Source organism: Streptomyces sp. NPDC055103 (assembly GCF_053607625.1).
On sequence record NZ_JBSGTX010000041.1, the window covers coordinates 1 to 55,008 of the forward strand.

Genomic DNA, 55,008 nt, shown 5'->3' on the forward strand with positions numbered 1-55,008 from the left:
GGTCCATTTATTGTGGGTTCGAATCCTTCTCCGGGAGCCCCCAGCCGCGGGCCCCGACCGTCACGGTCGGGACCCGCGCTCATGTCCGGGGCCCTGCCCCCCGGTATCCTTCGTGCGTCCACCACCCAAAGCCGAAGGGCAGTCCCGTGAGCGCCAATCGCCCGGCAGCCGTCGTCGTCCTCGCAGCGGGTGAGGGCACCCGCATGAAGTCGAAGACCCCCAAGGTCCTGCACGAGATCGCCGGACGTTCGCTCGTCGGGCACGTCGTGTCCGCCGCCCGGGAGCTGGAGCCCGAGCACCTCGTCGTGGTCGTCGGGCACGCGCGCGAGCAGGTGAAGGGTCACCTGGAGGCGCACTACGCCGGGACCCGGACCGCCGTGCAGGAGGAGCAGAACGGCACCGGGCACGCCGTGCGCATGGCGCTGGAGGAGCTGGGCACCGCACCCGACGGGACCGTCGTGGTCGTCTGCGGTGACACCCCGCTGCTGTCCGGAGAGACCCTGCGGGCGCTCGCCGGCACCCACGCCGCCGACGGCAACGCCGTGACCGTGCTGACCGCCGAGGTGCCGGACTCCACCGGCTACGGCCGGATCGTGCGGGACGCCGACAACGCCGTCACCGCGATCGTCGAGCACAAGGACGCCTCCGCCGAGCAGCTCGCCATCCGCGAGATCAACTCCGGGGTGTTCGCGTTCGACGGGAAGCTGCTGGCCGAGGCGCTCGGTCAGGTGCGGACGGACAACAGCCAGGGCGAGGAGTACCTCACCGACGTCCTGTCGATCCTGCGCGAGGCCGGCCACCGCGTCGGTGCCTCCGTCGCCGGTGACCACCGCGAGATCCTCGGGATCAACAACCGCGTGCAGCTCGCGGAGGCGCGTGCGCTGCTGAACCAGCGGCTCCTCCACGCGGCCATGCTGGGCGGTGTCACCGTCGTCGACCCCGCCTCCGTGTTCATCGACGTGACCGTGACCTTCGAGGCCGACGCCGTCGTCCTGCCCGGTACGCAGCTGCTCGGCGCCACGCACATCGCCGAGGACGCCGTCGTCGGTCCGAACAGCCGGCTGAAGGACACCCGGGTCGGTCGCGGGGCGCGGGTGGACAACACCGTCGCCGACACCGCCGTCGTCGGCGAGGGCGCCTCCGTGGGCCCGTACGCGTACCTCCGTCCGGGCACGGACCTCGGCGCGAAGGCCAAGGCCGGCGCGTACGTCGAGATGAAGAACGCGACGATCGGCGAGGGCACCAAGGTCCCCCACCTGTCGTACGTCGGCGATGCCACCATCGGCGAGTACACGAACATCGGCGCCGCGAGCGTCTTCGTGAACTACGACGGCGAGGCCAAGCACCACACCACGATCGGCTCCCACTGCCGTACGGGCTCGGACAACATGTTTGTGGCTCCCATCACCATCGGGGACGGGGTCTACACCGCCGCCGGGTCCGTGATCACGAAGGACGTCCCGGCCGGTGCACTGGCCGTGGCCCGGGGCCAGCAGCGGAATATCGAGGGTTGGGTGGCCCGCAAGCGTCCCGGCAGCGCCGCCGCGCAGGCCGCCCAGGTCGCCTCGGAGGAGTCCGCGAGCGAAAGCTGACCGGAAACAGGTGCGTCGAACTCGGCGTACCGTGATACGTGCACACAAATTCGGCTGGTTCGCACACGCGCCCGCAGGGCGTGGGGCCGCGACCAGAGAACACGTCTGAGGAGACAGTGCTGTGACCGGGATCAAGACGACCGGCGAGAAGAAGCTGATGCTCTTCTCCGGCCGCGCCCACCCCGAGCTGGCCGAGGAGGTCGCGCACCAGCTGGGCGTCGGTCTCGTTCCCACCAAGGCGTTCGACTTCGCCAACGGTGAGATCTACGTCCGCTTCCAGGAGTCGGCCCGCGGCGCGGACTGCTTCCTGATCCAGAGCCACACGGCTCCGATCAACAAGTGGATCATGGAGCAGCTGATCATGATCGATGCGCTGAAGCGGGCCTCGGCCCGCAGCATCACCGTGATCATCCCGTCGTACGGCTACGCCCGTCAGGACAAGAAGCACCGCGGTCGCGAGCCGATCTCGGCCCGCCTGGTCGCGGACCTGCTGAAGACGGCGGGTGCGGACCGCATCCTGACCGTGGACCTGCACACCGACCAGATCCAGGGCTTCTTCGACGGCCCGGTGGACCACCTGTCGGCGCTGCCGGTGCTCGCGGACTACGTGGGCGCGAAGGTCGACCGCGCGAAGCTGACGATCGTCTCCCCGGACGCCGGCCGCGTACGGGTCGCCGACCGCTGGTGCGACCGTCTGGACGCGCCGCTGGCGATCGTGCACAAGCGCCGTGACAAGGACGTCGCCAACCAGGTCACCGTGCACGAGGTCGTCGGTGACGTGAAGGGCCGTGTCTGCGTCCTGGTGGACGACATGGTCGACACCGGTGGCACGATCTGCGCCGCCGCGGACGCCCTGTTCGCGCACGGTGCCGAGGACGTCATCGTGACGGCCACGCACGGCATCCTGTCGGGCCCGGCTGCCGACCGTCTGAAGAACTCCAAGGTCAGCGAGTTCGTCTTCACGGACACGCTGCCGGTTCCCGGCGCCCTTGAGCTCGACAAGATCACGGTCCTGTCGATCGCGCCGACGATCGCCCGCGCGGTGCGCGAGGTCTTCGAGGACGGTTCGGTGACGAGCCTCTTCGAGGAGCACTGAGTCAGTAGCACGGCATGACGGAAGGGCCGTTTCCCCCGCCGGGGGAAGCGGCCCTTCCGTATGTCCGCCGCCCGGGGATCGGGGCCCGGGACTGATCCATTTGGGCGCTTCGGCGGTGGCGGGTAGACTGCCGTAGTTGCTCGGCGAGGGAGGCCGTACCCGTACGGATGTACAGGGTCACGGCGGTCCGTTATCGACGCGCTCTTCGTAGCAGGCCATCGCCAGTCGTGGCCGGGTGACCACGTTTTTCGTCACCATCTACGAGGAGTGCCACATGTCCGAGGTCAAGCTCGCCGCTGCCGTCCGTACCGATTTCGGTAAGGGCGCCTCCCGTCAGCTCCGCCGCGCCGCCCTGGTCCCCACGGTCCTCTACGGCCACGGCACGGACCCGGTTCACATCTCCCTTCCGGCCCACGAGCTCGGCCTGGCGCTGCGTACGCCGAACGTCCTGCTCTCCCTGGACATCGAGGGTGGCGCCACCGAGCTGGCGATCCCGAAGGCCGTCCAGCGTGACGCCATCAAGGGCTCGCTCGTCCACGTCGACCTGATCCTGGTCAAGCGCGGCGAGAAGGTCACCGTCGAGATCCCCGTGCAGGCCGAGGGCGAGCTCGCCGCCGGTGGCAACCTGCTGGAGCACGTGCTCAGCACCCTCTCCGTCGAGGCCGAGGCCACCCACCTCCCCGAGGCCGTCACGGTCTCCGTGGAGGGCCTGGAGGCCGGTGCCTCCGTCCTCGCCAAGGACATCACCCTCCCGGCCGGCTCGACCCTGGTGACCGACGCCGACGCCGTCGTCCTCCAGGTCCTGGCCGCCCAGGCCGAGGAGCCGTCCGCCGAGGCCGAGGGCGCCGAGGCCTGAGCCGTAGGCTCTGCCTGACGTGACGGGGTGACGGGCCGTACGGCCTGTCACCCCGTTTCTCTGTTCCCGCATCCTCACGAGGAGACCTGACGCGATGACGGACGACGCCGCCAACGCCCCCTGGCTGATCGTCGGCCTCGGCAACCCCGGGCCCGAGTACGCGGCCAACCGCCACAACATCGGCTTCATGGTCGTGGACCTGCTGGCCGAGCGGATCCGTGGCTCGTTCAAGCGGGCGCAGAAGGCCCAGGCGCAGGTCGTCGAGGGCCGGATGGGTCCCCCCGGGCCTGAGAACCGCCGGGTGATCCTCGCGAAGCCGATGTCGTACATGAACCTGTCGGGCGGCCCGGTGACGGCGCTGCGCGACTTCTACAAGGTGCCGACGGCGCACATCGTGGCGATCCACGACGAGCTGGACATCGACTACTCGGTGCTGCGGCTGAAGATCGGCGGCGGCGACAACGGGCACAACGGTCTGAAGTCGATGACGAAGGCGATGGGTCCCGGGTACCACCGGGTGCGGTGCGGGATCGGGCGTCCGCCGGGCCGGATGCAGGTCGCGGACTTCGTCCTGAAGGACTTCTCGTCGACGGAGCGCAAGGACCTCGACTGGTTCGTCGACCGGGCGGCGGACTCGGTGGAGTGCCTGGTCGCGGAGGGTCTGGAGCGGGCGCAGTCCGCGTACAACTCGTAGGGGGCATCGGGGCCCCCTGGCCCCGGGAACGTACGACTGTACGATCGCGGGTCATGACGCACGTCCGTAACGCCGCCATGGTCCTGGTCACCCTGCTCCTCGTCGTGGGGGGTGCGTGGGCGTCGTGGGACTCCGCCCAGCACGTCCTGCTCGGCAAGGGCCGTGAGCACGGGATGTTGACGGTGACCGGCTGCACGGAGGACACGTGCAGCGGTGCGTACGCGTCCGAGGACCCGTCATCACCCCGGCGGACGCTGACGATCGAGGCCTCCGTCGCGGCGCAGAAGGGTGCGACGATCCCGGTGGTGGTGAAGCCGGGCACGGACGAGGCCGTACGGACGGGCTGGGGCGGCGGGTTGCACGCGTGGCTGCCGCTGGGCGGTGCGCTGCTGCTCGCGGCGCCCGTGATCGGCGGCGGTCTGCGGATGACGCGGACGGCGTGGGGGCTCGCGGGGGCGGGTGGACTGCTTTTGGTGGCTGCTTTCCTGACGCTCTGACCGGATTCGGGCGGTTCGTGGCGCGATCGTTATGGACCTCTGGGTTAAGGCTGACTTAAAGCGATAGATAGGCTGCCCCCGCCACCTCCCACGGCATCCCACATCCCACAGATGGACGACTGCACATGCGACGCTCCCTGATATCCGCCGGCGCGCTGGTCGCCGCCGTTGCGGGCTCCCTCGTCCTGGCTCCGGCGGCCTCCGCATCGGACGGCCCGGGCGTCTACAAGCTGCCGCTGCACCAGGCCACCCCGATCACCGCCGCCGGCTTCCAGAAGGGCGAGTGCAAGACCATCCCGTCCGACAAGGACGGCTGGCACTTCCTCATCCCCGGTGGCGGCAAGGACCCCGTGGAGTTCACCAAGCTGACGGTGACCTTCGACGACGGCGCCCCCATCGTCATCACCGACTTCGGTCCGCCGAAGGGCGACCACGCCTACGTGGCCTCCGAGCCGGGCGCCGAGCTGACCTCGGCCGTGGCCGAGGTCAACGGCGTGGTCTCGCAGGGCTTCTTCAACCTCTCGCACACCTGCCCCGCGAGCACCACCCCGACCAAGACGCCGACGGGCACCCCGTCCGGCACCCCGACCGAGACGCCGACGGGCACCCCGTCCGGCACCCCCTCCGAGACCCCGTCGGAGACCACCTCGGGCACCCCGTCGGGCACCCCCTCCGGTACCCCGAGCGAGAGCGTCGCCCCGACGAGCTCCCCCTCGGAGACCCCGGGCGGCACCGAGTCCCCGTCGGCCACCACCCCGGCCGGCGCGACCGCCGGTACCGGTGGCACCGACACCAAGGGTGAGGGCGACCTCGCCGAGACCGGCTCCAGCGCTCCGGTCGGCGTTCTCGCCGCCGTGGCCGTGGCCCTCGCGGGTGCCGGCGCGTTCCTCGTGACCCGCCGCCGCAAGGCGCAGCAGGGCTGACGCACCCCGCACGCGTGACAGTGCCCCCGCCGGAATCCGGCGGGGGCACTGTCACGAGCGGAGGGCGGGTCAGCCGGTGTTGCGCAGGCCCGCCGCGACACCGTTCACCGTGAGGAGCAGGGCCCGTGCGAGCAGCGGGTCCGGGTCCTCGCCGCGCTCGGCGGCCGCGCGCTGGCGGGCGAGGAGGGCGACCTGGAGGTAGGAGATCGGGTCCAGGTAGGCGTCGCGGATGGCGAAGGTCTGCTGGAGGACCGGGTTGGAGTCGAGGAGCTTCTCGCCGCCGGTGACCTTGAGGACCTCGGCGACCGTCAGTGCGTGCTCGGCCTCGATGGCATCGAAGACGTGCTTCAGCTCGTCGGGGACGAGGGTGTCGACGTAGTGGCGGGCGATCCGCAGGTCGGTCTTCGCGAGCGTCATCTCGACGTTGGAGAGGAAGTTGCGGAAGAAGTGCCAGTTCCCGTACATCTCGCCGAGGACCGCGTCGAGACCGGCCTCGCGCAGGGCCTTGAGGCCCGAGCCGACGCCGTACCAGCCGGGGACGATCTGGCGGGACTGGGTCCAGCCGAAGACCCACGGGATGGCGCGGAGGCCGTCGAGGGAGACGCCCGAGCCGGGGCGGCGGGAAGGCCGCGAGCCCAGGTGCAGGTCGGCGAGCTGGTCGACCGGGGTCGAGGCGAGGAAGTACGTCGGCAGGTCCGGGTCCTCGACGAGCTTGCGGTACGCGGTGTGGGCGGCGTCGGAGACGGTGTCCATGGCCGCGTCCCAGCGGGCGAGGGCCTCGTCGGACTGGCGGGGCGCCGTGTGCAGGGCGGAGGCCTGGAGCGTGGCGGCGACGGTCAGTTCGAGGTTCTCGCGGGCGAGGGACGGGATCAGGTACTTGTCGGAGATGACCTCGCCCTGCTCGGTCACCTTGATCTCGCCCTCCAGGGTGCCCCAGGGCTGCGCGAGGATCGCGTCGTGCGAGGGGCCGCCGCCGCGGCCGACGGTGCCGCCGCGGCCGTGGAAGAGGCGGAGCCGTACCCCGTAGCGGTGGGCGACGTCGCGGAGGCGACGCTGGGCGCGGTGGATCTCCCACTGGCTGGTGGTGATGCCGCCGAACTTCGAGGAGTCCGAGTAGCCGAGCATGACCTCCTGGACGTCGCCGCGGAGCGAGACGAGGCGCCGGTAGGAGGGGTCGGCCAGCATGTCGTTGAGGATGACGTCGGCGGCCTTGAGCTCGTCGGTGGTCTCCAGGAGCGGCACGATGCCGATCTTGGCCCAGCCGGCGTGCAGGTCGAGGAGACCGGCCTCGCGGGCGAGGACGGCCGCGGCGAAGACGTCGTCGGCGCCCTGGCACATCGAGATGATGTACGACTCGATGACCTCCGGGCCGAAGCGCTCGAAGGCCTCCTTGATGGTGTGGAAGACGCCGAGGGTCTTCTCGCCCGCGGCGTCCAGCGGGGCCGGGGTCGGGGCGAGCGGGCGGCGCGAGCGCAGCTCCTTGGCGAGCAGCTTCTGCCGGTAGTCGCGGGGCATGTCCACGTACCGCCAGGACTCCTCGCCGAGGCGGTCGAAGAGCTGGCCGAGGGCGTGGTGGTGGGCGTCGGCGTGCTCGCGGACGTCCATGGTGGCGAGCTGGAGGCCGAAGGCCGACAGGGTGCGGATGGTGCGGTCCATCCGGCCGTCGGCGAAGAGGCCGCCGCGGTGCTCGCGCAGGGAGGTCTGCACGAGGGTGAGGTCGTGGATCAGCTCGGCGGTGCCGAGGTAGTCGCGGCCGTCCTGGTGCGGGGTGCCGGAGGCGAGGCGCTCGCGGGTGTTGACGAGCTTCTGCCGGATGCAGGTGGCCTTGAGCCGGTACGGCTCCTCGGCGTTGAGGCGCTTGTAGCGGGGGCTGATCTCCGGGAGGAGCTCCAGGTCGCGCTGGAGGGAGTCCAGGAGTTCCTGGGTGGCTCCGGCGTAGCGGATGGAGTTGGAGAGGAGTCCGCGCAGGTAGTCGACGAGTTCGAGGGCGTCGGTGATGCCGTGCTCGTGCTGGAGGATCAGGATGTCCCGGGTCACCTGCGGGGTGACGTTGGGGTTGCCGTCGCGGTCGCCGCCGATCCAGGTGCCGAAGGTCAGCGGGCGCGTGCCGGCGGGCAGTTCGACTCCGACGCGCTCCAGCTCGGCGGCGAGGTCCTCCAGGACGTCGCCGACGGCGCCGGCGTGCAGCTCGTCGAGGTAGTAGATGGCGTTGCGGGCCTCGTCGGCGGGCTCGGGGCGGACGACCCGGAGCTCGTCGGTCTGCCAGATGAGGTCGATGTTCTCGGCGAGCCGCAGGTCGTGGCGGCGCCGGTCGGCCTCGATGACCGGGGTCTCCAGGAGGGCGCCGATGCGGCGCAGCTTGTTGAGGACGGAGCGGCGGGCGGCCTCGGTGGGGTGCGCGGTGAAGACCGGTCGCACGTTGAGGTTCTTGACCGTCTCGGCCACGTGCTGCGGGTCGCCGTCCTTGAGCATGTCGGCGGTGCGGGCGAGGAGGCCGCCCTCGGCGGCGCGCTTCTCGCGCATCTCGCGGCCGCGGTGGACCTGCTCGGTGACGTTTGCCAGGTGGAAGTAGGTGGAGAAGGCGCGTACGAGCTTCGCGGCGGTCTCCAGCTCGACGCCGCGGAGCAGCTCGGCGGCGGCCTCGCCGTCCTCGCGGGTGAGGCGGCGGACCTTCTCGACGAGGTCGAGGAGCTCGTGGCCCTCCTGGCGGACGAGGGTCTCGCCGAGGAGATCGCCCAGTCGGCGGATGTCGGCGCGCAGCTCGGCGCTGGCGGTGGGGGTCTGGTCGGCACTGCTCACAGGTGCGGCTCCTTGCAGTGTTTGAGCACGTCTGGAGGGGTACTGGAGGCTTGCGGACCGCGCTGTCCGACGGACCCAGGATAGGTGTCCGCCGCGGCGGCGTGGCCAACGCCCCTCTCGTGCCCCCTTGCCGCGCGTCACGGCGCTGCCATACTTACGACGCCGTAGGTTACGGAGGCGTAGCCACGGCGCGGGTTTCCGTATTTCCCGATGACCTTTCACCCTCACCCTCACCCCCAGGGGACACCCATGACCATCAGCCCCGAGGTGACCTCGGCACCCGAGGCACCCGAGGCGCCCGCCGGCGCCACGGCCCTGCCCTCCGCGACCCTGGGCGGTGACAGCAAGGGGTCGGTCGAGCAGATCACCCTGGGGCTGTTCATCGCGGTGCCCTTCGTCGCGCTGCTCGCGGCGGTGCCGCTGGCCTGGGGCTGGGGGGTGAGCTGGCTGGATCTCGGGCTGATGGTGGCGATGTACTACATCGGCTGCCACGGGATCACGATCGGTTTCCACCGCTACTTCACGCACGGTTCCTTCAAGGCGAAGCGGCCGCTGCGGATCGCGCTGGCGGTCATGGGGTCGCTGGCCGTGGAGGGTCCGCTGGTGCGCTGGGTGGCGGACCATCGCAAGCACCACAAGTTCTCGGACGCGGAGGGCGACCCGCACTCGCCGTGGCGCTTCGGGGAGACGGTCCCGGCGCTGATGAAGGGCCTGTGGTGGGCGCACATCGGCTGGATGTTCGACGAGGAGCGCACCCCGCAGCACAAGTACGCCCCGGATCTGATCAAGGACCCGGCGATCCGGGGGATCTCCCGGCACTTCCTCTCCTTCACGATCCTGTCGCTCGCGATCCCGCCGCTGGTGGGCGGTCTGGTGACGATGTCGTGGTGGGGCGCGTTCACCGCGTTCTTCTGGGGCTCGCTGATCCGGGTGGCGCTGCTGCACCACGTGACGTGGTCGATCAACTCGATCTGCCACGCGGTGGGCAAGCGCCCGTTCAAGTCGCGTGACCGCTCGGGCAACGTGTGGTGGCTCGCGGTGCTGTCCTGCGGCGAGTCCTGGCACAACCTGCACCACGCGGACCCGACGTCGGCCCGGCACGGGGTGCTGCGCGGCCAGGTGGACTCCAGCGCGCGGCTGATCCGCTGGTTCGAGCTGGCGGGCTGGGCGTCGGACGTGCGCTGGCCGGCGAAGGAACGCATCGAAGCCCGGCGGCAGAGCTCGTCCGCAGAAGCGGCATGATGGAAGACGTGGCGATCGAGGGCAGTACCAGCGGTACCGGCAGCACCGGCAGCACCGGCAGTGACAGGGGCGAGCCGAAGCCCCGGCGAGGCCGCCGGGTGAGGATGACGGGCGCGGAGCGCCGGGAGCAGCTCCTCGACATCGGCCGCACGCTGTTCGCCGAGAAGGGCTTCGAGGGCACGTCGGTGGAGGAGATCGCGGCGAAGGCCGGGGTGTCCAAGCCGGTGGTGTACGAGCACTTCGGCGGCAAGGAGGGGCTGTACGCGGTCGTCGTCGACCGGGAGATGCGGCAGCTCCTGGAGGGTGTGACGGGCGCGCTGACCGCGGGCCACCCGCGGGAGCTCCTGGAGCAGGCGGCGTTCGCGCTGCTCGACTACATCGAGAAGTACACGGACGGTTTCCGGATCCTGGTGCGGGATTCGCCGGTGGCGCAGTCGACGGGCACGTTCGCCTCGCTGATCAGCGACATCGCCACGCAGGTCGAGGACATCCTCGGCATGGAGTTCAAGAACCGCGGCTTCGACCCGAAGCTCGCCCCGCTGTACGCGCAGGCGCTGGTGGGCAGTGTGGCGCTGACGGGCCAGTGGTGGCTGGACGTGCGCAAGCCGGGCAAGGCGGAGGTCGCGGCGCACCTGGTGAACCTGGCGTGGCACGGCCTTGACGGCCTGGAGCAGAAGCCGCGCTTGATAGGGCACCGCAAGAACTGACCGGCACCGCGAGAACCGACTCACACAGGGCGCCCCGCACCGTTCTCCGGTGCGGGGCGCCCGTGCGTTGAGCCACTCACGTGCGCGGTCGCCCTCACGCCGGCTTGCGGGCGACGGCGAAGACGCGGCGGAAGGGGAAGACCGTGCCGTGCGGGCCCGGCGGGTAGGCCTGGCGGAGCCGGGCGCGGTACTGCGCGAGGAACGCGTCGATCGCCTCGTGGTCGTCGCCCAGGGTCGTGAGGACGGGCCGCAGCGCCGTGCCCATCACCCAGTCGAGGACGGGGTCCTCGCCCTCCAGCAGCCGGCTGTACGTGGTCTCCCAGACCTCGGTCTCGCAGCCGAGGTCGGTGAGCCGGGTGAGGTAGTCGGCCGCGTCGAGGATGTGGACGAAGCGGCGGCCCTGGTCGCCGAGGCGGGCGCGCCACTCGGGGGTGTCGCAGAGCTCGCCGAGCAGGGCGTGGCTGGGCGAGGTGAAGTTGCCGGGGACCTGGAAGGCGAGGGTGCCGCCGGGGCGGAGGCCGTCGATCCACGCGGCGAAGGACTCGGGGTGGTTGGGGACCCACTGGAGGGCCGCGTTGGAGACGATCAGGTCGTAGGGCTCGGTGGGGGTCCAGTGCGCGGCGTCGGCGGGCCGGAAGTCGAGCCAGCCGCCGCCCCGGGTGGTGCCGGACCAGTCCTTCTCGGCGCGCTCCAGCATGTCGGGGGACAGGTCGAAGCCGGTGATGTGGGCGTCGGTCCAGCGGTCGGCGAGGAGTGCCGTCACGTTTCCCGGGCCGCAGCCGAGGTCGGCGATGCGGGCCGGCCGGTTCTGGGCCGGCAGGTGCGGTATTCGGGCGAGCAGGTCGAGGAAGGGCCGGGTGCGGTGGCCGGAGTGGCGGAGGTACTGCTGCGGATCCCAGGTTGGTGCGGCGGATTCCACGGAATGCATGTTCGAAGCCCCCTTGCTGGAACGAGTGACCGAAGCGGAATGGTGTTCCGGCCCGGTCCCTTCCCCACCCGAGAGGGAAATATATCTCGTAATCAAGATTCTTGATATCGAGAAACTCGAACACAAGAGACTTAATATCAACAGACCCACTACACTGATCGTCATGGAGGACGAGGTCGACCGACTGGTCGCAGCATGGCGCCGCGAGCGCCCCGACCTCGACGTGGAACCGCTCGAGGTGCTCAGCCGCGTCTCACGGCTCGCCCGTCACCTCGACCGCGCCCGTCGGCTCGCCTTCTCCGAGCACCAGCTGGAGCCCTGGGAATTCGACGTCCTCACCTCGCTCCGCCGGGCCGGCGTGCCCTACCAGCTCTCCCCCGGCCAGCTCCTGACCCAGACCCTGGTCACCTCCGGCACCATGACCAACCGCATCGACCGGCTCACCAAGAAGGGCCTGGTCGAGCGGCTCCCCGACCCCAGCGACCGGCGCGGGGTCCTCGTCAGGCTCACCCCCGAGGGCCGCGACCGCGCCGACGAGGCGCTCGCCGGACTCCTCGCCCAGGAGCGCGCCATCCTCGCCCAGCTCTCCCGCGCCCAGCGCGGTGAACTGGCCGCGCTACTACGCCGGCTGACCGCCCCGTTCGACAACGTCCCCGGATAGCCCGTCCGCGTCCTGCGGAGCCGGCGCGTCCAGCGCCGCCGGGCCGACACCCGCGCGGCGGGCCAGCGCCACCGCCGCGAGCGTCGAGTGGACGCCCAGCTTCCCCAGCACGTTCTGCATATGCGTACGGACGGTGTGCGGGGAGAGGAAGAGCCGCTCGGCGACCGCCTTGCGGCCCAGCCCCGCGACCATGCAGCGCAGCACCTCCCGCTCGCGCGGGGTCAGCGACTCCACGAGACGCTCGCTGTCCGTCCGGTGCTTGCGGGCCGCCGTCAGCTCCCGCAGGACACCCGTGAGCAGTGCGGGAGGCAGATGCGTCTCGTCCCGCAACACACCCCGGACCACGGCCAGGAGACGCTGGAGCGAGCAGTCCTTCGCCACCCATCCCGAGGCCCCGGCCTGGAGCGCGAGCGCCGCCCTGCGCGGGTCGTCCTTCTCGGCGAGGACGACGGTACGGACGGCGGGCTGGGCCCGGCGCACGCCCGCGACCAGGGAGATCCCGTCGACCGCGGGCTCCGCGTGGTCCGGCGCCGCGGCGGCCCCGGCGGGACCCGCTCCCAGCTCGGCGTCGACGAGCAGCACGTCGAACCTGCGCCCCTCCGCGACCGCGCGGTCCAGGCAGCGCAAGGCGGCCGGTCCGCTGCCGGCGGCGGAGACGTCGACGTCGGGCTCGGCCGCGAGAGCGGCGGCCAGAGACTCGGCGAAGATGCGGTGGTCGTCCACCACCAGGACCCGGATACGTGCCACGGACACCCCCAAGTGGAGAGGAAAGGACCGGCGCGGGCACGGCGCCGGAGGCGGGTCCGTCGGTCGCGCGGCCGCCGCCGTGCGTTGACTGTTACCCCGCTCACGGCGCCGTACCCGGCAGGTCTCGACCCCTGAACAGCACCGGCCCCCACCGGCGCTGCCCTCAGGGTAGGGGCGGGGCGTCGCGGCGGGGGCCGTTTGGCGGAACTGTGCGAAGTCGTCCGTACGTATGGCCGGTTCGTCCGTACGCACGGCCGGGTTCAGAGGCGGCGCGCACCCGCCGCGGGGACGGCGGGGAAGACGCCGGGGGTCGCGTACCCGGCCTCGGCGAAGGCCTTCGCGACGGCGGCGGCGACCTCCTCCGCCCGGTCGGACTCGACCAGGACGACGGCCGAACCGCCGAAGCCGCCGCCCGTCATACGGGCGCCGAGCGCCCCGGCCGCGTTCGCCGCCTCGACCACCAGGTCCAGCTCGGGGCAGGAGACCCGGAGATCGTCCCGGAGGGAGGCATGGCCCTCGGTGAGGACCGGGCCGACGGCCCGGGTGTCCCCGGCGTCGAGGAGCGCGATCACGCGCTCCACCCGGGCGTTGTCCGTGACGACGTGCCGGACGTAGCGCAGAACCGTCTCGTCACTCAGGCGTGCGAGGGATGCGGGTAGGTGCACGGCGCTCACGTCGCGCAGGGCCCGCACGCCGAGCGCCCGCGCACCCGCTTCACAACCGGCGCGCCGCTCCGCGTACGCGCCGTCCCCGAGCGCGTGTTTCACGCGGGTGTCGACGACGAGCAGCCGCAGCCCCTCGGCGGCCAGGTCGAAGGGGACCTGACGGTACGAGAGGTCCCGGGTGTCCAGATGGAGGGCATGGCCCTCCTCCGCGCACGCGGAGGCCATCTGGTCCATGACCCCGCAGGGGACGCCGACGAAGCCGTTCTCCGCGCGCTGGGCGAGCCGCGCCAGCTCGGGCCGGGAGAGCCCGAGGCCGAAGAGGTCGTTCAGGGCGAGCGCCGTGACGACCTCCAGGGCCGCCGAGGACGAGAGCCCCGCGCCCGTCGGCACGGTCGACGCGAGGTGGACGTCCGCGCCCGTCACCGGATGCCCTGCCTCCCGCAGCGCCCAGACGACACCGGCGGGGTAGGCCGCCCAGCCGCCGCCGGAGAGCGGCTCCAGGCCCTCGACCGCCAGCTGGACGATCCCGCCGTCGATGTCGGCGGAGTGCAGGCGGAGGATCCCGTCGTCCCGGCGGGAGACGGCGGCGACGGTGGTGTGCGGCAGGGCGAGCGGCAGCACGAAGCCGTCGTTGAAGTCGGTGTACTCACCGATGAGGTTGACCCGCCCGGGGGCGGCCCACACCCCGTCGGGGGCGGTGCCGTACAGCGCCTCGAAGCCGGCGGCGACGTCGCTCACGGACGGGTCTCCTCTGCGCGGTGGCGGGCGAAGGCCCAGGCGTCGGCGACGACGTCGGCCAGGTCGGGGCGGGACGGCGTCCAGCCGAGCCGCTCGCGCGCGGCGCCGGCGGAGGCGACCAGGGTGGCCGGGTCGCCGGGGCGGCGGGCGGCGGTGATCTCCGGGACCGGGTGGCCGGTGACCTTCCGTACGGTCTCGACGACCTCGCGGACGGAGAAGCCGTTGCCGTTGCCGAGGTTGCAGACCAGGTGCTCCCCCGCCGGCACGGTGCCGGCCGTCATCGCGTCGAGCGCCAGGACATGGGCCTCGGCGAGGTCGGCGACGTGGATGTAGTCGCGGACGCAGGTGCCGTCCGCGGTCGGGTAGTCCTCGCCGTACACGGAGATCGCCTCGCGCTCGCCCAGGGCGACCTGGAGGACGAGCGGGATCAGGTGGGACTCGGGCGCGTGGCGCTCGCCGAGCGCGCCGTACGCCCCGGCCACGTTGAAGTACCGCAGCGAGACGGCGGACAGGCCGTGGGCGGCGCACTCGCCGCCGATCATGTGGTCGACGGCCAGCTTGCTCGCGCCGTACGGGCTGGTGGGCGCGGTCGGCGCGGACTCGGTGATCGGGACGGTCGCCGGCTCGCCGTAGGTCGCGGCGGTGGAGGAGAAGACGAGCTTGCTCACCCCGGCCGCGCGCATGGCGGCGAGCAGGGCCATGGTGCCGCCGACGTTGTTCTCCCAGTACTTCTCGGGCTTGGCGACGGACTCGCCGACCTGGGAGAAGGCGGCGAAGTGCAGCACGCCGTCGAAGGAGCCGTCGAGCCACCGCGCCGCGTCCTGGACGCGGCCCTCGATGAACTCGGCGCCCGCCGGGACGCCTTCGGCGAAGCCCGTGGAGAGGTCGTCGAGGACGGTGACCCGGTGGCCCCGCCCCAGGAGGTGGGCGGCGACCACGCTGCCCACGTATCCGGCCCCGCCCGTCACCAGGTACTTCTTCACGACGTCGGTCACTTGCCTGCCACCTCTCGGATGCGTGCGGCCGCGTCCTCCGGCCGTACGTCGTTCATGAACGCGCCCATGCCGGACTCGGTACCCGCGAGGAACTTCAGCTTGCCGGAGGCCCGTCGGACGGTGAAAAGCTCCAGGTGCAGCCCGAAGTCCTCGCGCCGCCCTTCCGTGAACGGCGCCTGGTGCCAGGCGGCGATGTACGGCGTCGGCGGCTCGTCCGGGCCGAAGAGCCGGTCGAAGCGCCTCAAGAGTTCCAGGTAGACCTGTGCGAACTCTGTGCGGGCGGCCTCGTCGAGGGCGAGCAGGTCGGGCACCCGGCGCTTCGGGTGCAGGTGCACCTCGTACGGCCAGTGGGCCGCGTACGGCACGAAGGCGATCCAGTGCGCGGTCTCCAGGACGACCCGCTCGCCGTCGGCGCGCTCGCGGGCGACGACGTCGTCGAAGAGGTTCCGTCCGGTCGCCGCCCGGTGCTCGTCGAGGCGGCGGCGCATCTGTGCCGTGCGGGGCGTGACGTACGGGAAGGCGTAGATCTGGCCGTGGGAGTGGGGCAGGGTGACGCCGATCTCCTGGCCGCGGTTCTCGAAGCAGTAGACCTGCTCGACGCCGGGCAGCGCGGAGAGTTCGGCGGTCCTGTCGGTCCAGGCGTCGAGGACGAGCCGGGCCCGCTCCTCGGTGAGGTCGGCGAAGGAGGTGGTGTGCTCGTCGGTGAAGCAGACGACCTCGCAGCGGCCGACGCCGCCGGAGAGGGAGGGGAAGCGGTTCTCGAAGACCGCGACCTCGTAGCCCGCGGCGGGGATCTCGCTCTCGTGGCCGTCCTTGCCGGGGCAGAGCGGGCAGGCGTCGGCCGGCGGCTGGTAGGTGCGGGCCTGGCGGTGCGAGGCGACGGCGACGGGGTCACCGGTGAGCTCGTCGTGCCGGATCTCGGAGCGGGAGACGACGGGGGTGAGGGGGCGCGGGTCGACGGCGTCGCGGACGGTGTCGTCGCGCGAGTCGTAGTAGATCAGCTCGCGCCCGTCGGCGAGCGTGGTGACGGTCTTCTTCACGGGGGTGCCCTCCGGGCGGGATCAAACAGAACCACGCACAAAGAATCACATCCAAACATCACCGTCAATGCCGAAGCCCGCCCCCCGGACACCCGGGCGGACGGACATCCGACCGAAGGATTAGGAAAGGGTCCCGCGCTGCGTCGGCACCGCCCGGTCGAGGAGCCCCGTGCGGGCCGCGAGCGCCGCCGCCTCCAGACGCGAACCGACGCCCAGCTTCATCAGGACCCGCTGCACATGCGTCCGCGCCGTGCTCGGCGCGATCCGCATCCCCGCCGCGATCAGCCGGGTGTCCTCCCCCTCCGCGACCCGGACGAGGACCTCCACCTCCCGCTGCGTCAGCAGCCGCAGCAGCCGCTGCCCCTCGTCGTCCTGCCGCACGGAGGGGTTCAGCAGCTCCGCGAAGGCCGCCTGGAGCAGCTGCGGTGCCACCGCCGACTCCCCCGCCCTGGCCTTCACGAGCGCCCGCTCGACGCCCTCGATGCGCTCGTCGTGCCGGACGTACCCCGAGGCCCCGGCCGCGAAGGCCGCCGCGATACCGCGCGGCGACGGCACGGGACCGAGCACCACCACGGCCACCTGCGGCCGCTCCCGCTTGATGCGCACGACCACGTCGAAGGCGCCCGGCTCGGCCGGGGCGGCGGTGCCGAGCAGACACACCTCCGGCGCCCTGCTCACCACGAGCTCCGCCGCACCCGCCACCGGCGCCGCCGCCGCGAGCACCCGGTGCCCGCGCAGCTTCAGCGCCGAGGCCAGCGCCTCGGCGAGCAGTCTGTGGTCGTCCACGACCACGAGGCGTACGCCCATCCCGGTCTTCCCCCATCCTCCGGGCCCGCCGTCACCCGGCACGGCCCGCTCGACCTCGAATTCCTCACCAGACCGCGCGCCACGCAAACGGCCCGGCGCATCGGGGTGAACCGATGCGCCGGGCCGCGCGACTCTTCACGGACACCCGTACGGCGTTCCGTACGGCGTCAGCGAGTTCAGCGGGTGCTGTACGACACCGCCAGAGGCTCCTTGTCGTCCGGCGATGCCGACGCCCGCGGCTTGGAGAGCATCATGGCGGACATGAACACCCTTCCGTCGCGGTACAGGATCTCCGAGTAGTCCGGCGAGAAGGAGTTCTCGATGTCGTTGACCGTGGCGTCCGCCGGATACTCCAGGAGCAGCGTCTCCTTCATGGTGACGCCGTCGATCGAGACGATCCGCCCGCCCTTGTCGTAGGGCGGCGCCTTGTAGGCGATGAGGCTGCCGCCGTCCATGCGGAGCGGGATCAGCGAGTACTTGTCCCCCGCGTCCGCCTTCTCCGGCGCCGTCTGCCCGGTGGCCAGGTCGAAGGCGATGACCTCGTTGGTCTCGTCGCCGTACTCCCCGGTGGAGCCCTCGTGCTCCTCGGTCGGCACGTACAGCCGGTTGTTGCCGACGAGGACCTTGGTGCAGGACTCGACCTTCGTCGAGCGGCAGCGGCCCGCGTACTGGTCGGCGTCCGCCGTGATCTTCGCCTTCAGCTTCCCGGTCTTCTCGTCCAGGGAGAAGAAGTCCGAGATGCCGCTGCCGTCACCGGCGCTGTCGCCGACGTCGGCCGCGACGACCAGCGGCTTGGTGGAGACGATCGACGCGTACTTCACACCCGTGGGCATCTTGTACTGCGAGATCGGCGCGCCCGTCATCGGGTTGAGGTTCTGGATCAGCACGTACTGGGTGTCGTACGGACCGCACTTGCGGACCGCGACGAGACCCTCGCCGCCGCCGTACCCCAGGTCGAAGCAGTCCTGGTCATTGGCCTGCGGCTTCCAGCGCGGGTTGCCGTTGGCGACGTCGAAGGCCGCGCCTCCGTCGTTGCCGCCGGCCGCGACCGTCTTCCCGCTGACCGTGACCTCGCTGAACCGGGCCTTCTGGTCACCGGCGGAACCACCGGTGACCGAGGTGGACCAGAGCAGCTTGCCGGCGTTGAGGTCGACCAGGCCGACCTCGGTGCACTGCTGGTAGTAGCGCGGCGCGACCCGCTTGGCGGCCTCGAAGAGGATCGCCACCTTGTTGTCGGCCGTCACGTGACGCGAGACGCCGCAGATCTGGCCGGTCAGCGGCAGCGTCCAGACGGGCGTGCCCTTGGTGAGGTCGTAGCCGACGAGCGAGTTCACGCCCGTCTTCACGTACGCCTTGTCGGTGACCCAGGAGCCGGAGACGTCGGTGACGTCCGGGACCGCGGGCTTGGGCAGCTGGAACGTCAGCTTCGCCTGGGTCTCGGCCGACGGCTTCTCGCTGCCGCCCCCGCCGGTGCCCTTGGCCTCGCCGCTGCCGCCGCCGTCGCCGGAGCCGCCCTGGGCGGTGCCCTGGGAGGTGCCGGCCGAGGTCTTGGCCTCGTCGTCCTTGCCGCCGCCGCCATCGGAGTTGGCGTACCAGATGCCGGCGCCGACGATCAGGACGACGGCGACCGCCGCCGCGATCACGATCTGGAGCTGCGCCGACAGCTTCTTGCCGCCGGGAGCGGCGACCGGGACCGGGGCGGTCTGCGGGTAGCCGCCGTAGGGCTGCTGCGGCTGGGGCGGGTAGCCGTACGGCGGCGGGACCGGCTGCTGGCCGGGCTGCTGGCCCGGCTGCTGCGGAGCCGTCGGGTAGCTGTACGGGGACTGCTGCGGCGCCGCGGGCGGCTGCTGGGGGTACCCGTAACCCGGCTCAGGCTGCTGGGCCGGAGGCTGCTGGGGGTACCCGTAACCCGGCTCAGGCTGCGGGGCCGAAGGCTGCTGCGGGTACCCGTAACCCGGCGGCTGTGGCGGGGGCGTGGGGGCGCCGAAGCCGCCCTGGGGATCCGGGGGCTGGTTCGGCGGGGGCGGAGGTGGCTGCGTCATCGGTCGGAATACCTCACTTGCTGAACGCCATCATCGTCTTGACCTGCTTCTCTTCCTTGTCGTTCGGAGCGGAGACACGTCCGCTCGTCACGACGAAGGTGCCGCCGCCGTAGGCGAACCCCGGGTCGTAGAAGCTGTTCTCGATCTCGGAGGTCGAGGCCGGGTGCTGGAGCACGATCTTCGGCGCACCGCCGGCCGGGGCGATGGTCGCGACGGCGCCGCCCTTGTCGTACTTCGGGTCGACGTAGACCAGGACCTGGCCGCCCTCCATGCGCAGCGGGATCATCTGCTGCTCGTCGGGCGCCGTGGAACGCCACTTGGGCTTCCCGGTCTTCAGGTCGAAGGCGACGACCTCGTTGGACTTGCCGTACGAGGTCTCGGTGGCCATGTAGAAGGTGTTCGCGTCGGCGGCGACACCCGTGCAGCCCTGGAGGTTCTTGCCGAAGATGACGAAGCTGCCGCCGCAGGACGGGGCGAACTTGTCCTTGCCGCCCTGGATCTGCGAGCGGAGCTTGCCGTTGGCGTCGAGCGCGAAGACGGTCCACTTCTTCTGCTCGCGCTGGGTGGCGGAGACGACCAGCGGGTCGACCGAGTAGACCTTGTCGACCTCCCAGTCGGCCTCCAGCTGGAAGGTGTACTTGGGCTTGCCGTTGGCGGGGTTGACCTCGCCGACGGCCTGGATCTTCTTGCTGGTGCTGCCCGAGGGGCAGTCCATGGCGGCGATCAGCTTGCTGCCGCCCGCGAAGGCGAAGGGCTTGCAGCCGGTGGTGGCGCCCTGGAAGATCTGCTTCCCGTCGGCGAGGGAGAAGCCGTAGGCGGTGCTGGAGCCGGCCGCCGTGACCGTGTTGCCGCTGATGGCCAGGGTGTTGTCGGAGAAGGCGAAGAGACCGGTCGGCTTGGGGACGGACTTCTTCCAGCCCACCTTGCCGGTCTTGAGGTCGATCTGCTGGAGCCCGAGGCACTTGGCGCCGTCCTTGGCGCTGTCGTTGTGCCCGAAGACCATGACGCCACCGGCGGAGGGGGCCGCCGGCGCCGCGCACAGCTCGAACGGCACGTCGACGTGCCACTTCAGGGAGCCGTCGCTCAGGCTGTAGCCGTCGATGCTCTTGTACATCGCCTTGACGACGACGTCGCCGACGATCCACGGGCCGAGGACGTCGGAGCCGTTGCGGGGCAGGTCGACCGTGTTCTTGAGCAGCCAGTTGACCTTGGCCTCGCCCGGCTTGCGGCCGCCGTTGAGGTCGTCGTCGCCGCCCCGCCCGTCGCCCGAGCCGTCGCCCGCGTCCACGGACTCGGTCGGCTTCGGGGCGCCGGAGGCCGACGTCGAGGCGCTCGCGGTCGCGGTCGGCTGCGCGATCGGGTCCTTCTCGTCGTCCCCGCCACCGACGACCGCCCAGGTCGTGACGGCGGCGATCAGGACGGCGCCGGCCGCCACGGCCGCGACGACACCGGTCCGGCCCTTGAGGCCACCGCCGCCGGGGGCGGGCGGCGGGGTCGGCCCACCCTGGTACATGGGCTGCGTGGGGTAACCACCGCCGTACGGGCCGGGCTGCTGGCCGTACGGACCGGGCTGCTGCGGCTGCTGGCCGTAAGGGCCGGGCTGCTGCGGCTGCTGCGGGTAGCCGTAGGGCGGCGGCGTCGGCTGCCCGTACGGACCGGGCTGAGCCGGCTGGCCGGGCTGTTGCGGATACCCGTAACCGGGCTGCTGCGGCTGCTGCGGCGGCTGGCCGTACGGGCCGGGCTGCGGCGGCTGGCCGGGTACTCCCGCCTGCGGGGCCTGCGGCGGCACCGGCGGTGCCTGCGGCGGGCTCGGCGGGACGGGCGGCATGCCCTGACCGGGGACCTGGTTCGGGTCCTGAGGGGCTCCGAAGCCCCCCGGCGGCTGGCTGCTGGGCGGCTGGGTCATCAGCGGTTCCCCCTTGACGTGAGCGGGTTTTCTTTCTACCACTCACGGGGTGGCGCAAAAGCGACCGGTCCGCCCCTTGTACCCAAGGGAGGACCGGCCCGTGATGCCCTTGTTATGCGCCCTGTCGGCTTTCGCTCCGCCCGGCCTCAGGCGTCCTCTGCCAGTTCGAGCCAGCGCATCTCCAACTCCTCGCGCTCCCCGACCAGTTCCCGGAGCTCCGCGTCGAGCTTCGCCACCTTCTCGAAGTCCGTGGCGTTGTCGGCGATCTGCGTGTGCAGCTTCGCCTCCTTCTGGGAGACCTTGTCGAGCTGCCGCTCGACCTTCTGGAGCTCCTTCTTCGCGGCGCGCGCGTCGGCGGCGGAGACGCCCGCCTTCTGCGGCGCGGCCACGGCGGCGGACGCCGGAACGGCCGCCTCGATCATCTTCCGGCGGCGCTCCAGGTACTCGTCGATGCCGCGCGGCAGCATCCGCAGGGTCCGGTCGCCGAGCAGCGCGAGCGTCTTGTCGGTGGTGCGCTCGATGAAGAACCGGTCGTGGGAGATGACGACCATGGAGCCCGGCCAGCCGTCGAGGAGGTCCTCCAGCTGCGTCAGGGTCTCGATGTCGAGGTCGTTGGTGGGCTCGTCGAGGAAGAGGACGTTCGGCTCGTCCATCAGGAGGCGGAGCAGCTGGAGGCGGCGGCGCTCACCGCCGGAGAGGTCGCCGACCGGCGTCCACTGCTTCTCCTTGGTGAAGCCGAACTGCTCGCAGAGCTGGCCGGCCGTCATCTCGCGGCCCTTGCCAAGGTCGACGCGGTCGCGGATCTGCTGCACGGCCTCCAGGACGCGCAGCGTGCCGGGGAGCTCGGTGACGTCCTGCGAGAGGTATGCGAGGCGGACCGTCTTGCCGACGACGACCTTGCCCTTGGCGGGCTGCTGCTCGCCGCCGGAGACGGCGGCGTCGGCGAGGGCGCGCAGGAGTGACGTCTTGCCCGCGCCGTTGACGCCGACGAGACCGATGCGGTCGCCGGGGCCCAGCTGCCAGGTGAGGTGTTCGAGGAGGGTCTTGGGACCGGCGGTGACGGTCACGTCCTCCAGGTCGAAGACCGTCTTGCCGAGGCGGGCGTTGGCGAACTTCATCAGCTCGCTGGTGTCGCGCGGCGGCGGCACGTCGGCGATCAGCTCGTTGGCGGCCTCGATGCGGTAGCGCGGCTTGGACGTACGGGCGGGGGCGCCGCGCCGCAGCCAGGCCAGCTCCTTGCGCATCAGGTTCTGCCGCTTCGTCTCCTCCGTGGCCGCGATCCGCTCGCGCTCGGCGCGGGCGAAGACGTAGTCGGAGTAGCCGCCCTCGTACTCGTGGACGTCACCGCGCTGCACGTCCCACATGCGGGTGCAGACCTGGTCGAGGAACCAGCGGTCGTGGGTGACGCAGACGAGCGCCGAGCGGCGCTCCTGGAGGTGCTTGGCGAGCCAGGCGATGCCCTCGACGTCGAGGTGGTTGGTGGGCTCGTCGAGGACGAGCAGGTCCTGGTCGTCGATGAGGAGCTTGGCGAGGGCGATCCGGCGGCGCTCGCCACCGGAGAGCGGGCCGATGACGGTGTCGAGGCCCTGCTCGAAGCCGGGCAGGTCGAGGCCGCCGAAGAGCCCGGTGAGCACGTCGCGGATCTTGGCGCTGCCGGCCCACTCGTGGTCGGCCATGACACCGATGACCTCGTGCCGGATGGTGGCCTCCGGGTCGAGCGAGTCGTGCTGCGTGAGCACGCCGAGCCGCAGCCCGCCGCTGTGGGTGACCCGCCCGGTGTCCGCCTCCTCCAGCTTCGCGAGCATCCGGATGAGGGTGGTCTTGCCGTCGCCGTTGCGCCCGACGACCCCGATCCGCTCCCCTTCGGAGACGCCGAGCGAGACCCCGTCGAGCAGGGCCCGGGTGCCGTACACCTTGGTGACGGCCTCGACGTTGACGAGGTTGACGGCCACGTTGACTCCTGTGCAGGGGATCGATCGACGTCCCAGGGTACGTCGCCGGGCTTCCCCCGTCCGACGGGTGGCATCGGCGGTAGCATTCCGACATGAGCGAGCCCACCCAGAAGTACTCGATCAGCATGCCCCGGGACCTCGCGGAGGCGGCACGCGCGCGCGGTGGCCCCTCCGGACTCTCAGCCTACGTCGCCGCCGCCGTCGCCCGGCAGATAGAGCGGGACAACCTCAACGAGCTCATCGCCGCCGCCGAGGCCGAGCACGGGCCGGTCACGGACGAAGACATCCAGGCGAAGCGCGAGCAGCTGCGGCGTGCACGTGAGGAACAGGGCACCGCGGCATCCGGCGAGGCGAGTGCGGCGTGACACCGCCCCGTCCCGAGGCCACCCCCGGCGGGACCCTGGTGCTCGACAGCGAGGGACTCGCCAAAGCCGTTCTGCGCGACCGCCAGGTCACGGACTGGCTCGCGGTGGCCCGCGCCGAGGACCTGCGTATCGTGACAAGCGCGGCCACGCTGGTCGAGGTGATGCACCCCCGCATCAACCGGGCCGCCTTGGAGTGGACGCTGTCCCTCCTCGTCATCGAACCCGTGACGGGCGCCGTCGCACGTCAGGCGGCGGCCCTGCTCTCCGAGGCGGGTCTGCACGGCCACAAGTACGCGATCGACGCGATGGTCGCCGCGACGGCCATCGCAGCGACCGGTCCCGTCACCGTGCTGACCTCGGACCCCGAGGACCTGCTGGCCCTCTGCCGCGGCCGCGCGACCGTCATCGCGATCTGATCCGCCCCGCCCGCTCCACCAGGAGCCACCCCGCCAGGGCCAGGCCGACGGCCGCCGGGGCGGTGACGGGGACGGCGATCAGAGTCGCCGAGTGGCCGGTCAGGAGACCCGCGAAGCCCGTCATGGAGAGGCCGAGCACACCCAGCAGGGCCAGGGTGATGCCGAGCGCCGCGACCGGGCCGCCCGACGCGGTGGGCGGAGCCTGCGGGGACGGGGCCTCGAAGCGGCGGAACACGGCGACCAGTACGGCGGTGAGGACGGCCGCCACCGCGATCCTGAGCGGCACCTGCGCCCACCAGGCCCCGGAGGCCGGGTCGGGCAGCTCCAGGCCGAGCCCGAGCATCGCCCCGTACACCCCGAGCATCGCCGTCAGGTGCCACAGGAACGCCGTCATCGCGATCCCGTTGGCGGCGACCACCGCCCGCCACACCCCGGCCCGCGCGACGAACCGCGCCCCCGGCCCCCTCAGGAGCTCGACCGCGCCGACCAGCCACAGGCCGTGGCAGAGCAGGGCGAGGGTCGGCGGGGCCATGTTCGAGACCTTCTCACCGGGCATTCCGACCATCGACAGCGGATACGGGCCGAGGGCCACGAGCGCGGCGGCACCGACGAGGCCCGCGCCGGCGAGCAGCGCGGGGCGGCGGATCATGCCGTCGGCGCGCAGGAAGCCGAGCTGGTGGACCGCCAGCCACACAAACGCGAAGTTCAGGAACTCGACGAACGGCACGTGCGCGGCGAACCGCAGGACGTCCACCGCGACCGCCCCGCCCACGAGCGCGGCGAACGCGCCCCAGCCCCACCGCTCGTGGAGCCGCAGCAGCGGCGGGGTGAAGGCGACCATCGCGAGGTAGATCCCGATGAACCACAGCGGCTGGGTGACGAGCCGCAGCGCGACCCCGGTGAGCCCGCTGTCCGCGCCGAGCAGCTGGAGGACGAGCGCGGCGGCGCCCCACACCGCGACGAAGACCATCGTCGGCCGCAGCAGCCGCTGGAGCCGGGCCCGCAGGAAGGACGCGTAGGCGGGGCGGGAGCGGTGGGCGAGGGCGTGCGAGAAGCCGCCGACGAAGAAGAACACCGGCATCACCTGGAGGACCCAGGTCACGGGCTGGAGCCCGGGCACGACCGCGAGGAGGTTCCCGATCTGCCCGTCGGAGCCGACGACCGCCATCAGCCAGTGCCCGAGCACGACGACCGCGAGCGAGGCGACCCGCAGCAGATCGACGTAGCGGTCCCGGGTCGCGGGGGTCGCGGCGGCGAGGTCACGAGCGCTGATTCCCATGCCCGTACGGTCCCGCGAAGGCCCTGCGGGGTGACAGGGTGCGCGTACTCAGTCGGCCGGTGAGTATCCGGGCCCCGCGCGGGGCACCGCACCGCGGCCCGGCCGCCCCACCCCCCCGTGTGGGCAATCGTCCCGCCGGGCGTGGCGGTCAGGCCGGGAGGATCGTCGCGCCCGTCGCCGGTGACGTCGCCGCGCGGGCCGTGCGGCAGGTGCCCGAGGCGGTCAGGGCCGCCGCGACGGACTCCGCCGCCTCCGCGTCCTTCACGAGGAACGCCGTCGTCGGGCCGGAGCCGGAGACGAGGGCGGCGAGCGCGCCCGCGTCCGTACCGGCCGTCAGGGTCGCCGCGAGCGAGGGCCGCAGGGAGAGCGCCGCCGCCTGGAGGTCGTTGGCGAGGGCGCCCGCGAGGGCGGTGGTGTCGCCGGCGCGCAGGGCGCCCAGGAGGAGCGGGGAAGCGGTCGGGGCGGGGATCTCGGTGCCCTCGGCCAGGCGGTCGAACTCGGCGAACACCGTCGGCGTCGACAGCCCGCCGTCGGCGACCGCGAACACCCAGTGGAAGGTCCCGCCGACCGGGAGCTCCGTGAGCTTCTCCCCGCGCCCGGTGCCGAGCGCCGCCCCGCCGACCAGGCTGAACGGCACGTCGGAGCCCAGTTCCGCGCAGATGTCCAGGAGGTCCGCTCGGGAGGAGTTCAGGCCCCAGAGCTCATCGCAGGCGAGCAGGGCGCCCGCGCCGTCCGCGCTGCCGCCGGCCATGCCGCCGGCGACCGGGATGTCCTTGGTGATGTGCAGGTGCACGTCCGGGGAGATGCCGTGCCGGGCGGCGAGCAGCTCGGCGGCGCGCGCCGCGAGGTTCGTGCGGTCCAGCGGCACCTTGTCGGCGTCGGGACCCTCACAGGTGACGGTCAGCCCGGCGGCCGGGGTCGCCGTCACCTCGTCGTAGAGGGAGACGGCGAGGAAGACGTTGGCCAGGTCGTGGAAGCCGTCGGGGCGGGCGGCGCCGACGGCCAGCTGGACGTTGACCTTGGCGGGGACCCGGACGGTCACGCTGCCGGTGGCGGTCACGCCTTCGCCTCCGCGATCCTCGCGAACTCCTCGACCGTCAGCGCCTCGCCGCGCGCCTGCGGCGAGATCCCGGCCTTGACCAGGGCCTCCTCGGCGGCGGCGGGCGAGCCCGCCCAGGTCGCGAGGGCCGCGCGCAGGGTCTTGCGGCGCTGCGCGAAGGCAGCGTCGACGACCGCGAAGACCTCCTTGCGGGAGGCGGTGGTCGCGAGCGGCTCGGTGCGGCGGACGAGGGAGACGAGACCGGAGTCGACGTTCGGCGCGGGCCAGAAGACGTTGCGGCCGATGGAGCCGGCCCGCTTCACCTCCGCGTACCAGTTCGCCTTGACCGACGGGACGCCGTAGACCTTGTTCCCCGGCTTGGCGGCGAGCCGGTCGGCGACCTCGGCCTGGACCATGACGAGGGTCCGCTCGATGGTCGGGAACCGCTCCAGCATGTGGAGCAGGACCGGCACGGCGACGTTGTACGGCAGGTTGGCGACGAGCGCGGTCGGCGCCGGGCCCGGGAGCTCCTGCACCTGCATGGCGTCGGAGTGGACGAGGGCGAAGCGGTCGGCGCGCGCGGGCATCCTGGCCTGGATCGTGGCCGGGAGCGCGGCGGCGAGGATGTCGTCGATCTCGACGGCCGTCACCCGGTCCGCGGCCTCCAGGAGGGCCAGGGTGAGGGAGCCGAGTCCGGGCCCCACCTCCACGACGACGTCGTCGGGCCGTACCCCGGCCGTGCGGACGATCCGCCGGACGGTGTTGGCGTCGATGACGAAGTTCTGGCCCTTCTGCTTCGTGGGGCGCACGCCGAGGGCGGCGGCCAGCTCACGGATGTCGGCGGGGCCGAGGAGGGCGTCGGGGCTTTCGGGGCCGGTGGTGGTGCTCACCGGTACAGCCTACGGCCCTGTCCGGCGGCCGCTCACTGGTGCAGCCGCCGGCCGCAGTGGGGCCACGGGCTCGCGCCCCGCTGCACGTACAGCTTCTTGGCCCGGAAGGTCTGCTCGGAGGCGGGTGCGTTCTGGGCGGTGCCGGTGCCGCCGAGGGAGCGCCACGTGCCGGGGTCGAACTGGTAGAGCCCGCCGTACGTCCCCGAGGGGTCGACGGCGTTCGGGCGGCCGCCGGACTCGCAGGCGGCGAGCGCGGCCCAGTCGAGGTCGTCGGCGCCCGCGACGGAGGTGGGCAGCGCGCGCGTGCCGACGCGGACCTTGCGGCTGACGGGTTCGCGGACGATCTCCTCGCCGGTCCTGCGGGGCTTCTGCCGGACGCCGTTGACCGTACGCAGGGTGTACGTGACGCGGCGGAGGCCCGCGACGCCCTGCCGTTCGACGACCTCGGTGCCCGCGAAGAGCTCCGGGTCACGGACCTTCTCGACGGCGTACGGGATCGCCTCCTCGCGCGTCTGCCGGGAGCCGGTGATGCGCAGCACGGTGACGGTCTGGCCGTCGCGGGGGAAGGCGTCGGCGGCGACGGAGGTGGTGTCCTGGCCGGAGAGGGTGATCCCGGCCTCGGCGAGGGCCTCGCGGATGGTGGCGGCGTTGGTGCGGACGGCGCGCTCGCGGCCGTCGGCGAGGAAGGTGACCGTCCGCTCGGTGCGGACGTCGAGGGCGAGGCCCTGGCGGGAGATCGGGGCCGCGCGGGAGGCCGAGAGGTAGGCGCCCTCCGCGCGGACGCCGAGCTGGCGCAGCGCCCCCTCGACGGTCCTCGCGGTGGTCCAGATCTGGCGGCGCTGCCCGTCGAGGGTGAGGGCGACGGGCCGTCCGTACCGGACGACGATCTCGTCGCCGTTGGCGAGGGCCTCGCCGGGGGCGGGGGCGACGATGTCGTGGGCGCCGACGGTCAGGCCCTCGTGGGCGAGGAGCTCGTCGACGTCGTCGGCGAAGGTGTGGAGGCTGCGCGGGACGCCGTCGACGGAGAGCCGGACCGCCTTGTCGTTGGCGACGAAGGCGCTGGTGCCGCCGGCGAGGAAGGCGACGACGAGGGCCTGCGGGACGAGCCTTCGCAGTCCGTCCCTGGGCGAGCCGGACGCCTTGCGGCGGCGGGCGGCGCGCCGGGATCCGGCACGGGAGCCGCCCTGGCCGGGGACGACGGCAGGGGCTCCGGCGGCCGGGGCCCCGGCACCGGGAGCTCCGGCGCCCTGCGCGGCCGCTTCCCGGCTGTCTGGGGCGACGAGCGGCGCCGCCTGGGTCGGCTGCTCGTGGACGGGCAGGGTCGCCGCTCGGCGTCCGGCTCGGTGACTGCCCTGGGAAGTACTCACGAGGCCGGGACACTAGCCCCGACGGCGGTCACCCTCCCGGACAATCCGACTACGACACGTAACCGTTATGCATCAGTGACCAGTCGCGCACGATCAGTAGTCGAAGGCGCGGGCGGTGTTGACGGCGATCGCCTCGGCGAGGTCGTTCTCCCCGATCCCGCGCACGGCCGCCATGGCCCGGACGGTGACCGGGATCAGGTACGGGGCGTTGGGGCGGCCCCGGTAGGGCGCCGGAGTGAGGAAGGGGGCGTCGGTCTCGACGAGGACGAGTTCCAGCGGGGCGACGGCGAGCGCGTCCCGCAGCGGCTGGGCGTTCTTGAAGGTGACGTTGCCGGCGAAGGACATGTAGTAGCCCTTGGCGGCGCAGATCTCGGCCATGACGGCGTCGCCGGAGTAGCAGTGGAAGACGGTCCGCTCGGGGGCGCCCTCCTCGTCGAGGACGCGGAGCACGTCGGCGTGGGCCTCGCGGTCGTGGATGACGAGCGTCTTGCCGTGGCGCTTGGCGATCTCGATGTGGGCGCGGAAGGAACGCTCCTGCGCGGCCATGCCCTCGGGGCCGGTGCGGAAGAAGTCCAGGCCGGTCTCGCCGACGCCGAGGACGTGCGGCAGGGCGGCGAGCCGGTCGATCTCGGCGAGCGCGTCGTCGAGGGCGGCGTCCCCGCCGCCCTCCCGCGCCCCCTGGCGGGACCAGCCATCCGGGTCGCCCAGGACGATCCGGGGGGCTTCGTTGGGGTGCAGGGCGACGGCCGCGTGCACGCGGTCGTGGGCGGCGGCGGTCTCGGCGGCCCACTGCGAGCCCTTCACGTCACAGCCGACCTGGACGACCGTGGTCACCCCGACGGCGGCGGCCTTGACCAGGGCCTCCTCGACGGTCCCGGACTGCATGTCCAGGTGGGTGTGCGAGTCCGCGACCTCCACGAGGAGGGGTTCGGGCAGCGGCGGCGGGGCGTCCTTGGCACTCATGGCCCCGATCGTACGAGGGCCACGAGTGCCGGCGCGCGCGGTTACTCGTGCTTACGGAAAGGATGCAGGAGGTCGGAGAGGTGCCAGTGGTGCGGCACCGGCGGGGTCTCCGGGCCCGTGGTGTCCTCGGTCAGCTCCTGCCCGATGGGCCCGGCCATCGAGACGGGCTTGGTCGCCTTCGCCCCGTGCTGGTGCTTCTCCGTCGCGGCGATCAGGTCGAGCACCGACGACACCTGTCCCGCGCGCATGATCCTGACGACGTGACCGCCGCAGTTCATGCAGGTGGGACTGGACAGCGGGGACGGGACCCGCTCCCCGTCGGCCTTGTAGACGACGAATTCCTGGCCGGCGGCGTCGACGTGGTGCTCGATGTCGTACGCCTGCTCCCAGCCGTATCCACAGCGCATGCAGGCGAAGGCGTACGCCTCATGGGCGACGGATATGCCGGTGCCGGTGATCTCGCTCATGCCAGCTCCTCTCCACTGATCAGTGGACGCCTTTTCGGGCCGGAGCGCATCAGCAGGAGACGAACCATGGAAGGCTTTTGGCTCTTCCCTTGCCAAGCGCCCTGCGAAGAGTCCCGGCGCCGGGTCCGGCTTTGCCTTTCAGGTTAGTCCTTTGCGTTTACCAGGACCCCTCCAGTCAGCCCTTTGCCGCGTTCTTTGCCGCGACGACCGCATCGAACACCTCGCGCTTGGGCAGCCCCGCCTCGGCCGCGACCGCGACGATCGCCTCCTTGCGCCGCTCCCCCGCCTCCTCGCGCACCTGCACCCTGCGCACCAGCTCCGCCGCGTCGAGTTCGCCGGGTCCGGCTTCCGGGGCGCCCTCGACGACGACGGTGATCTCGCCCCGTACGCCCTCGGCGGCCCAGGCCGCGAGCTCGGCGAGCGGGCCGCGCTTGACCTCCTCGTACGTCTTGGTCAGCTCGCGGCAGACGGCGGCGCGGCGCTCGGCGCCGAAGACCTCGGCCATCGCGGCGAGCGTGTCGTCGAGCCGGTGCGGGGCCTCGAAGTAGACGAGGGTGCGACGCTCGTCGGCGACCTCGCGGAGCCGGCCGAGGCGCTCGCCGGCCTTCCTCGGCAGGAAGCCCTCGAAGCAGAAACGGTCCACGGGCAGCCCGGAGAGGGCGAGCGCGGTGAGCACGGCGGACGGGCCGGGGACGGCCGTGACCTTGATGTCCTGCTCGACGGCGGCGGCGACCAGGCGGTAGCCGGGGTCCGAGACGGACGGCATGCCCGCGTCGGTGACGAGCAGCACACGGGCGCCGCCCACCAGCGCCTCGACCAGCTCGGGCGTACGGGCGGACTCGTTGCCCTCGAAGTACGAGACGACCCGTCCCGAGGTGTGGATCCCGAGGGCGCGGGTCAGGCCGCGCAGCCTCCGGGTGTCCTCGGCGGCCACGATGTCCGCGCTCTGCAGCTCGGTGGCGAGTCGGGGCGGAGCGTCCGCGATGTCACCGATGGGGGTCCCTGCGAGTACCAGCGTTCCTGTCACACAGGACATCCTCCCAGCCCGGACAGGCGACGCGCACAGGCGCGTTCCCTACGATGGCGCGGTGACCAGTACCGCACCCGAGGCCCTGGAGGGCCAGCACCCCATGGCAGAGCCCGTGGCAGAGCCCTCTTCGTGGCAGCAGAGGCTGCGGCGCTTCGGCTACGCGCCCCGCGCCGAGAACCCCGCTCCCCTCGGGCTGCGGGAGCGGCTCGACCCGCCGTACGCCCGTCCTTCGGCGCGCGTCCGGTCGCTCCTCGGCCTCGGCCCGGGACCGGCCGACCGGCTGTGGCGGCTGCTGGCCTGGGGCGGTCCGCTCCTGGTCACGGCGGTCGCCGGGCTGCTGAGGTTCTGGAACCTGGGCAAGCCGCACGCGGTGATATTCGACGAGACGTACTACGCCAAGGACTCGTGGGCCCTGATCAACCAGGGGTACGAGGGGGCCTGGCCGAAGGACATCGACAAGACGATCCTGAAGGACCCGGGCTCGGTGCTCGTCCCGACCGACCCGGGGTACGTCGTCCATCCCCCGATGGGCAAATGGGTCATCGGGCTCGGCGAGAGGATCTTCGGCTTCGAGCCCTTCGGCTGGCGCTTCATGGTGGCGCTGCTCGGCACGCTGTCGGTGCTGCTGCTGTGCCGGATCGGCCGGCGGCTCTTCCGCTCGACGTTCCTTGGCTGTCTGGCGGGCCTGCTGCTCGCCGTCGACGGACTGCACTTCGTGATGAGCCGTACGGCGCTCCTCGACCAGGTGCTGATGTTCTTCGTGCTCGCCTCCTGCGGCTGCCTCGTCGTCGACCGTGACCGCAACCGGAAACGGCTGGCGGCGGCGTTGCCCGAGGACGAGGAGGGGGTGCTGCGGCCCGACGCGGAGATCGCGGAGACCCTGCGCATGGGGTGGCGGCCGTGGCGGATCGCGGCCGGCGTGATGCTGGGTCTCGCGGCGGCGACCAAGTGGAACGGCCTGTACGTCATGGTGGCGTTCGGCCTGATGACGGTCCTGTGGGACGTGGCGGGCCGCCGCACGGGCGGCGCCGTCCGCCCGCACCTCGCGGTGCTCAAGAAGGACCTGGTCCCGGCGTTCGTGTCGGTGGTGCCGGTGGCGATCGCCACGTACCTGGCGACCTGGACGGGCTGGATCGTCTCGAACGAGCCGGGCGACAGGGGCTACTTCCGCGACTGGGCCGCCAAGCAGGACAAGCTGCCGGGCGGCGGGGACAGCACCTGGAGCTGGCTGCCGGACTGGCTGCGCAGCCTGTGGCACTACGAGTCCGAGGTCTACTCGTTCCACGTGGGCCTGACCTCGCCGCACACCTACGAGTCGAACCCCTGGTCCTGGATCGTGCTCGGCCGCCCCGTCTCGTACTTCTACGAGTCCCCGGCCCCCGGCACCGGCGGCTGCCCGGCCACCGCCAAGGAGAAGTGCGCCCAGGAGGTCCTGGCCCTCGGCACCCCGCTCCTGTGGTGGGCGGCCTGCTTCGCCATCCTGTACGTCCTGTGGCGCTGGGCCTTCCGCCGCGACTGGCGCGCGGGCGCGATCGCCTGCGCGATCGCGGCCGGCTGGGTCCCGTGGTTCCTCTACCAGGAACGCACGATCTTCCTTTTCTACGCGGTCGTCTTCGTGCCTTTCCTGTGTCTGGCGGTGGCCATGATGCTGGGCGCGATCATCGGCCCCCGGGGATCATCGGAAAGGCGCCGGACTTTCGGCGCGGTGGCGGCGGGATGTCTCGTCCTGTTGATCGTCTGGAATTTCATCTACTTCTGGCCGATCTACACGGGCACGCCCATTCCGATAGACCAATGGCGGGGCCGGATGTGGCTCGACACGTGGATCTGACCGCGTGAAGACACCAAGAGGGCGCGACCACCGGTCGCGCCCTCTTCGTCGTCCGGCTCAGCCGCTGTCGTCAGGCTCAGCCGCTGATGAATCTGCGGGGTGTGCCCTGGCGGTCCGCCGGTTCGGGCTCCGTGGGGGCGTAGGGGGCGGAGAACAGTGCGAGGACGCCGGGGTGGACGGCGGTCAGGGGCATCCGGCCGTTCTCGGCGGCCGCCGTGCGGAGCCGCTCGTCGGCGGCGAGCCGGTCGCCGTTGACGTAGAGGAAGGCGTTCTGCGCGTACCAGGGCTCGATCGCCGGGTCGTCCCACAAGCGGGTGCGCAGGCAGTCGACGAGCTCGTAGCCCCACTGCTCGAAACGCCCGCGCCAGTACGGCGGCCACTGTTCGTTGCGGTGGTCCGTGCCGGTCTGGCCGGGGATCGCGGCGGAGAAGAGGACGACGTCCGCGAGGGAGCACAGGTCACCGACCAGGGAGTCCGCGCGGGCCGCGTCGAAGTGCTCCGCGGCCTCCAGGCACATCGCCAGGTCGAACCGCCGGTCCAGGCGCAGCGGGTAGCCGAGGTCCTGCTCCCTGAAGCAGTCCGGGGGGATGCGCAGCGCGTCGGCGGACACCCAGGGGCCGTCGACGCCCAGGACCTCCTTCGCCCCCAGGTCCCGCGCGGTGGCCAGCCAGGAGCCCGTGCCGCAGCCCACGTCCACCACGCTCGACGGCCTGACGAGGTCGAAGACCAGCGGCAGCACGGACTCGGCGGAGCGCCGCGAGCCGTCCTGCTGGCCGGCGTAGAACCACGCGCCGTACGTACTCGTAGAGGCAACGCCCATCAGACATCTCCTAGCCGCCGGCAGCCTTGACGCCCGAAGATTCCCAGAGGTTTCCGGCATTGCGCGTGCGCCGCGCGAGAGCGGCGGACGCGCCGATTCCGATAGAGCAACCGGTGCGGGCAACCAGTGCCGGCACCCGTCGGAGCAATCGGTACCCCCGCCTCCTTGTGACACATGTGGCAATAGTTGCTCGACACACCGAAGGGACACTGCTTGACTGGACGGCCACCTGGGGAGGGGAGGCGCAGCCATGCGCAGTGGGGCGAAGACAGCGATCGTCGGGGGCGTGTTCCTCGTCGTGGCCGGCGGTGTCGGATACGGGGGGCTCAACCTCTACAACGGGATCACGGGCGGCGACACGACCGTCGGGACCCGTTCCGACGGCGCGCCGAAGACCGGGCCCGTCACCGGCGACGAGGTGACGACGACCGCGAAGGAGTTCCTCGCGGCCTGGGCCGCCGGCGAGGCGGAGAAGGCCGGGCAGCTGACGAACGACCCGGTCACCGCCGGGCCCGCCGTGGCGGCCTACCGCGACGGCGCGAGCGTCTCGGAGGCCGAGATCACGCCGGGGGCGCCCGTCGGACCGACGGTGCCCTTCACGGTGAAGGCGACGATCACGTACAAGGGCGTGTCGAAGCCCTGGACGTACGACTCCGAGCTGACCGTCGTCCGTGGCCAGACCACCGGCCGGCCGCTGGTGAAGTGGGCGCCGTCGGTGCTGCACCCGAAGCTGCTGACCGCCGAGGCGACGGTGCGGACGGGTGTCGCGAAGTCGCCTTCGGTGAAGGCCGTCGACCGGAACGGCAAGGAGCTGACGGCGGAGACTTACCCCTCGCTGAGGCCGATCCTGGACGAGCTGCGCAAGCGGTACGGGGCGAAGGCGGGCGGCGAGACCGGCATCGAGACGTGGATCGACTCGGGCAGCTCGTCCGTGGCCGACTCCACCCTCCTCGTCCTGTCGAAGGGCAAGCCGGGCACGCTGAAGACCACCATCGACGCGGGCGTGCAGGCGGCGGCCGAGAAGGCGGTCAAGGTGTACGGGAACGCCTCGGTAGCGGCGATAGAGCCGTCCACGGGTGCGATACGGGCGGTGGCCAACAACCCGGCCACCGAATACAACACCGCCTTCCGCGGAGCCCAGGCCCCCGGTTCCACGATGAAGATCGTCACGGCGGCGATGATGATGCAGAACGGCATCGCGACGCCCGACAGCAAGGTCGAGTGTCCGTCCGACGTCGTGTCGCGGAGCACCACCTTCGAGAACCTCAAGAGGTTCAGCATCACCAACGGCACCCTCGCCGAGTCGTTCCGCCGCTCCTGCAACACCGCCTTCATCAAGGCGGTCCCTGCCCTCAATGACAAGGGCATCGAGAACACCGCCCTCGGCGACACCGCCCGCGACTCCTTCGGCATCGGCCAGAGCTGGGCGGTGGGCGTCCCGGCGGCGGACGGCAGCGTCCCCGAGTCGGCCGGCAGCGAGACGCCCGCCTCGTACATCGGCCAGGGCAGGATCACGATGAGCGCCCTGAACGTCGCCTCGCTCTCCGCGACCGTGAAGAACGGCGGCTTCCTCCAGCCGTACCTGGTGGCGAAGGAGCTCGACGACCGGGAGTTCGCCCAGGCCGACCGGCTCTCCCCCGCGGTCGCCTCGGGGCTCCAGCGGATGATGAAGGAGACGGCGACGATGTCGGACGGCACCGCGTTCCGCGCGATGTCGGGGCTCGCCCGCCCGAAGGGCGCGAAGACCGGCTCCGCCGAGGTCGACGGCCAGGGCAAGTCCAACAGCTGGTTCACCGGCTACTCGGGCGACCTCGCGGCGGCGGCGGTCGTCGAGGAGGGCGGTCACGGCAGCGACGCGGCGGGCCCCGTGGTCGCGCAGGTCCTGAAGGCCGGCTGACCGGTCGCCGCGCCGACCGCCCCTCGAAACCCGGTCGCATGGCCCGTACACCTACCGCTAGCGTGCGGGCCATGACCACAGCTGACGAGAGCTCCCTCGCGCACCCCCAGTTCGCCGCCGCCCTCCGGGAGTTGGGCCTCGACGTCGAGGTCCGCCGCTTCCCGGAGGACACCCGCACCGCCCAGCAGGCCGCCGAGGCCATCGGCTGCGAGGTCGCCGAGATCGTGAAGTCGCTGATCTTCGCCGCCGACGGGGTGCCGGTCCTCGTCCTGATGGACGGCGCCTCGCGGGTGGACGTCGAGCTCGTACGGCGGGAGCTGTGCGCCGGGAAGGTCACCCGGGCCGACGCGAAGGTCGTCCGGGAGACCACCGGGTACGCGATCGGGGGCGTCCCGCCCTTCGGTCACCGCACGCGTACCCGGGTCCTCGCCGATCGGGGCATCCTCGAACACGACCTCGTGTGGGCGGCGGCGGGCACCCCCCGCACGGTCTTCGCGCTGGACCCGAAGACGCTGGTCGCCCACGCCGGCGCCACCCTCGTGGACGTGCGCGAGACCTCGGCGTGACACCGCTCGTCACCCTCGCGGTCCTCGTCGCCGCCGTCACGCACGCGAGCTGGAACGCGATCGCGCACCACATCAAGGAGCAGTTGCTCTCCTTCACGCTGATCTCCGGCGGCGGGGCGCTGATCGGCCTGGTCACGGCCGTCTTCGTGCCGCTCCCGGCGGCGGGCGCCTGGCCGTACCTCGTCTCCTCCGCGCTCCTCCACATCGGCTACTACGCCCTGCTGATGCGCTCGTTCACGCTGGGCGACTTCGGGCAGATGTATCCGATCGCCCGCGGTACGGCCCCGCTCGTCGTGACCGTCCTCGCGGCGGTCCTCCTCGACGAGGTGCCGGGCGGCTGGCAGTTGCTCGGGGTGGCGGTGGCGTGCGCGGGCCTGACGGGCCTCGCCCTGTGGGGCATCCGGGGCAAGGACAGCCGCCCGCACTGGCCGGCGCTGCTCGCCGCCGGCGCGACGGGCCTGTCGATCGCGCTCTACACGGTCGTCGACGGCGTCGGCGTCCGCGCCTCCGGCACGTCGCTCGGCTACATCGCGTGGCTGATGATCCTCCAGGGCCTGGTGATCCCCGCGTACGCCCTGTGGACGCGGCGGGCGGCCCTCCTTCCCCGACTCCGCCCGTACGCGGGCCTGGGCCTCGTCGGCGCGCTCCTCTCCGTCTCGGCGTACGCGCTCGTCCTGTGGGCCCAGACGAAGGCGCCGCTGGCCCCGATCGCGGCGCTCCGCGAGTCCTCGATCATCGTGGGCGCGGCGATCGGCGCGCTCTTCTTCAAGGAACGCTTCGGCGGGCCGCGGGTCGCGGCGGCGGGCCTGATGGCCATCGGCATCGGCCTGATGCTTCAGGCCGGGTGACGCCTCTTAGGGATGGAACGCCTTGGTGAGGACCTCGCCGAACCGGTCGGGATGCGTGGTCGAACCGACGTGCCCGCCGGGGAAGCGCAGGAGCTCCAGGCCGAGCCGTTCGGCCATGAAGGCGGCCGAACGGTGGGCCAGTTCGCCCGGTGAGTCCTGGCCGGCGCCGAGCACGAGCCGGTCCGACAGAGTCTCCAGCCGCCCCATGGCCGGGGTGTAGGACATGAAGCCGGGAACGATGCGTCCGACGAAGTACGGCAGGTTGGCCATCGTCTGCTCGGCCCTCGCCGCCGCCTCCGGCGGAAGCTCGGTCGGGGGCTGGGGCTGGGGCTGGGTCCCGGCCTGGGGCTGGGTCCCGGCCTCGGGCTGGGGCTCGGCCGGGGTCTCTGTCTCGGCCTCGGTCTTCCGTCCAGGGGCGTCCCCGTCCTTCGCCAGTCCCGCCGCGAACACCGCCATCGCCGGCCTGAGCCCCTGCGTGCGGAACGTCTCCGACACGCGCGCGATGAACGCGCGGTGGTCGGAGGCGTCCGGCAGGACCATGACCGCCGGGGGCTCGTGCGCCACGACGCGTGCGACGCGTTCGGGATGGGCGGCGAGCAGGTGCAGGGCGGCGATGGCGCCCGAGCTGGCGCCGAACACCCGGGCGGGCTCACCGGGCGAGAGCAGTTCCAGCAGGCGGTACGCGTCGTCGGCGTGTTCCGGCACGCTCTGCTCGGCCTCGGGGTCGTCCAGGACGCTCCGGGACATCCCGCGCGGGTCGTAGGTGGCGACCGTGTACGTGGCGGCCAGGCTGTCGGCGATGCCGTCGAAGGCGGCCGCGCCGCCCGCCCCGCCGGGGATCAGCAGCAGGAGCGGGCCGTGACCGCGCACCTCGTAGTGCAGGGTCGCGCCGTTCACGCGCAGGCTGCCGGTGGTCGGGTCGGTCATGCGGAGTCTCCTTCTCGGGACGCGGGCCAGTGCTCCAGGAGGGTGTGCAGGGCGTCGAGGGCGCGGACCCAGGACCGCTGTGGCGGACGCTCGTGCCCGAAGCCGCCCGCGGCCTCCAGGGCGACGAACCCGTGGAACGTGCTGCGCAGCAGCCGGACGGCGTCCGTCAGGTCCGGTTCGGCCAGCCGGTAGCCGCGCAGCATGCCGTAGGTCAGCTCGACCGCGCGCCGCGGTCCCGGCGCCTTCGCGGCGAGTTCGGGATCGATCCGGATCGGGATCTGCGTCGCCGTGTAGCGGCCCGGGTGCTCGTGGGCGTACGCGCGCCAGGCGTCGGCGAAGGCGACCAGCGCGTCCTTGCCCGACCGCCCGGCAGTCGCCTCCGCGATACGGAGGGTCTTCTCGTCCGCCGCCAGCAGGGCGATCCGTCCGCGCAGGTCCTCCAGGCCGCGGACGTGCGCGTAGAGGCTCGCGTCCTTCACGCCCAGCCGCCGCGCCACCTGCGACATGGTCACCTGGTCGAGACCCACCTCGTCCGCCAGCTCGGCGGCCTCGGCCGTCACTCGATCCGCCGTCAGCCCTGCCCGCACCATGCGCCCTCCACATCAGCCTAGGACCCCTAGTTTTAAACTAGAGGCCCTAGGTTGGCAACCGGAAACGCCCTCAGCAGGTACCGCCGCCGTCGCTGGACACCGACGAAGTCGCGCGGAAGAAGTCGGTACGGATGCGACGGAAGCCGGTGTGACCGGTCTCCTCGGCATGGGTCAGACACCAGACGGCGGGCCCGCGGCCGTCGTCCGCCGCGCCGGAACCGTCATGGCACGTGGTGCACTCGGCCTCGGTGATCGGCCCGCTGCCGGTACGGTCGGCCCGTAACGCCCAGAGCCTGGGCCGCCGCGCCCCCCGGTGGTACGGCCCCGCCACGCGGCCTAACGCCATTCCCTCACGACGCATCCGACTCCCCCTCCACGGCAAGCTCAGCCCACACCAGCTTTCCCGTCCCGGGGCGGTCGCAGACACCCCACTTGGCGGCGAGGGTGTCGACGAGGGGCAGCCCCCACCCGCCGTCGCCTCCGGTGTCGGGCAACGCCATCAACGGCCGCCGTTCGGAGGCGTCGTGGACCTCGATGCGGAGCCGGTCGCCGGGCACTCGGGCGAAGTGGGTCTCGACCTCCCGGCCGGGTACGTGGCCGTGCCGGACGGCGTTCGTCAGCAGCTCGGAGAGCACGAGCGAGGCGGCGTCCTCGACGGCCGCCCACTCCCACCGGGCGAGTACGCGGCGCAGCTCGCGCCGTGCGAGCGGGACGCTGCGGGCGGTGTGGCGCCAGCGCAGCACGACGGCCTCGTCGGGCACGGATCCCATCACGCCACCTCCACGCCGTGGATCCGCCGCGGCCCGACGTCGACGCCGCGCGTGGCCCACCACAAGGCCCGCCGGCGGTGGCGCTGGGCCCGCGTGGTCTCGTGCGCGTCGAGGTAGGGACGTACGAGTCGACTGCCCTCACCCCGGAGAGGAACAACGCGGGCACGGGCCCCGGCAGTTGCGGCTCGGGTGGCGCACCGGCGCACGGGCGGGGGCGGAGCCCCGACCAGACGCCGCCGCCCCGACGGGGGCAGTAACAGCCGCAGGACCAGTCCGACAAGGCGGACGCTAGGGTTACGCATGTTGACGCTCCTTCGAAGCGTTGGCCACGCCCCCGGACCGGTCGCACGGTCGCGGGGGTCTGCCTTCACCGGGGATTCCGGCATCGGCTGCCGGGCGGCTGTCGCTCGCCGTCGACACACCACCAAGATCACGTACCGCGATGAAGCATGTGCGGTACGTCACGTCATCAAGCTAGAGGTGCCGGGGTCGTCGCCGCAAGTAGGCCTCTCGCAAATTTGCGGACCGCTCCAGCGGGGGTCCAGGCTGGCTCCGCTTTGCCCCAAAGCGGCACACTGGAAGTCACGTTGAGAGGGGACGACATGCCCGCAGGTGGGAAGCCGACGGTCCGCAGCCGACGGCTCGGCTCCGCCCTCAAGCGCCTTCGGGAGGCAGCCGGTGTCGACCAGTCGGTTGCGGCCGAGGCCATCCTGAGGTCGGTGACCAAGGTCAGCCGGCTCGAGAGCGGACAAGTCTCCGCCTCCGCTCTGGAGGTGCGGACGCTCCTCGACTGCTACGGGGTCCAGGACGAGGCCGAGCGACGCAGGCTGGAGGAACTGGCGCGCGCGAGCAACCAACGCGGCTGGTGGCTCGACTACCAGGAGACCCTGCGCCCGGACTACGCGGACCACATCACCCTCGAAAGCGACTCGACCTACATCCGATCGTGGGAACCCTCGCTGATTCCCGGGCTGTTGCAGACTCCGGAGTACGCGGAGTCGGTGATCTCCTCCGGCCCCAGCTTCATCCCGGCGGAACGCATCGCCCAGCTCGTCAAGGTCCGCCAGGAGCGTCAGCGGAGGATCGAGGAGGGCGGGGTCCACTTCACCGCCATCATCTGGGAGCCCGCCATAGCGGCGCTCCGCCACGATCCGGCCGTCCGCGACGGCCAGCTCCGCCGCCTGCTCGACGCCGGACAGCACCAGAACGTCACCGTGCAGATCCTGCCGGCGGCGGCGAGCAAGGCAGCGGGGATGTCCGGTGCGTTCGTCGCCTTCTCGTTCGGCATCGAACCCAACGTCGAGGCCGTGGCGGTGCGCACCGCCGCCCACACGACCGTCGTCGAGGCCCCCGAGGATCTCGCCGCCTACGTCAACGTTTTCGATCTACTACGCTCGGCGGCGATGTCCGCCGAGGAGAGCGCGGAGCGCATCCGACAGAGCCTGGGCGGCTTCCCGGACCAGATGGAAGAGGCAAAGTGACACCTGAGATCGTCAGCGCTTTCCGCAAGTCGTCCTTCTCGGATCAGCAGGGCGACTGCGTCGAGACGGCCGCCACCGCCGTAGACGGAACTGCCGTACGCGACAGCAAGACCGCCCCCGTCGGACCGTGTCTCTTCTTCGAGGCGGACGCCTGGGCGTCGTTCGTCGGGGCCGTGAAGGCCGAGCGGCTGTAGGTCGGAGCCGGGCGCCGGCCCAGCCCCCTGGGGAGGCCCCGGCCGGCCGGCTCGTCAGCTGCTGACGCCGTGCCACGGCGGCGCGGCCGCGAGGCGTCGTCGGGCGCTCCGGCCCGCCGCGTACCCGCCGATTCCCAGACCGGTGCCGATCAGCGCCAGCACGGTCCCGAGGACTCCGAGCGTCCCGCACGTCACCGGCACGGCGACGCTGTCCTGTACGCGCCCGAGCACCCCCGTCGCCGCGACGCTGCCCGACTGGTCGCCGAGGAAGAACCGCGAGTCGTACGAGTTCCCCCGGTTGTCCCCCAGCAGGAACAACCGTCCGTCCGGGATCCGCGCCTCGTACGGTGGGGTCGCCGGGTTCATGCCGTCGCGTCGTACGTACGGTTCGTCGATCGGCTGCCCGTCCACCGTGATCCGGTCCCCGTCGCTCACCACGTGATCGCCGCCCGTCCCGATGACCCGTTGCAGGACCGGCCGGTCCTGATAGCGGTCGGGCACGAGGACGAGGACCACGTCGCCTCTGCGTATCTCGTCCGTGTCGATCCGTTCGACGACCAGCCGCTCGCCCGGGCTGTACGTGGGCACCATCGACTCGCCCATGACAGTGGCCCCTTGGTAGTTCGCGAAGAAGTACCCGATGCCTCCCACGGCCAGGACCAGCCCGAGCGGTACCAGTACCCAGGCCGCGAACCTCAGTCCGCCGCCCGCTCCCCGCTGTCGCATGAACCACCCCTCTCCTGAACCGCCCGGGCCGGGCGGACCAGCAGAGGCTAGGCCGTCGCGGGACGAGGACTCACCTCGGGGCCCGTCAGTCCGACGGTCTGACGACCCTCGGCTCCCCGGCCGGCGAGGGAGTCGTCGGGGCCGGCGTCGGCGGTGCCGGGTCCGTGATGCCCGGGGGGCCGGCCGGCTGGACCGGGGCGGGGGCCAGGGGGCCGCCCGGGAGCAGGTACAGGAGGCAGACCGCCGCCGCCGCGGCCAGTGCGGCGAGGCCGGGGCCGTACAGGGCTCGGGCCGTCCAGGTGCGGCCCTGCGGGGGGTTCTCGCGGCGGAGGTCCTGGAGGGTCACCTGGGCCGCGCGGGCCGTCAGGGCCGCTCTGAGCCGGGTCTCCGTCGTGGCGTGGTGCTGGTGGTCTTCGGCGGGGGTGCGGGGGGTCATCGGGACGCCTCCAGTCTCTTCTCCAGGGCGTCCAGGGCCCGGCTCGCCGTGGACTTCACCGTGCCTCGGGACAGGCCGAGGGTCTGGGCTATCTGCGCCTCGGTCAGTTCCGACCAGTAGCGGAGGACCAGGACCTCGCGCTGGCGGGCGGTGAGTCGCGCCAGCGCGTCGAGGACGTGGCGGTGTTCCTCCGCCAGGAGGAGGCCCTCGTCCACCGGGGCGCTCGCCGGCTGATGGGGCGGGGTGTAGCCGCGGGCCGTACGACGGCGGCGCAGGACGGAACGGGCCGCGTTGACCACGGCGGTGTGCAGGTACGCCCCCGGGTCCTGGAGGCCGTCCAGTGAGGTGCCGTACGACCGGCAGACCGCGGCGAACGCGTCCTGGACCACGTCCTCGGCCGTGTACAGGTCGTCGACGAGGAAGAGGGCCAGTCGCACCATGTCGAGCCGGCGGGCCCTGTACAGGTCGGTCAGCGTCGGCGGCCGGTCGTCGTACGGCGCGACCCGTGCGCGCGGGCGGAGTTCCCGTACCAGCGCCCCGCCCCCGGACCCTGTGCCGGTCCCGGACACACGGGCCAGCAGCCGGGACCACCAGGGCGGCGCCGCGGCCATCGCGTACTGCATGTCTCGCTCGATCCGTTGCGGGGCAAGGGGGGTGGGGTGGGCGGGCCGGGCCTTGGTGGGCCGGCCCGCCCTCGCTCCTGGGTTACTTGCCCGGGCTGATCACGCGGGGGGCGGTCTCCGCGGGCACCGACTTCATGGCCGGAACACCCTTCTCGCCGGCGTCGGAGGAAGCCGTGCCCGGCTTCACCACGACCGGCTTCGACGCCGGCTGCGGGGCCGACTGCGAGGCGGACTGCGAGGCGGACTGCGAGGCCGCCTCCGCCGGGGTGACGACCTTCGGCGCCGGCGCCGGCTGCGCGCCCGAGTCGGCGACGGCCTGCGCGGTGAAGGCACCGCCCAGGAGCAGCGCGGCACCGGCTACGGCGCCCAGGATGCGGCGGGGGTTGCGGTTCATGACGTTCTCCAGGTGAGGAGGTGGGATGTGGTCCGAAGGGCGCCTTCAACCCACCAGACGTGTGGCACCTCCCGAGGTTGCGTCCCCGGTCGAAGAAGTTCTCAGTCCGCCAGGACCTCCGCGAAGTGCGTGTTCACCGCCAGCAGTCCGCCGTCGACCCGCAGGACCGTGCCCGTGATCCAGGACGCGTCACGCGACGCGAGGAACGCGACGGCCGCCGCCACGTCCTCCGGGGTGCCGACGCGGCCCAGGGGGTAGACGCGGTCCGCCAGGGCCGCGAGTTCGGCCTCCTTGCCCGCCCAGGCCGTCGTCGCGATCGTCCCCGGGTTGATCTGGTTGACGCGGACACCGCGCGGCGCCGCGTCGCCCGCCAGCGTCCGGGTCAGCGAGGCCAGGCCCGCCTTGGCCGCGCTGTAGGCGTGGTTGCCGAAGTCCACCTCGGCGTTGACCGAGCCGATCGTGACGATCGCCCCGCGCCCGCCCGCCGCCGCGAGGTGCGGCAGCGCCGCCCGGGAGCAGCGGACCGCGCCCATCAGCGTCACGTCGAGCTGGCCCGCCCAGCCGCCGTCCGGTTCGTCCTCGAAGCGGTCCCGGTCGGGGGCGACGGGGGCGAGGGCGTTGTTGACGAGGACGTCGAGCCCGCCGAAGGTCTCCACCGCGTACGCCACGGCCGCCTCCACCGACGCCCGGTCGCCGACGTCGCAGTACAGCGCCACCGCTCCGGGCAGTTCGGCGGCGGTACGCGCGGCCTCGTCCTCGTCGATGTCCGTGACGAGCACCCGCGCGCCCTCCGCCGTGAGGCGCCGCGCGGTGGCCGCGCCGATGCCGCGCGCCGCGCCCGTGATCAGTACCGCGTACCCGTCGAAGCGTTCCGCGTGTTCCGCGTGTTCCCTGGGATCCATGGGTCTTCCCCTACCCATCGCACCGTCCGCCCGCAACATTCCGTTAACAAAGCGGGGTTCCGGCAATTCGGCCACCGCCGAAAGACTTTGACACGCACCCGGCACGAATACCACGATCAATACCGCCGATGACCACGTAGACACAGGGGGAACAATGTCTTCGACGTACGAATCCGGAGTAGAGGAAATATGCGAATCCCTTTCTTCCCGGAGCTTTGACCTCCGCTCCGGCGAGAAGGTCAGGCAGCTTCTCCTCCAGCGATCCGGAAGCGCGCTCGACGACCTGGAGCCCTTCCGTGACAGCTGGGGCCGGATGCCGCTCGACAGCTACATGGCGGACGGCGGGCGCTACCGCCGCCGCCGGCACGCCACGCTGAGCGCGCCCCGGTCGAGCGCCGACTACCGCGTCGAGGCCCACCAGCCGCACTACCAGGGGCTCGACTACAACAACCTCAACGGCGGCGTCGCCCGGCACTACGAGCCGTTCGAGGACGCGACCCTGCGCGGCGCCACGATGGACAGCCTGGTGACCCTGGGCTGCGACATCTTCGGCCGGCTCGCCCCGTACTCCGCGTGGCACATCGAGGCCCACCAGTTCCGCATCGAGGTCGACGGCGAAGAGGTCGGCCTGCCCACGCCCGAGGGCGTCCACCGCGACGGCGTCACCTTCGTCCTGATGGCGATGATCGGCCGCTCCAACGCCACCGGCGGCGAGAGCACCGTCTTCAACCTGGACAAGGAGCCGGTGGAGAAGTTCGCCCTGACCGACCCCCTCGACCTGGCGCTCGTCAACGACGAGCGGGTCTTCCACGGCGTCTCGCCCATCGAGCAGATCGATTCCGCCGCCCCGGCCTCGCGCGACGTGCTGGTCGTGACCTACCGTCACAAGCCCTGATGTCAGACGCGGGCGGGGGGCCGGCGTCCGCGAAGGCGCGCCGCCGGCCCCCTGCCCGCGCACCCCTTGAGTGAGAAGACGGGAAGACGGGTACATGGGTCAGCTCATCGCCGTGGCGGTCATCACCATTCTGGCTGTCATCAGCCCCGGCGCGGATTTCGCGATGACCGTCCGCAACAGCTATTTGTACGGGCGGACGGCCGGCGTTCTCGCCGCCGTCGGAATTGCCCTGGGCGTTCTCGTCCACGTCACTTACACGATGCTGGGCGTGGGGCTTCTGGTTTCCCGGACCCCGATGCTTTTCACGGCGATGAAACTGATCGGCGCCGCCTATCTCGTGTACATCGGGTACAAGACGTTCGTCACCAAGACGGAGGTGGACATCGACCTGTCGGGCGGCGGCGGCCTCTCGAAGGCGAGCGCGCTGCGCACCGGCTTCCTGACGAACGCGCTCAACCCCAAGACGATGCTGTTCGTGCTGAGCACGTACACGCAGGTCGTCAGCGCCGACACCCCCGTCTTCCAGCAGGTCGGCTACGGCCTCTTCATGTCGTTCGCCCACCTGGTCTGGTTCGCGCTCGCCGCGCTCCTCTTCTCCAACCAGAGCCTGCGGTCCCGGCTGTTGCAGCGCCAGACCGTGCTCAACAAGGTCATCGGGACCGTGCTCGTCGGTCTGGGGATGGCGCTCGCGCTGACGCCCGCCATGGCGTGACGGCGCCCGTCAGCTGCTGGACACCCGCTCCACGCGCGGCTCCGCGATCGCCCTGTAGTCCTCGCTCGCGAGGGCGATCGAGCGGTCGAGCCGCGCGGCGTTGAAGTAGAACTCCTCGTGCGTCAGGAGGTCCGGGTCGACGAGCAGCTCCAGGCGCTCGTCGAAGGCGAACGGCAGGATCGTGCCGCTCTCCGAGCCCGCGAGCTCCTCGGCGATCTCCGGGGAGGCGAAGGAGACGTAGGTGCCGCCGTACAGCGCCTTCACCGCCGCGAGGTCGATCCGCCTGTCGCCGGGGACGACGACCAGCGCGAACCGCTTCTCCTTCTTGCCGATCTTGACCATCGCGATGATGCACTTGGCCGCCTGGGCGAGCTCGTGCCCCCGCAGGGCGCTGACGGCCTCGGTGGCGCCCTCGGGTGCGTGCTCCACCACGCGGTAGGCGGCGCCGCGCTCGTCGAGCAGGGCGACCAGCTTCTCGTACGTTTCCTGGGACATGCGTTCTCTCCTGTTGCAAACGATGTACGTGTACGGCGAGTTGATCCCGAGATGACCCTACTGGCGCCGGTCAGCGGGCCGGCGGCGTCCCACGCCCATGGTCCACGTGCCGGAGCAGGACCAGACCCGGCCGGTCCAGTTCGTACAGCACGCGCACGCCCGCCCTGCGCCGCCGTGCCACGCCCGCGGCCACCAGCGCCGTCAGGTGCTGGGAGACCGTGCTCGGGGCGAGGCCGAGGGCCGTCGCGAGGTCCGAGGTCGTCGTGGGCGCCACGAGGGCCCGGACGACGGCGGCCCGGCTGCGGCCGATCAGGATCTCCAGCCGGTCGCCGCGCGCGGGCTCGTCGGCGCGCCGCTCGGGCGTCGCCTCCCCGACGAGGACGGCGGCCCCTTCGACCGGGTAGGACAGGGCGGCCGCGGAGCCGTCGGGGGCCGAGGTGAAGAAGGGCGTTCCGCGGCCGAACAGCAGGGGTACGAGGACGAGTCGGGAGACGCCGGACACGGCCATCACGCCGGGCACGGCGACCCCGCCGGGCACCGCGATCCCGCCCACCGTGTCCAGGAGCGCCTCCGGGCCGCGCGTGGCCAGCGTGCGGGCGCGGCGCACGACGTCCTCCTCCGTCGCCGCCCGCAGGGCCGCCGCGTACGGGGCCAGGGCGGCGTGCCAGTACCGGGGAAGGAAGGCGCGGAGTTCGGCGACGCGGGCCGCCGGGTCCGCGTACAGCGGGCGCACCTCGGCGGGCACGCCGTGCGGGAAGCGCTGGTCGAGCTCCGCGCGGGCCCGGGCCGGGGAGACCGACGCGAGGGGCGCGAGCTCCTCGGCCAGGTCCGGTCCGTCCGTGGCCGGGACGGTGAGGAGGAACGACGGCAGGGTCCTCGCTCCGGTACGTAAGAGGTGGACGAGCCAGCCCGGGATGGTCACCTCGGAGCGGCTCAGCGAACGGCGGGCGGCCTTCGCCCAGTTCGCGTACGGCCACGGCACGAGGCCCTGGTGCGCCGAGAGCAGCGCGATGCTGCCGTGGATCTCCCAGAGCCGGCTGCTCGCGATCCGCAGCGAGACGCAGCGTGTCCCGGCGTGCGGGACGCTGTGCGTGACGTCCCGCGTGACGCCGTGTCTGACGCTGTGCGCGACCTCGTGCCTGACGCTGTCCGTGTCCTCGTGCGTGACGTCGCGCCTGATGTCGTGCGTGACGCTGTTCGTCACGCTGTTCGTCACGCTGTTCTTCATGCCGTCGAACGGTCGTCGCGACGGAATCTCGCTCACCTGCACCCCCGTGCCTGCCCACTGGTCAATGGGCCCGCCCACTGGTCAGTGAGCCCGCACAAGGTACTGGCCACGCGCCCCCGCACCCCCCGGGCGACGGATCAGAATGTCAGGTCCACGACCGACCGCACCGCCCGCACCAGGGCCTGGGCGCGCGGGTCGGCCGTGACCGTCTTCCGCATGCCGTTGGTGACGTACCCGAAGGCGATCCCGGACTCGGGGTCGGCGAAGCCGAGGGAGCCGCCGCGGCCGGGGTGGCCGAAGGAGGACGGGCCGAGGAGCGGGGAGGCCGGTCCGTGCAGCATGTGGCCGAGGCCGAAGCGGGTGCCGACGAGCAGCACCTTGTCCGGTCCCGCCGACTCCTCCGTACGGGCCAGGGTGAGCGTCGCCGGGGCGAAGAGGCGCTCGGCGCCGTCGACGGGACCGAGGGTCGCCGCGTAGAAGCGGGCGAGCGCGCGGGCGGTGGCGACGCCCGCGGAGCCGGGCAGTTCGGCGGCCCGGTAGACGGGGTCGTTCTCGTCGGGCTTGGGCTCGATGACCCCGAAGGCGCGCCGGGTGAGGGAGTCGGGGTCCCGGTAGGCCTCGCTCACGGAGCGCTTGGGGCGGAGCTTGAGGGCGCCGCCGCCGGGCGGGTCGATCTCCTCGACGGGGCCGAGGCGGCCGACCCGGTGGGCCTCCGCCTCGGGGAGCCCGATCCACAGGTCGAGGCCGAGGGGGCCGGTGATCTCCTCGGCGACCCAGCGGCCGATGGTGCGGCCGGTGACGCGGTGGACGAGGCCGGAGAGCAGCCAGCTGAAGGTGTGGGCGTGGTAGCCGTGGGCGGTGCCGGGCTCCCAGACGGGGGCCTGGGCGGCGATCGCGCCGGTCGCGGTCGGCAGGTCGATCGCCTCGGCGAGGGTGAGCGGCCGGTCCAGGACGGGCAGGCCCGCCCGGTGCGCGAGGAGCTGCCGCACGGTCACCCGGTCCTTGCCCGCCGCCTTGAACTCCGGCCAGTACGTGGCGACGGGGGCGTCCAGGTCGAGCAGGCCGCGCTGGTGCAGGAGCAGGGGTACGGCGGCGGCGACGCCCTTGGTGGCCGAGCGGACGACCTGGGCGGTGTCCGAGGCCCACGGAGCCGTACCGTCCACGTCACGCGTGCCCGCCCACAGGTCGACGACCTTCTGGCCGTCGCGGTGGACGGCGACGGCCGCCCCGCGCTCGCCGCGCTGCTCGAAGTTGCGCAGGAACGCGTCCCTGACCGGCTCCCAGCCCGCCGCCACCGTGCCCTGGACGTCCACGTCCCCACTCCCTCACTCGTTGCTCCGACCCTCCATGGTGCAACGCCGCCCATGAAAGGCGGATTCCGGGGCGGGGCAGGCGGGTCAGGCGACCGAGCTCGGCACGAAGCCGAACGGCAGCTCCAGGCGGTGGCGGGCCATCAGCTCCTCGTCGGCGAGGATGTCGCCGGTCCGCCCGTCGGCGGCGATGACGCCCTCGCTGAGGATCACCGCGCGCGGGCAGAGCTCCAGGGCGTACGGCAGGTCGTGGGTGACCATGAGGACGGTGACGTCGAGGGAGCGGAGGACGTCGGCGAGCTCGCGGCGCGAGGCCGGGTCCAGGTTGGACGACGGTTCGTCGAGGACGAGGATCTCCGGCTCCATCGCGAGGACGGTGGCCACGGCGACCCGGCGGCGCTGCCCGAAGGAGAGGTGGTGCGGCGGCCGGTCCGCGAACTCCGCCATGCCGACCCGTTCGAGGGCCTTCCGCACGACGGCCTCGAGCTCGGCGCCCCGGAGGCCCGCGGCCGCCGGGCCGAAGGCCACGTCCTCGCGGACGGTCGGCATGAAGAGCTGGTCGTCGGGGTCCTGGAAGACGATCCCGACCTTGCGCCGGATCTCCGCGAGGTGCTTCTTGCCGACCGGGAGCCCGGCGACGGTGACCGTGCCCGCGCCGCCGGTGTGGATGCCGTTGAGGTGAAGGACGAGGGTCGTCTTGCCGGCGCCGTTGGGGCCGAGGATCGCGACCCGCTCGCCGCGCCCGACGGTCAGGTCCACGCCGAAGAGGGCCTGGTGGCCGTCGGGGTAGGCGTACGCGAGGCCACGGACCTCGAGCGAGGGGGGAGTCGTCACAGGGTCCGTCCCAGGAGGCAGATCAGGAGTGCGGTGAGCGGCAGCGCGGCGGCGTACGTCCACTGGGCGCGGGTGGCGGTCACCTCGTCGATGACCGGCATGGTGCCGGTGTAGCCGCGGCTGATCATGGCGAGGTGGACGCGTTCCCCGCGCTCGTACGAGCGGATGAAGAGCGCGCCGGCGGACTTGGCGAGGACGCCCCAGTGGCGGACGCCCCGCGCCTCGAAGCCGCGCGAGCGGCGGGCGACGGACATGCGGCGCATCTCGTCGGTGATGACGTCGCCGTACCGGATCATGAACGAGGCGATCTGGACGAGCAGCGGGGGCAGCCTCAGCCGCTGGAGGCCGAGGAGCAGGGCGCGCAGCTCGGTGGTGGAGGCGAGGAGCACGGACGCGGCGACGCCGAGGGTGCCCTTGGCGAGGACGTTCCAGGCGCCCCACAGGCCGGGGACGCTGAGGGACACCCCGAGGACGGTGGTCCGCTCGCCGGGCACCACGAAGGGCATGAGCAGCGCGAACGCGACGAACGGCACCTCGATGAGCAGCCGCTTCAGCAGGAAGCCGGCCGGGATCCGGGCCTTCGCCGCCACGACCGCGAGGAGCAGGGCGTAGAGGGCGAAGGCCCAGACGGCCTCGCGGGGTGTCGAGACGACGACCACGACGAAGCCGAGGACGGCCGCGAGCTTGGTGTGCGGGGGCAGCGCGTGCACCGGCGAGTGCGCGTGCCGGTAGAGCCTGTGGGCGTGCCCGGCTCCCACGTCAGACCGCCGCGGCTTCCTGGTTCGTACGCCGGCGGCGCACCAACCAGAAGGCGCCCGTGCCGACGGCGAGGGTCGCGCCCACGCCGATGGCGCCGGCCAGGCCGCCGGAGAGGCGGGCGTCGTCGACGTCCTTGACGCCGTAGTCGGCGAGCGGCGAGCCGGCGGCGGCGTGCTCCTCGGCCTTGGCGTCGATGCCCTGGTCGGCGGCGACCTTCTCCAGGCCGTCGGGGCTGGCGGAGGCGTAGAAGGAGACGAAGCCGGCGAGGACGAGCGCGGTGACGACGCCACCGATCCACAGCTTCCTCGGGGAGCCCGCGGCGGCGACGGGGGCCGGGGCCGCCGCGTCGACCAGCTCGCCGTCGACGCGGAGCTTGAGCGGGGCGGTCAGGCCGCGCGCGCCGTGGACGAGGTCGGGGCGGACGGCGATGACCGCGCCGACGGTCAGCATCGTGATGACGGCCTCGCCGACGCCGATGAGGACGTGCACGCCGACCATGGCCGTCAGGACCTTGGGGAGCGGTACGTCGGTCGTGCCGCCGATCGCGTAGATCAGGGTGAAGGCGGCGGCCGCGGCCGGTACGGAGACGAGCGCGGCGACGAAGGAGGCCACGGTCACCGAGCGGCGGGTGCGCGGCAGGACGAGGACGAGGCCGCGGAAGAGCGCGTACGCGACGACGACCGTGACGACGCCCATGACCGTGATGTTCACGCCGAGGGCGGTGAGGCCGCCGTCGGCGAAGAGGATGCCCTGCATCAGCAGGACGACCGCGATGCACAGGACGCCGGTCCACGGGCCGACGAGTATCGCGGCGAGCGCGCCGCCGAGCAGGTGTCCGCTGGTCCCGGCGGCGACCGGGAAGTTCAGCATCTGCACGGCGAAGACGAAGGCCGCGACGAGCCCGGCCAGCGGCGCCGTCCGTTCTCCCCCGTAGCCTCCGGCACGGGAGGTGCCCCCAAGTTCACGGCGGGCCCCGCGCAGGCTGATCGCCACGGCGCCGGCGGCGACGACACCGGCCGCCGCCGATACGGGGGCGTTGATGAATCCATCAGGTACATGCACGTCCCGAATGATGAGCCTTCTTGCGAACTACTTGCAAGAGCGCATGGGTCACACGTCACAGGGTAGGCGGCGCATGGCCCGCGCACGGGGCGGGAAGAAGTGACACATTGGCTCATAGCAGGACAAAACAAAGGAGTGCGCGATGGCCGCCGTAGACGAGCACGCAGTCGACGACCATGCCAAGGGGCGGATCATCAGCGACGCCCCGCTCTCCCGGCCCGTCCCCGTGACCCTTCGCTACGACGCCGACCGCTCCCCCGCGACCGTCCGCTTCGTCTTCCCCGGCGACGTCGAGTGGTCCTTCCCGCGCGCGCTGCTCGAAACGGGCCTGCGCACCCCGACCCGCCGCGGCGACATCGAGGTGTGGCCCTGCGGCCGGGTGCAGACGGTCGTCGAGTTCCACAAGGACGACGGGGTCGAGGTCGTCCAGTTCGACACCGCCGCCCTGCTCCGGTTCCTCCGGCACACGTACGCCGCCAGTACGTCGCTGACGACACACTGACGGCGTAACGGGTGGAGCCGGTTGTCAGGCCTTGACGAGGTCCGGCTTCGCGGACGCGCCCTTGCCCGTCGACGCGGCGAGACCCTCGCCCTCCACGTCCACGTTCGGCAGGACCTTGTCCAGCCACTTCGGCAGCCACCAGGCCTTGCGGCCGAGGAGCGCGAGCACGGCCGGCACGATCGCCATACGGACCACGAAGGCGTCGAAGAGGACCGCGACGGCGAGACCGAAGCCGATCATCTTGATCATCTGGTCGTCCATGCCGATGAAGCCGGAGAAGACCGCGATCATGATGACCGCCGCGGCGACGACCACCCGGGCGCTGTGCCGGAAGCCGGTCACGATCGCCTCGCCGGGCCGCTCCCCGTGGACGTACGCCTCCCGCATGCGGGTCACGAGGAAGACCTCGTAGTCCATCGCGAGACCGAAGACGACACCCACCATGAAGATCGGCATCATCGACATGATCGGGCCGGTCTGCTCGACCCCGAAGAGGCTGCCGAGCCAGCCCCACTGGAAGACCGCGACGACCGCGCCGAGGGCCGCGACGACCGAGAGCAGGAAGCCGAGGGCCGCCTTGAGCGGGACGAGGATCGACCGGAAGACCACCGTCAGGAGCAGGAAGGCGAGTCCGACGACGAGTGCCAGATAAGGCATGAGCGCGTCGTTCATCTTCTGCGAGAAGTCGATGTTCATCGCGGTGGCGCCGGTGACGAGGACCTCGTCGCCGGTGGCGTCCCGGATGTCGTGGACCAGGTCCTCGGTGGCGAGCGAGGACGGGCGGTCCTTCGGGACCACCGTGATCATCGCCGCGTCGCCGGCCTTGTTCGGGGTCGCCGGGGTGACCGCCGCCCAGCCTTGGAGGCCCTTGATCGTGGAGACCGTCTTGTCCGCGGTGGCCTTGTCGCCGTCGACGACGACGAGCAGCGGGCCGTTGAAGCCGGCGCCGAAGCCGTCCGACAGCGTGTCGTACGCCCGGCGCTCGCTGGTGGAGGTCGGCTTGACGCCGTCGTCCGGCAGGCCCAGCTCCAGGGAGGCGGCGGGCACGGCGATCGCGCCGAGGCCGATGACGCCGACGAGCAGCACCATCAGGGGGCGGCGGATGACGAACCGGGCCCAGCGGGTGCCGCCGTTGGGCTTGTCGCTGACCTTCGCGGTGCCCTTGCGCCGCTTGCGGCCGACGACCTTGTCCCCCGCGAAGCCCAGCATCGCCGGGATCAGGGTGAGGGCGATCAGTACGGCGATGACGACCGTGGCGGCGGCGGCCCAGCCCATCTTCGTCAGCATCGGGATGTTGACGACGGCCAGGCCGACGAGGGCGATGACGACGGTGAGTCCGGCGAAGACGACCGCCGAGCCCGCCGTGCCGACCGCGCGGCCCGCCGCGTCCTCCCTCTCGCGCCCGTCGGCCAGCTCCGACCGGTAGCGGGAGACGATGAAGAGGGCGTAGTCGATGCCGACGGCGAGGCCGATCATCGACGCGAGGGTCGAGGTGGTGGTGCCGAGGTCCAGGACGTTCGCGAGCGCCGTGATCGACGAGACGCCGATGCCGACGCCGATGATCGCGGTGAGCAGCGGGAGGCCGGCCGCGACGAGCGAGCCGAAGGTGAGGACGAGCACGACGCCGGCGAGGACGATGCCGATGGCCTCGCTCGCGCCCTGCTCCGGCATCGTCTGGAGGGCGTCACCGCCGACCTCGACGGTCAGCCCCTTGCCCTGCGCGTTGTGGCCGGCCTGGGTGAGCGCCTCGCGGGTCTCGTCGGTCAGCTCCATCGCGTTGACCTTGTAGGCGACGGAGACGTAGGCCGTGGAGCCGTCCTGCGAGACGGCGTGCGCGGTGTACGGGTCGGCGACCGAGACGATCTGGTCCGAGCCGGACTTCAGCGCGGCGACGGTCTCGTCGACGACGGCCTTGTGCGCCGTGTCGGTCACCTTCTGGCCCTCGGGGGCCTTGAAGACGACGCGGGCCGTGGCCCCGTCGGCGCCCGCGCCGGGGAAGCGCTCTTCGAGCAGGTCGAAGGCGCGCTGGGCCTCGGTGCCGGGGATCGAGAAGGATCCGGAGGTGGGGGCGGGCGCGGTGGCGGCGCCGACACCGGCGACCGCCAGGAGCGCCACCCAGAGGAGGGCGACGAGCCGTCGGCGCCGGAAGGCGGAACGGCCCAGTTTGTAGAGGAACGTGGCCACGGGGGCGTACTCCCAGTGTGGGGCGGGACAGGACATGGGGAGCCGGCCCGACGGCGTGAGCGGTGCGCGGTCGGTTGGTACGGGGTGGAGAGCGTCAGACGCCGAGTGAGGGGAGCACGACGGCGTCGACGTAGGCGGTGAGGAAGGCGCGGTCGACCGGCTGATCGTCGATCAGCGGCCGGGCGATGAACGCACCGATCAGCATGTGGGGAAGGAGCTTCAGCGCCGGGTTGTCGGCGGCGACCTCTCCCCTGCGGACCGCTCGGCGCAGCACTTCGTCGAGGCCGTTCATCTCGGGTTCGATGAGCAGCTCGCGCAGCGCCCGGTGCAGTTCGGGGTTGGTGTGGACGGCATGGGCCAGGCCCCGCATCAGCGCGGAGTCCTTCTCCATCTGACAGTCGTCGGTCCGCCTCACCAGCTCCTGGAAGTCGCCGCGCAGCGAGCCGGTGTCGATCTCGGAGAGTTCGGCGGGCTTGTTGTGCCGCAGAGCGCGGGCGACCAGCTCGGGCTTGCTCCCCCACTGGCGGTAGAGGGTGGCCTTGCTGGAGTGGGTGCGGGCGGCGACGGCGTCCATGGTGAGGGCGTCGTAGCCGACCTCACGGAGAAGGTCGAGCACGGCCGTGTACAGCTCGGACTCCCGCTCGGGAGTGAGTCTGCTGCGAGCCATGAACGGCTCCTCCGATCCGACGGTACGCGTGCGATGCGAACGAAACGGTTTCGTACAGTTCGAAGATACCCACCGCTCCAGCGAAACGAAACCGTTTCGTACGTGTCCTGGCCCACACTCGCCCCCCATCGGTACACACGTACGAGTTGCCGCACCCCCTCCGCGCGGAAAGCATGTACAGGTGAGTGACGACGTCGCGTATCTCCGGTTTCCGCACCTCCACGACGACCTGCTGTGCTTCGCGGCCGAGGACGATCTCTGGATCGCCCCCCTCGTCCCCGAGGGCCGCAGCCCCGGCCGGGCCTGGCGGCTGACCGTCGACCGCACCCGGGTCGGCCACCCGCGCTTCTCGCCGGACGGCCGCCACATCGCGTACACGAACTGGCGCAGCCTCGACCCGGAGATCCATCTCGTCCCCGTCGACGGCGGCTCCGCCCGGCGCCTCACCTACTGGGGCTCCACCGACACCCGGGTCTGCGGCTGGACGCCGCCCGATCCCGACCGGGACGGCCGCTCCGACATCCTCGCCGTCTCCTCGCACGGCCAGCCCTTCTCGTACTTCTCCTGGGCCTACACCGTCCCCACCGACGGCTCCCCCGGCATGCGCATGCCCTGGGGCCCGGTCTCGGACATCACCGTCACCGACGACACC

At 72.1% G+C, this 55,008-nt stretch carries 56 protein-coding genes (1 of these 56 only partly in view); 21 read left to right on the forward strand and 35 right to left on the reverse strand.

The features are described from left to right. The first annotated feature begins 146 nt into the window (after positions 1–146). The 6 genes from glmU (at position 147) to ACWFR1_RS24425 (ending at position 5,658) form a co-directional block, all read left to right on the forward strand. Complete coding sequence (glmU, locus tag ACWFR1_RS24400) at positions 147–1,592, forward strand: bifunctional UDP-N-acetylglucosamine diphosphorylase/glucosamine-1-phosphate N-acetyltransferase GlmU (RefSeq protein WP_453554495.1); 1,446 nt, start codon at positions 147–149, stop codon at positions 1,590–1,592. Between the two features lie 121 nt (positions 1,593–1,713). After that, positions 1,714–2,688, forward strand: coding sequence for a ribose-phosphate diphosphokinase (locus tag ACWFR1_RS24405; RefSeq protein WP_141302919.1), 975 nt, complete (start codon positions 1,714–1,716; stop codon positions 2,686–2,688). Between the two features lie 274 nt (positions 2,689–2,962). Further along, a complete protein-coding gene (locus ACWFR1_RS24410; protein ID WP_453554498.1) occupies positions 2,963–3,544 on the forward strand; it encodes a 50S ribosomal protein L25/general stress protein Ctc in 582 nt (193 codons plus the stop codon). A 94-nt stretch (positions 3,545–3,638) separates the two neighbouring features. Continuing rightward, complete coding sequence (gene pth, locus ACWFR1_RS24415; RefSeq protein ID WP_453554500.1) at positions 3,639–4,238, forward strand: aminoacyl-tRNA hydrolase; 600 nt, start codon at positions 3,639–3,641, stop codon at positions 4,236–4,238. A gap of 53 nt (positions 4,239–4,291) precedes the next feature. Continuing rightward, on the forward strand, positions 4,292–4,735 hold the full coding sequence (locus ACWFR1_RS24420) for a hypothetical protein (RefSeq protein ID WP_453554502.1): 444 nt from the start codon (positions 4,292–4,294) through the stop codon (positions 4,733–4,735). Positions 4,736–4,860: 125 nt separating this feature from the next. Next, positions 4,861–5,658: an LPXTG cell wall anchor domain-containing protein gene (locus ACWFR1_RS24425; RefSeq protein ID WP_453554504.1), complete on the forward strand. Its 798-nt coding sequence runs from the start codon at positions 4,861–4,863 to the stop codon at positions 5,656–5,658. A 69-nt stretch (positions 5,659–5,727) separates the two neighbouring features. Here the strand turns inward: ACWFR1_RS24425 and ppc are convergent, their stop codons facing one another. Next, positions 5,728–8,457, reverse strand: coding sequence for a phosphoenolpyruvate carboxylase (gene ppc / locus ACWFR1_RS24430; protein WP_453554506.1), 2,730 nt, complete (start codon positions 8,455–8,457; stop codon positions 5,728–5,730). 249 nt (positions 8,458–8,706) lie between these two features. Between ppc and ACWFR1_RS24435 the strand changes: the two genes are divergently transcribed. Both ACWFR1_RS24435 and ACWFR1_RS24440 read left to right on the forward strand, forming a co-directional pair. Next, positions 8,707–9,699 carry an acyl-CoA desaturase gene (locus ACWFR1_RS24435; protein ID WP_453554508.1) on the forward strand — a complete coding sequence of 331 codons (993 nt, stop codon included), beginning with the start codon at positions 8,707–8,709 and terminating at the stop codon, positions 9,697–9,699. Continuing rightward, positions 9,696–10,406 (forward strand): TetR/AcrR family transcriptional regulator, encoded by a 711-nt coding sequence (locus ACWFR1_RS24440; protein ID WP_453554510.1) that lies wholly within the window; start codon positions 9,696–9,698, stop codon positions 10,404–10,406. The genes ACWFR1_RS24435 and ACWFR1_RS24440 overlap by 4 nt, the downstream gene beginning before the upstream one ends. 94 nt (positions 10,407–10,500) lie before the next feature. Here ACWFR1_RS24440 and ACWFR1_RS24445 read toward each other — a convergent pair whose 3' ends face one another. Further along, positions 10,501–11,334: a trans-aconitate 2-methyltransferase gene (locus ACWFR1_RS24445; protein ID WP_453554512.1), complete on the reverse strand. Its 834-nt coding sequence runs from the start codon at positions 11,332–11,334 to the stop codon at positions 10,501–10,503. A 163-nt stretch (positions 11,335–11,497) separates the two neighbouring features. On the opposite strand from ACWFR1_RS24445, the gene ACWFR1_RS24450 reads away from it, so the two are divergent. Continuing rightward, positions 11,498–11,995, forward strand: coding sequence for a MarR family winged helix-turn-helix transcriptional regulator (locus ACWFR1_RS24450; RefSeq protein WP_453554514.1), 498 nt, complete (start codon positions 11,498–11,500; stop codon positions 11,993–11,995). Here the strand turns inward: ACWFR1_RS24450 and ACWFR1_RS24455 are convergent. From ACWFR1_RS24455 to ACWFR1_RS24490, 8 genes are all read right to left on the reverse strand, one after another. Next, positions 11,954–12,742, reverse strand: a complete 789-nt coding sequence (locus ACWFR1_RS24455) for a LuxR C-terminal-related transcriptional regulator (protein WP_453554516.1) — start codon at positions 12,740–12,742, stop codon at positions 11,954–11,956. The two genes, ACWFR1_RS24450 and ACWFR1_RS24455, sit on opposite strands and share 42 nt — an antisense overlap. Positions 12,743–13,002: 260 nt before the next feature. Next, positions 13,003–14,145, reverse strand: a complete 1,143-nt coding sequence (galK, locus tag ACWFR1_RS24460; protein ID WP_453554518.1) for a galactokinase — start codon at positions 14,143–14,145, stop codon at positions 13,003–13,005. After that, a complete protein-coding gene (gene galE, locus ACWFR1_RS24465) occupies positions 14,142–15,140 on the reverse strand; it encodes a UDP-glucose 4-epimerase GalE (RefSeq protein WP_453554520.1) in 999 nt (332 codons plus the stop codon). The genes galK and galE overlap by 4 nt, the downstream gene beginning before the upstream one ends. After that, on the reverse strand, positions 15,137–16,180 hold the full coding sequence (gene galT, locus ACWFR1_RS24470) for a galactose-1-phosphate uridylyltransferase (RefSeq protein ID WP_453554522.1): 1,044 nt from the start codon (positions 16,178–16,180) through the stop codon (positions 15,137–15,139). The genes galE and galT overlap by 4 nt, the downstream gene beginning before the upstream one ends. A 120-nt stretch (positions 16,181–16,300) precedes the next feature. Further along, positions 16,301–16,987: a response regulator transcription factor gene (locus ACWFR1_RS24475; RefSeq protein ID WP_453554524.1), complete on the reverse strand. Its 687-nt coding sequence runs from the start codon at positions 16,985–16,987 to the stop codon at positions 16,301–16,303. A gap of 176 nt (positions 16,988–17,163) precedes the next feature. Continuing rightward, a complete protein-coding gene (locus tag ACWFR1_RS24480; RefSeq protein WP_453554526.1) occupies positions 17,164–19,029 on the reverse strand; it encodes an outer membrane protein assembly factor BamB family protein in 1,866 nt (621 codons plus the stop codon). Positions 19,030–19,042: 13 nt separating this feature from the next. Continuing rightward, positions 19,043–20,935 carry an outer membrane protein assembly factor BamB family protein gene (locus ACWFR1_RS24485; RefSeq protein ID WP_453554528.1) on the reverse strand — a complete coding sequence of 631 codons (1,893 nt, stop codon included), beginning with the start codon at positions 20,933–20,935 and terminating at the stop codon, positions 19,043–19,045. A gap of 146 nt (positions 20,936–21,081) precedes the next feature. Then, on the reverse strand, positions 21,082–22,887 hold the full coding sequence (locus ACWFR1_RS24490; RefSeq protein WP_453554530.1) for an ABC-F family ATP-binding cassette domain-containing protein: 1,806 nt from the start codon (positions 22,885–22,887) through the stop codon (positions 21,082–21,084). A 92-nt stretch (positions 22,888–22,979) separates the two neighbouring features. On the opposite strand from ACWFR1_RS24490, the gene ACWFR1_RS24495 reads away from it, so the two are divergent. Continuing rightward, entirely contained in the window at positions 22,980–23,252 is a 273-nt protein-coding gene (locus tag ACWFR1_RS24495; protein ID WP_453554532.1) for a CopG family transcriptional regulator, read from the forward strand. Next, entirely contained in the window at positions 23,249–23,668 is a 420-nt protein-coding gene (locus tag ACWFR1_RS24500) for a PIN domain-containing protein (RefSeq protein WP_453554534.1), read from the forward strand. The genes ACWFR1_RS24495 and ACWFR1_RS24500 overlap by 4 nt, the downstream gene beginning before the upstream one ends. Here ACWFR1_RS24500 and ACWFR1_RS24505 read toward each other — a convergent pair. From ACWFR1_RS24505 to rsmI, 7 genes are all read right to left on the reverse strand, one after another. Further along, the gene (locus ACWFR1_RS24505; protein ID WP_453554536.1) at positions 23,655–24,947 is read right to left on the reverse strand and encodes an acyltransferase family protein; all 1,293 of its coding nucleotides are present in this window, start codon (positions 24,945–24,947) and stop codon (positions 23,655–23,657) included. The genes ACWFR1_RS24500 and ACWFR1_RS24505 overlap by 14 nt on opposite strands. A 148-nt stretch (positions 24,948–25,095) precedes the next feature. After that, on the reverse strand, positions 25,096–26,007 hold the full coding sequence (locus ACWFR1_RS24510) for a 4-(cytidine 5'-diphospho)-2-C-methyl-D-erythritol kinase (protein ID WP_453554538.1): 912 nt from the start codon (positions 26,005–26,007) through the stop codon (positions 25,096–25,098). Then, positions 26,004–26,876 carry a 16S rRNA (adenine(1518)-N(6)/adenine(1519)-N(6))-dimethyltransferase RsmA gene (rsmA, locus tag ACWFR1_RS24515; protein ID WP_453554540.1) on the reverse strand — a complete coding sequence of 291 codons (873 nt, stop codon included), beginning with the start codon at positions 26,874–26,876 and terminating at the stop codon, positions 26,004–26,006. The genes ACWFR1_RS24510 and rsmA overlap by 4 nt, the downstream gene beginning before the upstream one ends. 32 nt (positions 26,877–26,908) lie before the next feature. Continuing rightward, positions 26,909–28,243: a ubiquitin-like domain-containing protein gene (locus tag ACWFR1_RS24520; RefSeq protein ID WP_453554542.1), complete on the reverse strand. Its 1,335-nt coding sequence runs from the start codon at positions 28,241–28,243 to the stop codon at positions 26,909–26,911. A gap of 93 nt (positions 28,244–28,336) precedes the next feature. Next, positions 28,337–29,206 carry a TatD family hydrolase gene (locus ACWFR1_RS24525; RefSeq protein WP_453554544.1) on the reverse strand — a complete coding sequence of 290 codons (870 nt, stop codon included), beginning with the start codon at positions 29,204–29,206 and terminating at the stop codon, positions 28,337–28,339. Positions 29,207–29,247: 41 nt separating this feature from the next. Beyond that, the gene (locus ACWFR1_RS24530; protein WP_453554546.1) at positions 29,248–29,673 is read right to left on the reverse strand and encodes a hypothetical protein; all 426 of its coding nucleotides are present in this window, start codon (positions 29,671–29,673) and stop codon (positions 29,248–29,250) included. A 175-nt stretch (positions 29,674–29,848) separates the two neighbouring features. Beyond that, on the reverse strand, positions 29,849–30,709 hold the full coding sequence (rsmI, locus tag ACWFR1_RS24535) for a 16S rRNA (cytidine(1402)-2'-O)-methyltransferase (RefSeq protein ID WP_185909558.1): 861 nt from the start codon (positions 30,707–30,709) through the stop codon (positions 29,849–29,851). Between the two features lie 52 nt (positions 30,710–30,761). Between rsmI and ACWFR1_RS24540 the strand changes: the two genes are divergently transcribed. Beyond that, a complete protein-coding gene (locus ACWFR1_RS24540) occupies positions 30,762–32,534 on the forward strand; it encodes a dolichyl-phosphate-mannose--protein mannosyltransferase (protein WP_453554549.1) in 1,773 nt (590 codons plus the stop codon). Positions 32,535–32,610: 76 nt separating this feature from the next. Here ACWFR1_RS24540 and ACWFR1_RS24545 read toward each other — a convergent pair whose 3' ends face one another. Beyond that, positions 32,611–33,354, reverse strand: a complete 744-nt coding sequence (locus ACWFR1_RS24545) for a class I SAM-dependent methyltransferase (RefSeq protein ID WP_453554551.1) — start codon at positions 33,352–33,354, stop codon at positions 32,611–32,613. A gap of 250 nt (positions 33,355–33,604) precedes the next feature. Here ACWFR1_RS24545 and ACWFR1_RS24550 point away from each other — a divergent pair, with 250 nt between their 5' ends. The 3 genes from ACWFR1_RS24550 to ACWFR1_RS24560 are packed head-to-tail and all read left to right on the forward strand — an operon-like array spanning position 33,605 to position 36,665. Continuing rightward, the gene (locus ACWFR1_RS24550) at positions 33,605–35,251 is read left to right on the forward strand and encodes a penicillin-binding transpeptidase domain-containing protein (RefSeq protein WP_453554553.1); all 1,647 of its coding nucleotides are present in this window, start codon (positions 33,605–33,607) and stop codon (positions 35,249–35,251) included. Positions 35,252–35,289: 38 nt separating this feature from the next. Continuing rightward, positions 35,290–35,817, forward strand: coding sequence for a YbaK/EbsC family protein (locus tag ACWFR1_RS24555; RefSeq protein ID WP_453554555.1), 528 nt, complete (start codon positions 35,290–35,292; stop codon positions 35,815–35,817). After that, positions 35,814–36,665 carry an EamA family transporter gene (locus ACWFR1_RS24560; protein WP_453554557.1) on the forward strand — a complete coding sequence of 284 codons (852 nt, stop codon included), beginning with the start codon at positions 35,814–35,816 and terminating at the stop codon, positions 36,663–36,665. The genes ACWFR1_RS24555 and ACWFR1_RS24560 overlap by 4 nt, the downstream gene beginning before the upstream one ends. A 6-nt stretch (positions 36,666–36,671) precedes the next feature. Here the strand turns inward: ACWFR1_RS24560 and ACWFR1_RS24565 are convergent, their stop codons facing one another. From ACWFR1_RS24565 to ACWFR1_RS24580, 4 genes are all read right to left on the reverse strand, one after another. Continuing rightward, complete coding sequence (locus tag ACWFR1_RS24565; RefSeq protein ID WP_453554559.1) at positions 36,672–37,592, reverse strand: alpha/beta fold hydrolase; 921 nt, start codon at positions 37,590–37,592, stop codon at positions 36,672–36,674. Further along, the gene (locus ACWFR1_RS24570; RefSeq protein ID WP_453554561.1) at positions 37,589–38,182 is read right to left on the reverse strand and encodes a TetR/AcrR family transcriptional regulator; all 594 of its coding nucleotides are present in this window, start codon (positions 38,180–38,182) and stop codon (positions 37,589–37,591) included. Before ACWFR1_RS24570 ends, ACWFR1_RS24565 begins: the two co-directional genes overlap by 4 nt. A gap of 70 nt (positions 38,183–38,252) precedes the next feature. Continuing rightward, the gene (locus ACWFR1_RS24575) at positions 38,253–38,543 is read right to left on the reverse strand and encodes a DUF7848 domain-containing protein (protein WP_453554563.1); all 291 of its coding nucleotides are present in this window, start codon (positions 38,541–38,543) and stop codon (positions 38,253–38,255) included. After that, positions 38,533–38,952 carry an ATP-binding protein gene (locus ACWFR1_RS24580; RefSeq protein WP_453554565.1) on the reverse strand — a complete coding sequence of 140 codons (420 nt, stop codon included), beginning with the start codon at positions 38,950–38,952 and terminating at the stop codon, positions 38,533–38,535. The genes ACWFR1_RS24575 and ACWFR1_RS24580 overlap by 11 nt, the downstream gene beginning before the upstream one ends. Positions 38,953–39,554: 602 nt before the next feature. On the opposite strand from ACWFR1_RS24580, the gene ACWFR1_RS24585 reads away from it, so the two are divergent. Both ACWFR1_RS24585 and ACWFR1_RS24590 read left to right on the forward strand, forming a co-directional pair. Further along, entirely contained in the window at positions 39,555–40,433 is an 879-nt protein-coding gene (locus tag ACWFR1_RS24585; protein ID WP_453554567.1) for a helix-turn-helix domain-containing protein, read from the forward strand. After that, complete coding sequence (locus tag ACWFR1_RS24590; protein WP_453554569.1) at positions 40,430–40,627, forward strand: DUF397 domain-containing protein; 198 nt, start codon at positions 40,430–40,432, stop codon at positions 40,625–40,627. The genes ACWFR1_RS24585 and ACWFR1_RS24590 overlap by 4 nt, the downstream gene beginning before the upstream one ends. 54 nt (positions 40,628–40,681) lie before the next feature. Here the strand turns inward: ACWFR1_RS24590 and lepB are convergent, their stop codons facing one another. The 5 genes from lepB to ACWFR1_RS24615 form a co-directional block, all read right to left on the reverse strand. Then, complete coding sequence (gene lepB / locus ACWFR1_RS24595; RefSeq protein ID WP_453554571.1) at positions 40,682–41,353, reverse strand: signal peptidase I; 672 nt, start codon at positions 41,351–41,353, stop codon at positions 40,682–40,684. Positions 41,354–41,438: 85 nt separating this feature from the next. After that, positions 41,439–41,789, reverse strand: a complete 351-nt coding sequence (locus tag ACWFR1_RS24600) for a hypothetical protein (RefSeq protein ID WP_453554573.1) — start codon at positions 41,787–41,789, stop codon at positions 41,439–41,441. After that, a complete protein-coding gene (locus ACWFR1_RS24605) occupies positions 41,786–42,412 on the reverse strand; it encodes an RNA polymerase sigma factor (RefSeq protein ID WP_453554574.1) in 627 nt (208 codons plus the stop codon). Before ACWFR1_RS24605 ends, ACWFR1_RS24600 begins: the two co-directional genes overlap by 4 nt. An 82-nt stretch (positions 42,413–42,494) precedes the next feature. Beyond that, the gene (locus tag ACWFR1_RS24610) at positions 42,495–42,806 is read right to left on the reverse strand and encodes a hypothetical protein (RefSeq protein ID WP_453554576.1); all 312 of its coding nucleotides are present in this window, start codon (positions 42,804–42,806) and stop codon (positions 42,495–42,497) included. 101 nt (positions 42,807–42,907) lie between these two features. Next, on the reverse strand, positions 42,908–43,708 hold the full coding sequence (locus ACWFR1_RS24615) for an SDR family NAD(P)-dependent oxidoreductase (RefSeq protein ID WP_453554578.1): 801 nt from the start codon (positions 43,706–43,708) through the stop codon (positions 42,908–42,910). A 154-nt stretch (positions 43,709–43,862) separates the two neighbouring features. Here ACWFR1_RS24615 and ACWFR1_RS24620 point away from each other — a divergent pair, with 154 nt between their 5' ends. Then, positions 43,863–44,603, forward strand: a complete 741-nt coding sequence (locus tag ACWFR1_RS24620; protein ID WP_453554580.1) for a 2OG-Fe dioxygenase family protein — start codon at positions 43,863–43,865, stop codon at positions 44,601–44,603. A 94-nt stretch (positions 44,604–44,697) separates the two neighbouring features. Then, on the forward strand, positions 44,698–45,315 hold the full coding sequence (locus tag ACWFR1_RS24625) for a LysE family translocator (protein WP_453554582.1): 618 nt from the start codon (positions 44,698–44,700) through the stop codon (positions 45,313–45,315). Between the two features lie 9 nt (positions 45,316–45,324). Here the strand turns inward: ACWFR1_RS24625 and ACWFR1_RS24630 are convergent, their stop codons facing one another. From ACWFR1_RS24630 to ACWFR1_RS24655, 6 genes are all read right to left on the reverse strand, one after another. Further along, complete coding sequence (locus ACWFR1_RS24630; RefSeq protein WP_453554584.1) at positions 45,325–45,810, reverse strand: YbaK/EbsC family protein; 486 nt, start codon at positions 45,808–45,810, stop codon at positions 45,325–45,327. Between the two features lie 70 nt (positions 45,811–45,880). Continuing rightward, a complete protein-coding gene (locus ACWFR1_RS24635) occupies positions 45,881–47,074 on the reverse strand; it encodes a helix-turn-helix domain-containing protein (protein WP_453554586.1) in 1,194 nt (397 codons plus the stop codon). A gap of 101 nt (positions 47,075–47,175) precedes the next feature. Then, positions 47,176–48,351: a serine hydrolase domain-containing protein gene (locus tag ACWFR1_RS24640; protein ID WP_453554588.1), complete on the reverse strand. Its 1,176-nt coding sequence runs from the start codon at positions 48,349–48,351 to the stop codon at positions 47,176–47,178. An 84-nt stretch (positions 48,352–48,435) separates the two neighbouring features. Continuing rightward, positions 48,436–49,182: an energy-coupling factor ABC transporter ATP-binding protein gene (locus ACWFR1_RS24645; RefSeq protein ID WP_453554590.1), complete on the reverse strand. Its 747-nt coding sequence runs from the start codon at positions 49,180–49,182 to the stop codon at positions 48,436–48,438. Continuing rightward, on the reverse strand, positions 49,179–49,940 hold the full coding sequence (gene cbiQ, locus ACWFR1_RS24650) for a cobalt ECF transporter T component CbiQ (protein WP_453554592.1): 762 nt from the start codon (positions 49,938–49,940) through the stop codon (positions 49,179–49,181). Before cbiQ ends, ACWFR1_RS24645 begins: the two co-directional genes overlap by 4 nt. A gap of 1 nt (position 49,941) precedes the next feature. Then, positions 49,942–51,003, reverse strand: a complete 1,062-nt coding sequence (locus ACWFR1_RS24655) for an energy-coupling factor ABC transporter permease (protein ID WP_453554594.1) — start codon at positions 51,001–51,003, stop codon at positions 49,942–49,944. Positions 51,004–51,145: 142 nt separating this feature from the next. On the opposite strand from ACWFR1_RS24655, the gene ACWFR1_RS24660 reads away from it, so the two are divergent. Further along, positions 51,146–51,505, forward strand: a complete 360-nt coding sequence (locus tag ACWFR1_RS24660; RefSeq protein ID WP_453554596.1) for an SsgA family sporulation/cell division regulator — start codon at positions 51,146–51,148, stop codon at positions 51,503–51,505. Between the two features lie 24 nt (positions 51,506–51,529). Here the strand turns inward: ACWFR1_RS24660 and ACWFR1_RS24665 are convergent, their stop codons facing one another. Next, positions 51,530–53,689, reverse strand: coding sequence for an MMPL family transporter (locus ACWFR1_RS24665; RefSeq protein ID WP_453554598.1), 2,160 nt, complete (start codon positions 53,687–53,689; stop codon positions 51,530–51,532). A gap of 94 nt (positions 53,690–53,783) precedes the next feature. After that, on the reverse strand, positions 53,784–54,356 hold the full coding sequence (locus tag ACWFR1_RS24670) for a TetR/AcrR family transcriptional regulator (protein ID WP_453554599.1): 573 nt from the start codon (positions 54,354–54,356) through the stop codon (positions 53,784–53,786). Positions 54,357–54,537: 181 nt separating this feature from the next. Between ACWFR1_RS24670 and ACWFR1_RS24675 the strand changes: the two genes are divergently transcribed. After that, positions 54,538–55,008: the start of a S41 family peptidase gene (locus tag ACWFR1_RS24675; protein WP_453554601.1), read on the forward strand. Its footprint extends 2,886 nt past the window's final position; 471 of the gene's 3,357 nt are visible here — the first part of the coding sequence; it begins with the start codon at positions 54,538–54,540; the stop codon falls past the right edge of the window.

What these genes read in the sequence shown, in the direction of transcription:
- ACWFR1_RS24625 (WP_453554582.1), top strand. Translation starts at nt 44,698, where the DNA reads ATGGGTCAGCTCATCGCCGTGGCGGTCATCACCATTCTGGCTGTCATC.
- ACWFR1_RS24530 (WP_453554546.1), bottom strand. Translation starts at nt 29,673, where the DNA reads ATGAGCGAGATCACCGGCACCGGCATATCCGTCGCCCATGAGGCGTAC.
- ACWFR1_RS24580 (WP_453554565.1), bottom strand. Translation starts at nt 38,952, where the DNA reads ATGGGATCCGTGCCCGACGAGGCCGTCGTGCTGCGCTGGCGCCACACC.
- ACWFR1_RS24620 (WP_453554580.1), top strand. Translation starts at nt 43,863, where the DNA reads ATGTCTTCGACGTACGAATCCGGAGTAGAGGAAATATGCGAATCCCTT.
- ACWFR1_RS24630 (WP_453554584.1), bottom strand. Translation starts at nt 45,810, where the DNA reads ATGTCCCAGGAAACGTACGAGAAGCTGGTCGCCCTGCTCGACGAGCGC.
- ACWFR1_RS24610 (WP_453554576.1), bottom strand. Translation starts at nt 42,806, where the DNA reads ATGAACCGCAACCCCCGCCGCATCCTGGGCGCCGTAGCCGGTGCCGCG.
- ACWFR1_RS24475 (WP_453554524.1), bottom strand. Translation starts at nt 16,987, where the DNA reads ATGGGCGTACGCCTCGTGGTCGTGGACGACCACAGACTGCTCGCCGAG.
- rsmI (WP_185909558.1), bottom strand. Translation starts at nt 30,709, where the DNA reads ATGTCCTGTGTGACAGGAACGCTGGTACTCGCAGGGACCCCCATCGGT.
- ACWFR1_RS24555 (WP_453554555.1), top strand. Translation starts at nt 35,290, where the DNA reads ATGGCCCGTACACCTACCGCTAGCGTGCGGGCCATGACCACAGCTGAC.
- ACWFR1_RS24565 (WP_453554559.1), bottom strand. Translation starts at nt 37,592, where the DNA reads ATGACCGACCCGACCACCGGCAGCCTGCGCGTGAACGGCGCGACCCTG.
- ACWFR1_RS24605 (WP_453554574.1), bottom strand. Translation starts at nt 42,412, where the DNA reads ATGCAGTACGCGATGGCCGCGGCGCCGCCCTGGTGGTCCCGGCTGCTG.
- ACWFR1_RS24525 (WP_453554544.1), bottom strand. Translation starts at nt 29,206, where the DNA reads ATGAGTGCCAAGGACGCCCCGCCGCCGCTGCCCGAACCCCTCCTCGTG.
- ACWFR1_RS24550 (WP_453554553.1), top strand. Translation starts at nt 33,605, where the DNA reads ATGCGCAGTGGGGCGAAGACAGCGATCGTCGGGGGCGTGTTCCTCGTC.
- ACWFR1_RS24545 (WP_453554551.1), bottom strand. Translation starts at nt 33,354, where the DNA reads ATGGGCGTTGCCTCTACGAGTACGTACGGCGCGTGGTTCTACGCCGGC.
- ACWFR1_RS24670 (WP_453554599.1), bottom strand. Translation starts at nt 54,356, where the DNA reads ATGGCTCGCAGCAGACTCACTCCCGAGCGGGAGTCCGAGCTGTACACG.
- ACWFR1_RS24445 (WP_453554512.1), bottom strand. Translation starts at nt 11,334, where the DNA reads ATGCATTCCGTGGAATCCGCCGCACCAACCTGGGATCCGCAGCAGTAC.
- ACWFR1_RS24615 (WP_453554578.1), bottom strand. Translation starts at nt 43,708, where the DNA reads ATGGATCCCAGGGAACACGCGGAACACGCGGAACGCTTCGACGGGTAC.
- ACWFR1_RS24570 (WP_453554561.1), bottom strand. Translation starts at nt 38,182, where the DNA reads ATGGTGCGGGCAGGGCTGACGGCGGATCGAGTGACGGCCGAGGCCGCC.
- ACWFR1_RS24660 (WP_453554596.1), top strand. Translation starts at nt 51,146, where the DNA reads ATGGCCGCCGTAGACGAGCACGCAGTCGACGACCATGCCAAGGGGCGG.
- ACWFR1_RS24410 (WP_453554498.1), top strand. Translation starts at nt 2,963, where the DNA reads ATGTCCGAGGTCAAGCTCGCCGCTGCCGTCCGTACCGATTTCGGTAAG.
- ACWFR1_RS24480 (WP_453554526.1), bottom strand. Translation starts at nt 19,029, where the DNA reads ATGACGCAGCCACCTCCGCCCCCGCCGAACCAGCCCCCGGATCCCCAG.
- ACWFR1_RS24585 (WP_453554567.1), top strand. Translation starts at nt 39,555, where the DNA reads ATGCCCGCAGGTGGGAAGCCGACGGTCCGCAGCCGACGGCTCGGCTCC.
- ACWFR1_RS24485 (WP_453554528.1), bottom strand. Translation starts at nt 20,935, where the DNA reads ATGACCCAGCCGCCCAGCAGCCAGCCGCCGGGGGGCTTCGGAGCCCCT.
- ACWFR1_RS24420 (WP_453554502.1), top strand. Translation starts at nt 4,292, where the DNA reads ATGACGCACGTCCGTAACGCCGCCATGGTCCTGGTCACCCTGCTCCTC.
- ACWFR1_RS24425 (WP_453554504.1), top strand. Translation starts at nt 4,861, where the DNA reads ATGCGACGCTCCCTGATATCCGCCGGCGCGCTGGTCGCCGCCGTTGCG.
- ACWFR1_RS24495 (WP_453554532.1), top strand. Translation starts at nt 22,980, where the DNA reads ATGAGCGAGCCCACCCAGAAGTACTCGATCAGCATGCCCCGGGACCTC.
- lepB (WP_453554571.1), bottom strand. Translation starts at nt 41,353, where the DNA reads ATGCGACAGCGGGGAGCGGGCGGCGGACTGAGGTTCGCGGCCTGGGTA.
- ACWFR1_RS24450 (WP_453554514.1), top strand. Translation starts at nt 11,498, where the DNA reads ATGGAGGACGAGGTCGACCGACTGGTCGCAGCATGGCGCCGCGAGCGC.
- ACWFR1_RS24440 (WP_453554510.1), top strand. Translation starts at nt 9,696, where the DNA reads ATGATGGAAGACGTGGCGATCGAGGGCAGTACCAGCGGTACCGGCAGC.
- ACWFR1_RS24435 (WP_453554508.1), top strand. Translation starts at nt 8,707, where the DNA reads ATGACCATCAGCCCCGAGGTGACCTCGGCACCCGAGGCACCCGAGGCG.
- ACWFR1_RS24505 (WP_453554536.1), bottom strand. Translation starts at nt 24,947, where the DNA reads ATGGGAATCAGCGCTCGTGACCTCGCCGCCGCGACCCCCGCGACCCGG.
- ACWFR1_RS24575 (WP_453554563.1), bottom strand. Translation starts at nt 38,543, where the DNA reads ATGCGTCGTGAGGGAATGGCGTTAGGCCGCGTGGCGGGGCCGTACCAC.
- pth (WP_453554500.1), top strand. Translation starts at nt 3,639, where the DNA reads ATGACGGACGACGCCGCCAACGCCCCCTGGCTGATCGTCGGCCTCGGC.
- ACWFR1_RS24600 (WP_453554573.1), bottom strand. Translation starts at nt 41,789, where the DNA reads ATGACCCCCCGCACCCCCGCCGAAGACCACCAGCACCACGCCACGACG.